The organism is Prosthecobacter sp. GW821-HT29F12 (assembly GCF_058803405.1).
In genome coordinates this window covers 3,158,644-3,213,928 of the sequence record NZ_CM179517.1, presented here as the reverse complement: position 1 = coordinate 3,213,928, position 55,285 = coordinate 3,158,644, and the positions used below count along the sequence as shown (strand labels likewise).

The following is a 55,285-nucleotide window of genomic DNA, read 5'->3' as shown; positions in this document are numbered from 1 at the left end:
GTCCTCGGGCGATTTCTTCGAGGATCCAAACTTTTTGGCAAGGTAGCTGCAACTGGACAGCCCCAGCAGCAAAAGAAGGCATAGGTGGCGCAGAAACTTCATGCCCTATTGATGCCGCATCGGCGGCTGGCTGTCCAGCGGCTACCCAAACATGCCCCGTTTCGACCTCAGTCGGGAAGTGGAAGCTTCGCATCACCCATGGCAGCGAAGAATGCGAGGATGCCCCAGCAAATTTTCTGCCCTGGAGACAAGCGGGGCTTGTCGTCATCACCAGTCACTTTTTTCGCCTCGCCAATGAGGACGCCGTGCTCCCAATGGCGCACAGGTTGTTTGGGAACAAAGAGGCGTTTGCCATCTCGTTTGTCCGTAAACCAGGTTCCATCACGGTCGGTTCGCGGTTGTGTGGCGCCATAGCCAGCCGGGACATAGGTCGGCGGATTGCTGGCGACTTGGTGCCATATCTTGAGGCTGTTCCAAGCAGCATCCGGCTTTGAGCGGGAGGCGCACGAAGTGACAAGCACCGAGCACATCAGCAAACACAGCCCCCGCGCAAAGAATGGCGGAGGGCAGGCTGCGTTCATGGCGATGGTTTTTAGATGATGCCCAGCTTCTTCAGCGTGGCGCTCAGCTCCGCGACCTTCTCGGGCTCCATGCCGGTCATCGGCAGGCGCAGCTCATCGGTGCAGTGACCGGCCAGCGCCATCGCCGTCTTGATCGGGATGGGGTTGGTGGACAGCTTCAGGAAGGCGGCGAAGAGAGGGTAGTACTTGGTGTGGATCTTCAGCGCGGAGACGTAGTCGCCCTTCAGGGCCAGTTGCACCATCTCGCTGATCTGCTTTGGAATGATGTTCCCCGCCACGCTGACAATGCCGACGCCGCCCACGGACATGAAGGGCAGAGTGAGGCCGTCGTCGCCGGACATGATCTCGAAGTCCGCCGGAAGGATCTGCTTCATCTGGCTGACGCGCTCAGGATTGCCGCCGGCTTCCTTGATGGAGCGGATGTTCGGGCAGTTTTCCGCGAGGCGGACGAGGACATCCAGGCCGATCTCGATGCCGCAGCGTCCCGGAATGCTGTAAAGCATGAGCGGGAGCTTGGTGTTGTCGGCGATGGCTTTGAAATGCTGGTACAGGCCTTCCGGGGTCGGCTTGTTATAATACGGCGCGACCTGCAGGGATGCGGTGGCACCTGCTGCTTCGGCTTCCTGCGTGAGCTCGATGGCCTCACGGGTGGAGTTCGATCCCGTGCCTGCCATCACCACGCCACGGCCTTTGGAAAACTCGACGGTCAGCTTCACCACGCGGCTGTGCTCTTCGTGATCCAGCGTGGGGGACTCCCCGGTGGTGCCGCAAGGCACAACGCCTGTCACACCATTGTCGAACTGGAAGTCGATGATCGATTTGAGGGCGGCTTCATCGACTTGGCCGTTGCGAAAGGGGGTGACGATAGCGGTGTGGGTTCCTGCGAACATGGGGCGGTGGGGAAAGGGGCGGGATTTGTCGGACTGAAAGCTGGGAAATGAAAACTGAAATTTGGAAATTTAGGGGCGGCGGCCTGAGCGAAGGCACTTTCAGCTCTCAATCCCTGAGTCTCCCGGGCGTTTGTCTGGTCAGATGGTGACGCTTCCCGTAAACACAAAGTCAGCCGGGCCAAACAGGGTCACATTGGTGTACTCGCTCTTGTCCGGCTCTTCGAAGCCGACTTTGAGGGTGTCGCCGCCTTTGACGAGGACGCTGATGGGGCTGGGTTCTCCAGTGAGTTCGTGGTAAATCAGGGCGCAGGCGACCATGCCGGTGCCGCAGGCGAGGGTTTCGTCCTCCACGCCGCGCTCATAGGTGCGGATGGCGATGCTGCCGGGGGCGATGACCTTGGCGAAGTTCGCATTGGTGCCCTTGGGCTTGAAGGCTTCGTGGTAGCGCAGGGATGCACCCCACTCGCGCACAGGCACGACTTCCAGATCGTCCACCATCACCACGGCGTGCGGCACGCCGGTGTTCACGCTGTGCACGGTCAGTCCGGCCCCGGACACTTCGAGGTGCTGGGAGAGCTTGAGGTTGTGCGGGGCGCTCATGTTGATGCGCACATGGCCGCCTTCGAACTCGGCGGAGATGATGCCCGCGAGGGTCTCAAAACGGATCTTGGTGAGCGTATCGCCGTGAAGATGATTCACAAAGCGGCCAAAGCAGCGCGCACCATTGCCACACATCTCGGCCTCGCCGCCGTCGGCGTTGTAGTAGCGCATCTTGAAGTCGCCGTCCGCCGTGGCGGGCTCCACACAGAGGAGGCCATCAGCCCCGATGCCGCGATGGCGGTCGCAGAGCTTTTCGATCTGCTCTTTGGTCAGCGCGATGGAAAGGTCGCGATTGTCCAGCATGACGAAGTCATTGCCGGCGCCGTTCATTTTGGTGAAGGAGAGAGTCATAAGGAGGAAAATTAGAGGGCTTTGACGGCGTCCACGAGGGGCTTCACAAAGGCTTCCACCTTCGCGGCGCAATCGGGGCTGGCACCGTTTTGTTCAATCAACTTTACGATGGCGCTGCCGACCACGACGCCATCGGCTTTGCTGGCGATCTCGGCGGCCTGAGCTGGATTGGACACGCCGAAGCCCACGCAGACCGGCACGTCCGTGGCCGCCTGGATGATGGCCACCTGCTCGGCGATGCCCGAGGCGATCTCCACCTGTGCGCCCGTGACGCCGAGGCGGCTCACATAATAGACAAAGCCTTCTGCGCTTTTGGCGATGCTGGTGATGCGTTCGGTCGAGGAGGTCGGGGCGATGAGTTGGATGTGGCGCAGTTCCGGCGTCGGCTTGAGTTCCACATTTTGCGCAACTTCATCCGGCGGCAGGTCCAGCACCAACACGCCATCGGCCCCGGCCGCTGCCGCGTCGATGTGGAAGCGCTCATAGCCGTAGGTATAGACGGGATTGAGGTAGGTGAAGAGAACCAGCGGCACCTGGGACTGCGTGCGCAGCTTCTTGATCATCTCCAGCACCTTCGGCGTGGAGGCTCCGGCCTTCAGAGCGCGGTCCGCCGCCATCTGATTCACCACGCCATCCGCCAGCGGGTCGGAGAAGGGGACTCCAAGTTCAACGACATCTGCGCCCGCACGTTCCAGGGCCAGTACGATGTCGATGGTGGCGTCCAGTGTGGGGTCCCCGGCGCAGACATAGGCTACGAATGCCTTCTTCTTCTGAGTGCGAAGCTGGGCAAAACGGGCGTCGAGACGGTTGGTGGGGGCTGACATGGGGCGTGGTGTTTAGCATGCAATTCCGCCTTTGTCGAATGTCGGAATGGAAGTCAGTCCGAGCCGGACAGTTGGAATGAGGCGGCGTCGAGAGTTGGAAAGATTGACATGCAAAAAATGTGCTGCTACTTAAATGGCAGCTAGGAATTATCAGTATCTCTTATGCGGGACAGATGTACGTCGGGCGAAATTCGGGTGTTGAAATTTCCGAGCTAAAAACAACATGATTTCAGCAGCCATGCGTTTGATTTTGATCATACTTTTTTTCACTGTTGCCGTTCATGGCCTGCATGCACGCGAGTGGAAAAGTGCCGATGGCACCAAGACTTTCAGAGGACAGATCATTTCATACGTGCCTCCGAAAGTGACGGTGATTTTGGAAGATAAAACTCGCATGACTTTCAATGAAAATTTGCTCAGCGAAGCAGATAAAAGATACTGTTATCTGGCCAATCGTGTTTTGAGCAAATCGTATCCGAGCGTCCCGTACAAGGTGGTTCAGGTCTTGGATGAGGGCCTGCTTGCCAACGAACTGCCAACAGACAACCCCTACTACTCAAACGAATTCATGATGATATGGGGTAAATTTAAAAACACCGTTGCTGACAACGAAGCGTACAGAAGAGATCTTTACTGGGCTGGTTCATATACCTTCACAACTGTAGAAGGTTATGATCGAACAATACGCAGCTTTGCTACTTCCTTGGACAAGGCGGTTGCCATCTGGGAATATCGGTTGTCTCCGTCTGAAAATGGACGCTCGTCAAAGCTCACCAAAGAGAGTCTCACCTCGAGCGGCACGGGTTTTGCAGTGACGAGCATCGGGCATGTGGTTACCAATGCACATGTGGTTGACGGAGCTCAAAAAATCTCCGTGCGTGTGGGTGAAAAGCTTGTGGATGCGAAGCTGGTTGCCATCGATCATCAAAACGACCTGGCTGTTCTCAAACTGGATGCCGCAACGCGGCCTCTTAAAATTGGTGCAGATGACTTTGTGAATCTTGGGGATGAGATTTCTGTTGGAGGCTTCCCGAATCCCGACATTCAAGGGACAAGCCTCAAGCTGACACGAGGGGTGATCAGCGGGATGAAAGGCATCCAAGATGACATACGGCATTACCAAATTGATGCAGCCATTCAGCCGGGCAATTCGGGTGGTCCGTTGTTAAGCGCAAGTCGATCCGTCGTAGGTGTTGTCAATGCTCGCCTCAATGACTCTGTTGTGGCGCTTGCTACAGGAGCGCTGCCACAGAATGTGAATTATGCCATTAAGATTGACTACCTTATCCCTCTGCTTCGAAGCGTCGAAGGATTTGCCGAACAGGTGGCTAAAGAAACCTATCCTTCCGAGGTATCTCTCGGGCAATGCCTTGAATCATCGACATACTTGATTTTGTGTCAGGTGGACGCGAAATGAAGAGGCGTGGCATGGCGAGGCGTTAATTTGCTTTATGCCCGGGCTCATGGCTTGGAACGTGGGCGGTCTTGGCCGCAATACTTGGGAGGTGATCGCGGGTTTGTGGCTGGTGGCGCTCTTTTTGGGAGCGTTGGTATGGCTCGCTTGCATCATCTTTGGAAAGGTTCTGCCCATGCGATCGATGTACTGAATTCGACACTGTCCGGAGTGCGCCACCGACTTCGAGCATTCAGTGCTTGCCATCAACTTCGGAGACGAGCGGTATGAGCGCTGTCCGCATTGCCGCAAATGGCTCCGGACCAAGCCCAGCACCGCCAAACAAATCGCGCCACCCAACCCTCCGGGCTGATGTGACGCGTTAGCTTTCGAGCACTCCAAGCGCTCAAAGGAACCTAGTTCTTGAAATGGTGGGTCACGAACTCCACCAGTTTCTCATCACTCATCGGATTGGAGGTGCTTTGGGAGACGACGGTCTTTTTGAACTGGGGTGTTTCGGCAAGGTGATGAACGAATTGTTCCTGGATCGTGCCGCTGCCGGTGATGTGGATCTCATCCGCGTTCACCAGGTGGTGGTCGATCTCTTTGAAGAACTTGTGGACCAGGGTGATTTCGAGATGGTTCGCGGCATTCTCGTTCGAGTTGGAGCCCGGGCCTGGATTCTTGGCGTGACCAAGGACGGTGAACACAGCGGCGGCGGGATCATAGCCGATGATGGTAGCGTGGTGAGTGTCCATCCAGATTCCGAAACGCTTTTTGATTTTGTCTGACATAGGGGTTCACTGAAGGGTGAATGGCCCGAATAGCAAGGCGGCCCCTCTGGGTAGTACACCCCAGGTAGATGTCACATGGATGCCAGCCCATGCAGGGCCGAATAAAAGGGATGCAGGCATTGGTGAGTGTGGCATTTTTGGGGTATCGACGCGTCCTGTTTGGTGTCGGCTGATCCGAGGCTTTGGCCACCATGAGCACTATTTTTCTTCTCCAGCACGTTCACGAATTCGACGACGGTCACGAAGATGTGAAGCTGATCGGAGTCTTTTCAACCGAGGCATTGGCACGTGCCGCGCAGCAGAGGGTGGCTGATCAGCCAGGATTTCGAGACTTGCCGGAGGGCTTCGACATCAGCGAGTGCGGCATCGATGGTAACATCGGCTGGTCAGAGGGCTATGTGTCCGTTCAGCCAGGTGAGGAGTGATTTGGTATGACAGTAATGCCGCGCAACAAGCCAACGGAGCCGAACTTGGGCTCATTCTCCCCAGAAAGACCGCCCTGATTATTCCATGACAGAAGCCCCGTCAGTAACTCCCCGTGTGGTCGATGCGAGATGGTTGCAGCCCGCTCGACTTATCAAGGCAACCGTCATTCTCAGTGTGGTAATTCTCGCTGTCCTGCTCGCTGCCTTATTGCATCCCGACCCTGAGCCTCATAATCAAGAGGCATTCGGAGCCATTGCCACCCAACTTGGAATCCCACTCTGGGCTTTTGTTACTGTCATTGTTGGTTTGGCTTGGGCACCTCTCCCATTCGCATTCTGGCATTTGAATCGGATTTTACTTCGTGGTCTATCTGAGGGGGAAACCATCAGCAAGTTTGGCATAGTGCGGGCTGTTTTTACAGTGCCAAGCCGCCACCCTGATCTCCGAGTGTCAAGATTGATCGTGCTCTTCATCCTCGGTGGATACATCGCGGCACTGTTTACCTATGCCTACATTGCTGATGAACGTGAACTGCAGCGGAAGCGCAGCGAATTACAGGGCGAGCAAAACGTTGGCACCAATCACCCGAGCTCAGAGCCGTAGATGCGTTTTTTCGATTCCGCCCGTGCCCGCCGATTCGACATTCTCACTAAGTTATGACCCAGCTTAGTCGCTAACCACTTCACCCACCCACCACCTCATCCCCCAGCCTCTTATCAGGCACGAGGTAGCCCTGCACATAATCCCGCACGGCTTCGGCCAGCGGGGTGATCTCGGTCTTGAACCCTGAGCCACGCAGTTTGGTGATGTCCGCGCAGGTGTAGTACTGGTACTTGGACTGCAGGTGCTCGGGCATGTCGATGAACTCGATGTTCGGCTCTTTGCCCAGAGCGGTGAAGATGGCGGTGGCGAGTTCGACCCAGGTGTGGGCTTTGCCGGAGCCGAGATTGAAGAGGCCGCCGGCGCTTGGGGTTTCGGCGAGGTGGAGGGTCATGCGGATGGCGTCCTTCACGTAGAGGAAGTCGCGCATCTGCTCGCCGTCCTTGTAGTCGGGGCGGTGGGATTTGAAGAGCTGAACTTTGCCGGTGGCGAGGATCTGGCCGCAGGCTTTGTGCACGAGGCTGCGCATGTCGGCCTTGTGGTCTTCGTTGGGGCCGTAGACGTTGAAATACTTGAGGCCGACGATGTTCGGCAGCCAGCCTTCGCGCCGGGCGTGGAGGTCGAAGAGGTGCTTGGAGTAGCCGTACATGTTCAGCGGGCGCAGGGCATGGATGTCGGGCATCTGGTCGTCCATGCCGTGGGCGCCGTCCCCGTAGGTGGCGGCGGAGGAGGCATAGACAAAGCGGGTCTGATTGGCGAGCGACCATTGGCAGAGCTGCTTGGTGAACTCGTAGTTGTTCCGCATCAGGTAGTCCGCGTCGCGTTCGGTGGTGGCAGAGCAGGCACCGAGGTGGAGGACGTGGTCAAAATGCCCCAGCTTGCCGGGGCTGTGCAGCACGGCCTGCAGGAGGTCGTTGCCGTCGATGTAGTCGGCAAATTTGAGGGGGACGAGGTTTTTCCACTTCTCGTCGGTGCTCAGGCGGTCGCAGACGACGATGTTTTCGCAGCCCCGGCGGTTGAGCTCCCAGACGAGGGCGCTGCCGATGAATCCGGCTCCGCCGGTGATGAGGATGCGACTTTCCGTGTTTTTCATGAGCCCGTCTGGTAACGGGAAAAACGCCGGGATTCAAGCCGGAGCTTGAGTTTGCCTGGTTCTCCGAAAGTTCCCTTTGAAAATGAACGGCCTAAGCCGCCATGGCCTCGGGCTGCTGAGCGGAGTGCATGGGGAGCTGCTCACGCCAGAGGGCCGGATGCAGGAAGGTGGCCCGCGGGTCACGCTCCCATTCGCCTTCCCAGCCGATCACCGTTTCCATGACCATGGGATGCGGGCATTGGATGGCAGGGTACAGCCACTGCTGATCCGCAACTACAAGCTTGGGGATCAAGGCATTGCCATGATATTCGATTTCCCATCCTAGAAGCAGGGGTTCTTCGTCCGTGAAACCGGCGAGTCCCTTGGGGTGCTCCACCCAGCCGACGAGCCCGCTGCTGTTCAGGGCATCCCAAACTTCACGCATTTCCAGATCCACACGAACGGCAAAACCTGTGGTCTTGGCGGCATGGCCACCATTGACGGGATCCCGGCTGACGAGACCGAACAGAATGCTCGTGGGGCAGTTGTCAGGGACGATATCCACCTGAAATCCAAAGCGGATGGGATGATCCGGCAGCACCAAGCTTCCATAGCTTTGAAGCTGGAAGCCTGAGAATGCGGGATCAGCAGCAGCAGTGGCGATGAGTGATTCCATGGAATTCTAAAAAATTAGGATTAGTTTATTAAAATTGCACTCAGTTATTGAAATTTCAAAGTATTTTATTCAAATGCCTTACTTTTGTCACTCAAAATCTTAAAAACTAACAGCCACAGAGGAGAGCTGAACCGATGCCACATGCGTTAAAATTTCTGTCAAAGTAGCGGATTCCTTGCCGCGACGCTATTGACGAAACTGTTGCGCTTGATACCAAATATACCTCGTGGCACTAGCTTCACCGATTAACTGCGTCGAAACCGACCTGACAGCCGATTTTCGCGATCAATTTCTCCTCACCTACCAGCACATGTTGCTGTCCCGGGTGCTGGAAGAAAAGCTTGGTTCGCTCTATCGGGCGGGCGGTCGTATCGTCGGCGGGGTCTACTTGGGCAAAGGCCAGGAGGCTTTCAGTGCCGCACTGGGCGTCCAACTTCGGAAGGGCCAGGACATTTACGGCCCCCTGATCCGTGACCAAGCAGGCCGCGTTGCCTTTGGAGAGCCGATCATCGACTGCGTCCGCACCTATCTGGGGGCGGTCACCGGCCCCATGCGCGGCCGGGATGGCAACATTCACCGTGGCCGTCCGAAAGAGGGGCATCTGGCCATGATCAGCCACCTTGGCAGCCTGCTTTCAGTCGTGGCTGGCGGGCTCTTCGCCCGGCGTATGGCCGGAACTTTGGCCGACAGCATCGGGGCCACCAGCATTGGCGATGGCGGCACCTCCACCGGGGCCTTCCATGAAGGTCTAAACATGGCGGCGGTGGAAAAGCTGCCCATCATCGTCAGCATCGCGAACAATCAGTACGCCTACTCCACGCCAAACACCCGCCAGTATGCCTGTGAAAATCTGGTGGATCGTGCGGCGGGATACGGCATCGAAGGCGTGACGGTGGACGCCACGGATCTCGCCTCCTGTTTGAAAGCCTTCCGGGCTGCGGTTGACAGAGCACGCGCAGGTGGCGGACCGCAGATGATCGTGGGCACGCTGCTACGCCTGGCCGGGCATGGCGAGCACGATGACGCCTCCTATATTCCTGATACCAAGCGGCAGGGGCCCTCCGCACGAGACTGCCTGCAGGTGGCCGAAGATTTCGCCCGTGATCGCGGCTGGATGTCCTCCGCCGATCTGCGCGAGCTCAATGAAGAGGTGCGCCGCAACGTCGACCAAACCGTTTCCAAAGTGTCCAAAGAACCAGCTCCTGATCCCTTCAAAGAAAACTGGCAGGCCCTGTCCTGCGCTGAGCTTGTGGAGGGACAGCACGAAGCATGAGCATCACTTACCTCGAAGCCATTCGAGAGGCCCAGTATGAGGCCCTGCGCGACGACCCATCGGTGTTTCTCTATGGGCAGGACATCGCCACCTTCGGCGGCGCATTCAAAGCCACGAAGAACCTCAGCAAGGAATTTCCGAACCGCGTTTTCGATGCCCCCATCAGCGAAGACGCGATGGTCGGCATGGCCATAGGCGCGGCGGTGGAGGGTGCGCGGCCCATCATTGAGATGCAGTTCGCCGATTTCTCTTCCATCGGCTTCAATCAGATCGTCAATCAGGCGGCCACACTCTACTGGCGGACGAACGTGCCGTGCCCCATCACCATCCGCCTGCCCTCTGGCGGCACGGCTGGCAGCGGCCCGTTTCACAGTCAGTCCATGGAGGCCATCTACGCGCACTATCCCGGCCTGGTGATCGTTACGCCTGCCACTGTGGAAGATGCCTACTGGATGCTGCTGGACAGCGTGAAGCTGAACGACCCCGTCATCTTCTGCGAACACAAGTTCCTCTACTACCATCTCAAGGCCGACCAGATCGGCGACCGCGAGCTGCCTATCGGCAAAGCGCGCATCGCACGCCCGGGCCGCCACGCCACCATTGTGACGTACAGCGCCATGGTGCATGAAGCCCTGCGCGCCGCAGAGGAGCTCCAGCTTGATGGTTATCAGATCGAAGTCGTCGATCTCCGCTCCGTGAAGCCCATGGATACGGATACGATCCTGGCCTCCGTCGCCCGCACCGGGCGTCTGCTGGCCCTTGGCGAGGCATTCCCCTGGGGCGGCGTCACGGCGGAAATCATCGCGCGCGTCACCACGGATGGCTTCCATCTGCTGGACGCGCCACCGATGCGGCTGAACTCCAAGGACACGCCGATCCCGTATCATCCGAATCTCTGGAAGTCGCATCGTCCCACCACCTCCACCATCGCGGCCGCTCTTCGGCGTTTGCTGCGTAATTAAATCTGCCTCCCCGTTTTTCAGCATTCCGTCATGCGCACCATTCCCATCTTGATGCCTCAGCTTGGCGAGTCCATCGCCGAAGCCACCATCATTCGTATTTTGGTCGAGCCCGGTCGTGTGGTTGAGGCAGGCTGTGATCTCTTTGAAGTCGAGACAAACAAGGCCACCATGGCCGTCACCGCCCCCTGCGCCGGCACCATTGGCCAGATCGTGGCCACCACGCAGACCAGCTACGCCGTCGGCTCCACGCTGGCCGCTTTTGAGATCACGCAGGAAGATGCATTGTCGCTGGGTTTGACGGATGAGCCCAAGCCTGCAGCCTCAACTCAGAGCTCCTCCCGCACGGGTTCAGAAGAAGTCGAAAACCTGCACTTCAAGATCAGCGACAACGACGTCATCTCCACACGCCAGCCCACTGTCGAGCCCGTCGTCGGCGGCCTGCCGGTGCCCGCTGGCGCCACGGGTGCGAGCTACATTTCCCCACGCATGCGTGCCCGCATGCTGGAACTGGGCCTGAACGCCTCCGACCTCGCGGGTGTTCCCGGCACCGGTGCAGGTGGCCGTGTGACCGTCGAAGATTTCGAAGCCTTCCTGCGCGCGCTGGAGCAGCACCGCATGACGCCCGCTTCACCCATGCGCATCGCCGTGGCGGATTCCATGCGCCGCAGCTGGACGCGGCCGCTCGCCACCGTGGGCAGTCCCATCATGCTGGATGCCATGCTCGCGCATCGCAAAAAGACCGATCCCAAGCCCGGCCCCGCGCTCTACGTCATTCGCGCCCTCGCTTTGGCGCTGGCTGAAAACACCGCTTTCGCAGGACGCTTGGTGGGCAATCGCATCGTGCATCCGCTGGCCATCGATATCGGCTTCGCCGTGGAAGTCGATGACGGCGTCATGGTGCCCACCCTGCGTGAAGTGGAAAAGACTCCGCTCGTCAAACTGGTGCCTACATACAACAAGCTCGTCGAGCAGGCCCGTGCGCGCCGCCTTCCAAATGATGTGAAGCGTCCCGGCATCGCCACCGTGACCAATTTCGGCACCTTCGGCATTGTGTGGGCCACTCCCATCCCGCTGCCCGAGCAGAATCTCGTCCTTGGCCTTGGGGCCGGCAGCAAAGTCCCGCACTGGAGTGAGGAAGTGAACATGTTCATTCCCGTCACCGAAGCCGAACTGACGCTGAGCTTTGACCATCGCGTGCTCGATGGTGGCGGCGCCGGTCGCCTGCTCAAGCGCGTGGCTGAACTGTTGCAGAAACCCGAACTGCTCTGAAGTACGACAGGCACTCCTGCCTGCCGGCCAGTGCCCCGCAAGCTCCCAAGCGTTCCATTCTTCCAAATCGCGAACGCCATGCACGACAAACCCACGCTGCGCCAGGTCATGCGGGAACGACTGCGTGCCATGGATGAGGCCACGCGCAGTGAGGCGAGTGTGCACATCGCTGCCCACCTCAAGCACCTCGCCGCCACCTGGCCTGCCGGTGTCACCGTGGCGCTCTTTGGAGGTCTCAAGAACGAACCTGATCTCGTGACGCATCTGCTGCCTGCCTTGCACGCACAAGGAGTCCGCACCTGCTTCTTCCAAATCGAACATCAGGCGCTTCAGCCGCGGCAGGTGCGCTCCGTGGAGGATCTGCATCGCGGCCAGATGAACGTCTGGGAGCCGAATCCGCAATGCCCACACATCGACATCGCTGAGCTCGACGTCATCCTCGTTCCCGGTCTCGCCTTCACCCATGGTGGGAAGCGACTTGGGCGTGGGGGCGGCTACTACGACCGCCTGCTGGCTCATCCCCAATGCCGTGCCGAGCGCATCGCTGTCGCCTTTGATGTCCAGATCGTGGATCACATCACTGTCGAGTTTCACGATCAGCACATCCATCAAATCATCACGGAATCCGGCTTGATCCAGTCGTCCGCATCTTGAATGAGTGATGATCAGTTGAGTGACTCTGGTCTCAGCCATTCGTCATTTTACATTCGGCATTCGTCATTTCTCCTCACATGAAGCTCATTCTCGAAATCGTCAGCTCCGGCACCGCCTACTTGGAGAAACGCAAGATCGACGAAGCCCGGCTGAACATGGAGCATCTGCTGGCCCACGTCCTGGGTTGTCGTCGGCTGGATCTCTACCTGCGCTTCAGCGAGCCCGTGGCGGAGGAGGATCTCGTGACGCTGCGCGAGCTGCTGCGCCGCCGTGGGGAAGGGGAGCCGCTGCAGCATCTGCTTGGTACCGTCGAATTCTGCGGCCACGAATTTGTGAGCGATCACCGCGCCCTGATCCCTCGTCCGGAAACGGAAACGCTTGTCGAACTCGTGCTCAAAAAATGCGCCACCGCACCTGCTCGCGTGCTCGACATGGCCACCGGTTCCGGCTGCATCGGCCTCAGCTTGTCCAAAGCCTGGCCTCTCAGCGAGGTCACCCTGGCTGACATCAGCGAAGACGCCCTCGATCTCGCCCGACTCAATGCCTCGCGCCTCAGCGCCAACGTCAAACTTCTGCGCAGCGATCTCTTCGAAAAGATCACCGGCAGCTTCGACGTCATCGTCGCCAATCTTCCCTACATCCCCAGCGCCGAGATCCCCACTCTCAGCATCGAGGTGAAGCGTGATCCCGTCCTTGCTCTTGATGGCGGACCTGACGGCCTGCGAATCGTGGAGCGTTTTCTGAATGATGCACTGCCGCATCTCAACTCAGGGGCGCTCATCGCACTGGAAGTGGGTCATGATCAGGGTGCGCCGGTGGCGACACGCTGCACGGAGCTCGGCTATTTAAATGCAAGCACAGCGGCAGATCTGGCGGGGATTCACCGGTTTGTGTTTGCGGTGGCTCCTCCAAGTCATCTTGCAGAAGCTGTGCCTTGATGGGTGGTGGCGTAACTGAGGCGCCTTTGAATTTGGCTAGGCCCAAATGAAGCAAGATTCATCATGCATGAAATGACATAAAGTTATCGTACGGGGCATGCTGAAAATTCAAAGGCCTGACCCAGAACTGCTTCAATATCCGAAATACCCCAGGAGGGGATGGATCGGAGTGGATCTCGATGGCACCTTGGCCATGGCTGCCCCCTGCGCTGCGCCGCATTGCATTGGCAACCCCGTACCGCAGATGCTTAAGCGGGTGCAGCATTGGATCCAAACGGGCCGCACCGTCAAAATCTTCACCGCTCGTGCCGGTAACGTTCAGGATGAGGAAAGAATTCATCAATGGTGCACTCGTCACGGACTCCCGAAACTGGAAATTACCAATCGCAAAGATCACAAGATGATCGCCTTGTGGGATGACCGCGCAGTAGGCGTCGTCAGGAATACGGGCCTCCCCATTCTGCCGGGGTCAATGTCCTTGTGGCGGTCCGTGCGTCTGCGCCTGGTACAGATGATAGGCGGCAGTGCTTTTATGGAGGCAGACCGCCGCCAGTTGAAGGATCATTTTCCTGCGGCGAGTGAAGCCGGACGGGAATTGTGCGAATTTGGAGGTTAGGTTTCCACGCTGCCGTGACCGTGGAGCTGCTTCATGGAAATTTACCGAGGCGCTTATTTGGGAGTCACGGCAAAGCCCGGATGTCGTTTGGTGATGCCTTTGTCAAAAGTTGCTACGGTTTTACACCCCATCTCGCGACAACGATCAACGATGAGCTCGTCTGACAAATCCGCGCCCTGGCGAATTGCACGCAAGGCACCACGAATTCTGCTTTCATCCTCAAAGATCAAATTGTGAACGGTTAGCAACCGGCCAAATGCCTCGGCGATCTCTTGCGCGCTCCACTGGTAGATTGTGCTGAGCACCCAGTCGGTCTCAATAAGCACCAGATCTGGAACGAAGAAGGTCGCACCCTTTTTCAGCAGCAGGGTCAGCACAGCCCGCAATTGTGCTTCGTCATCTTGTGCGAGATAGCGCACCAGCACGTTGGTGTCTAACCCTGTCATTTTGACGACTTCTTGAAGCTTTTGGCCGCACCTTGGAGCACCGCATTTTTCATGTCCGCTATGCTGACAGGATTGGTCGGTTTTTTCTTCGGAAAAGTATCGGCGATATCTTTGAAGGTTGCCGACTTTGCCGTGAGGAGAACCTTGCCGTCCTCCAGGACTTCATAAGCTAGAATCGACGAGGGCTTGGCTCCCAGCAGAGTGGCGATAGCCTTGGGCAGCGTCGTCTGATTTTTGGAAGTCAGAGTGGAAGAATAAGTCATGTAAGGAACCTCGCTGATTTCCGTGATTTCGTCAATTTGCATTCCCTCACAGCTCCCCCATCCCACCGCGCTTGATCCACGCGTTCAGCGGCTCGAACTGTGTTACATTGATCGTGATGCCGCAACCGAAGGGGGCGGCGTTCACGCTCTGCAGATCCAGCATGCCGTTCTGGATGTTCAAACTCGCAAAGCCTTGGGCGTGGCGTTGGTACAATCCGGCGTGGGTGGTGAGTACGGCATCCTGGGTGGCGGGGGAGTGCATGCTGAGGCCGCGGAAGTAGTGGTGGCCGTTGCGCTCCACGTGGGTGACACCGAGCAGGGCCATGACGCTGAGGTCCTGCAGCAGAGCCACGGGGCCGACGTTGGCGAGGTCTTCGCCGCTGAGGATGGGGCCGCCGAGAATGTGCGGGGTGCGCTTCTTGAGCAGCGCGGCGTTGGCGAGGCCTTTGACGATGCCTTTGCAGTTCTTGTGACTGGTGCCGCGATAGCCGAGATCGAGGGCGCGGGGAAGATCGGCGAGGGAGCCGTCGCTTTCATCAATGATCATGCCGGGGCCTTCGGTCCATGATTGCAGGGTCGCGGCCACATCATCGTTCAGGGCTTGTGAACGATGCAGCGGCTGCTCGATGAGGAGCAGGTTTTGGAAGAGCGGCGCAAGTGCAGCATCGGCGCTGAGCGTCGCGTAGAATTCGCGGAAAGAAGCGAGGTCGTAGAACTGCTCGTTGCCATCGAGCGTGGCGTGAAAGCCGGCGGTGCAGTTCGCAGTGATGATGCGGGTGATCTCGCGCAGGCGTGGCAGGTCGGTTTCGGGCTTGCCGCAGACTTTGATTTTGAAATAGCGCAGGCCGTAGGCGCGGATGTTTTCCTCCAGCGTGTAGGGCAGTCCGTCATCCAGGGTGCCATCGGCGGCGCTGAGCGGATCGCCGAGGCCGACGGTGTGGCGTGCATTCACATGCGTCAGAGGAGCAGGTGCGATGACATCCGCCACGCGCATGCCGCGCAGTTCTTCACGCACGGCTCCGAGATCAATGCCGAGAACATCCGAGCGCAGCACGGCGTGCAGGGGCTGACCGAGGGCTTTGCACAGGCCGTCGAGCACGGAGCGCTCGATCAAACTCACGCCCAAGTTGGCGAGCAGGGAAGGGACTTCTTTGACCTTCGCCCAGTTGCTTTGTTCCGCGTACAAGTTCTGCCACCAAGTGAAGAAGCCCGTGGGTTTCTCAGCGGCGAGCCGGGCGATGCGCGAGGCATTTTGAATGACGGCGATCATCTCCGCGAGATCGAGCTCGAAGGGCGTGTCCGGATTCTTCGTGAACCACTTCGGCGGCAGGCCCTCGCTCGCGAGTCCGCTCACCGCCTTGCCATCCACGACCAAGTTCGCCGTCACGAAGAGGTGAGGCAGCGCGTTCATGCTGGCGATGCCGTACTTGAACGGGAACCGCGTGTGCATGGGCAGCACGTGGAACTGAAAGGACTCGAGGGTGAAGGTCATGGAGAGGAAAAGACCTTTCAATGCTCATGCGGTCAAGGATTCAAGAGGTGGCGAAATCGATCTCGTTTTCCTGTTCATCCTCGATCATGCCGCTCCGCCACCATCGACTGACGCCGTCGCGCTATGAATCCGGCGCTGAGGGGCAGCGTCGGCGAGGTTGAAAAGCCTGATCATTCCAGCCTACTCCACCAGATACAAAATACGTCCGCAGGCTTCACACTGCGTGAGCTTCTCCGACTGCTTCAGGGACTGGATGACCCCGACGACCACCTTCATATGGCAGCCGCCGCACATAGCGTTTTCCATCGGCACGATGGCGGCATCGCCTTTTTTGGTGAAGATGCGGGTGTAAAGATCAAGGGCGTCAGGATCGATCGGCTCGGCCAGTTTGGCGCGTTCGGCATTGAGATCGTCGAGGCGCTTCTTCACGCCCACACCCCGTTCTTCCAGATTTTTCAGTTCCTCGTTCACCCGGACTTGGGTGGCAGCCAGCTTGGCCTGAGCTTCCTTCAGCTTCTCCTTGGCGGCTTCGAGGGCTTCCATCTGCTCCAGTTCGCCGTCTTCCAGCTTGGTCACATCGGCCTCGTAGCGTTTGATTTCATGGCCGAGGGCGGCGAATTCGTCGTTCTTGCGCGTCTCGAACTGCTGGTCCTGCAGACGCTTGATGGAGGTCTGGCGCGTCTGGACATCGAGCTGAATGTTTTTGATCTTCACCTCGACTTCCTTCATGGCCAGATTCGCGGCATCCACGGCGGCCTGATCTCCCGCGAGCTGCATTTTGGCCCGGGTTTGCATCGTGGGGATGTCCTTGAGGTCTTTCTGCAGGGCACGAATGCGCTGGTCACGTTCCTGAAGCTGAATGAGTTTCGTGATGTCTTGAAGCATGTGCATGGATGTAAGCCGAAACGGCGAAGGAGCACAAGCTCTCTATTGTCGGGTTCGGTGCGGGTTTTGGCCACTTGCCCCGCGAAGAGGGCCGCCTCGAACTTCGAACTGCTTGACCAGACCCTTACCCGGCGAAAAGGTACACCCCTTCCATTTCCTTCACTCCCTCAATCCATTCCCTCGTGAAACCCACTCTTCTCATCCTCGCTGCCGGCATGGGCAGCCGTTACGGCGGCCTCAAACAACTCGATGCGATGGGACCTGCGGGCGAGGTGGTGCTGGATTACTCCGTCTTTGATGCGATCCGCGCCGGCTTCGGAAAGGTGGTCTTCGTCATCCGCCGTGACTTTGAGGAGCTCTTCCGCACCCAGATCGGCTCCAAGTATGCAGGCCGCATCGCCGTGGATTACGCGTTTCAGGATCTGCACGATCTTCCTGCCGGGTTCACCGTGCCGGAAGGCCGCACCAAGCCCTGGGGCACCGCGCACGCGCTGCTCGCTGCCGAGAAGGTGGTGAACGAGCCCTTCCTCATGATCAATGCCGACGACTTCTACGGCCAGGACGCCTTTAAAAAGATCGCCGCAGATCTCGTCCAGCCTCGTCCGCAGGACGGCAAAAGCCACTGGTCCATGGTGGGCTTCTACCTGAAAAACACCCTCTCAGATCACGGCAGCGTCTCCCGTGGCGTCTGCACCTGCGACGCCAATGGAATGCTGAGCACCGTCTTGGAAATGACCAAGATTTTCAAATGCGACACCGGTGCGGAAAACCGCGAGGTGGAGGGCGCTTACGTGCCGCTCACCGGCAATGAAGTCGTGTCCATGAACTTCTTCGGATTCACGCCCGACATCTTCGCGCACCTGCGCGCCGCCTTCGCCGCCTTCCTTGCCGAGCGCGGCACCGAGCTCAAATCCGAGTGTTACGTGCCCGCCCAAGTCGATGCCCTCATCGCCGCTGGTAAGGCCGATGTGCGCGTGCTGGAAACCACCGGCAAGTGGTTCGGCGTCACCTATCCAGAAGACAAGGCGGAGGTGGTGGCCAGCATTCGCGCGCTGATTGATGCGGGAGAGTACCCGCAGTCGCTGTGGGGCTAATCGGCAAAAGAGACGCAGAATCAATTCGTGGGTTTGACATTGCGTTGAATGCCGCGTGGGGGGCTTTGGCCGACAGGCAAAAGCTTCCCTGCATCGCTCATTTGAATCATCAAGACTGCCAGAGAGGTTAAATTTTCTTCGGCGGTCGATTTTCGCTGAAATGCCGGAACTGGCTTCTCTGAAGCGGCAAACGGATCTGGATTCGAAGAAGCCGCGGCGGGAAGCTTGTAGGATTGAAACAGTTCCCATCTGGAGAAGGCGCGGTGGATACCGGAAAAATGCACTTCCATATAAACACTGTCGCCATCCAGTCCGTCATCGTAGGGATCTTCGGTGGGCACGTTCTCAAGGTCGATGTGGCCGGTGAAAAATTTCAAAACGGCTGCATCAGAGTCAGAGATCATCCTTTTGTGCTTTGTGGTCCCGGATTTGGAAACGACAATCGTTTCCAACGATCTTTTCAAAAAGTCACAGTCTAGGATGACAGTCTCTTTTTCACCCCGAAGCCAAACCATGCGGCAGATGCCATCACTTTTATCTTTGGTGAGTTCGGCGAAAGGCTTCAATCCTTGGGATCTCAGCAGAGCATGCCCCCTTTCTTCGTCCGTGGCCCTCGATTCAATGCCACCTATCAGTGCAAAGAGAATCCCCAAGATCAATTTCAGGTTATTCATGGTGCTTTTGCTGCGAGATTTTGTCGCTGTGACTATACAACATGCCACGTTGGGAAGACCAGCGGCCATTTGTATTTGTGCCCTGGAATCAAGGACTTTCAGGACCCAAAGTCACTCAAGCTTTTCCAGCAACCGCTCCACGCTCCGCACCGTCGCGCCTTCGTGAATCGTCAGCGCATCATGGCCTGCCTGCGCCATGCGCGCTGCTTTGGATTGATCCTGCAGCAGTGTGCGGCAGGCGGATTCCAGCTCTGCAAAATCAGCGACCTGCTGCGCGCCTTGGTGCTTCAGCAGCAGATCCACCAGCGGCGTGAAGTTTTCCATGTGCGGACCAAAGAGCACCGGCTTTTGAGCCAGCGCGGCCTCGGCGGGGTTTTGGCCGCCTTCAGCGAGGAAGCTCTTCCCGACCACCACCAGCGTGGCGAGATGCTGCCACGCGGCGAGCTCGCCCGTGGTGTCGATCAGCAAGACGGGCGCACTGGCACTCACGCGTGAGTTGGGCACGCTGCGCAGGGCAGGGGAGATGCCGATGCTTTGCAACTCAGCGCTGATTTCCGCACGGCGCTCCACATGGCGCGGCACGATGAGCAGCGCGAGATTGCGCACCTGTTCGCGCAGACGCAGGAAGACGCGCGCGAGTTCGATCTCCTCTCCCGCATGCGTGCTGGCGGCGAGCAGCGTGGGCTGCGTCTCGGCAATGCCCGCCAGCGCGCGCACTGCATGCAGTTCCTCGATTTTGATGGCAGGCACGATCGCACCTTCGGGATCGTATTTGATGCTGCCGGTGAGATGGATGCGCTCCGCATCGACTCCAAAGCCCTGCCAGCGTGCGACGTCGTCGGCCTCCTGTACCAGGACCTGCTTCAGCATGCGAAAGATCGGCCCGATGAACCAGCTGAACTTGCGGTAGCGGCGCTCGCTGCGCGGAGAAAGCCGCGCATTGACCAGTGAAATGGGAATGCCGAGGCGTGAGGCGCAGGCCGTGAGGTTGGGCCACACTTCCGCTTCGACGAGCACCAACTGCGTGGGCTGAATGCGCTCCAGCATGAGACGGCCCACACCCGGCAGATCAATAGGACTGTAGATGGCCACCACGCGGCCTGCATGCTGCGCCGCCAGCTCTTCAGCGAGCGCATATCCCGTGGGCGTCGTCGTGCTGAGCACGATGCCGAGGTTGGCGTGAGTTTTCAGCAATCGGGTGATGAGCTTCCTCGCCACCCCCACTTCACCCACGCTCACGGCATGCACCCAGAAGCGTTCGCGCTGGGGCAGGGCATTGATGGCGGCCTGGGTCTCACGGGGAAAGAAGCCGAAGCGCTGGGCGAGATCCTGCCAGCGGCCATTGCGGCGGCGCATCTTGCGGATGGCTCCCGGCAGCATCAGCACGAGCCCCAGAGGCAGCGCCAGATTGTAGAGAGTGAGGCTAAGCGCTTTCGATGCCATGCGGAAGTTTGCGCAGCCAGACGATGCGGGTGGAGCCGTAATTGCGATCCGTCAGCACCTCCCAGCCGGGCCAGCTTTTCGTTTCGCGGTTGAAGTGGTGACTTTCCAGAATGAGGTGGCTCTCCGCGTGCAGCAGCGCAGGCAGAGATTCTTCGGCCAGAAGTTTGGCCACGAAGTCGGTGTCCTCATCGCAGTGCGTGTAGGGCGGATCGGCGAAGATGAGATCGAACTGCTTGCCGTCTTTTTCCAGCAGCGGCAGCATGCGGAAGACATCGCTGTGGCGCACCGTGGCCCCTGTGAGCTTCGTCTTGGCAATGTTCCGGCGGATGACGTCGCAGGCGCCTTTGTTTTCATCCACAAACACCGCCGACGCCGCGCCCCGGCTCAGGCATTCCAGGCCGATGGCCCCTGTGCCGGCAAACAAATCGAGCACATGCGCGCCCGGAACGAGTTCGCCCAGCATCGAGAACACAGCCTGCCTCACCCGATCCTGCGTGGGACGAGTGACGGTTTTGGGGACTTCGAGAGCGAGCCCTCCTGCACTGCCAGAAATGATACGCACCCCGTTCCTTTAGCGGTGGGCTGGAGGGATGCAAGAAGGGGCTGCGGCGGGAAGAATGGACCATGGAAAAACACCCGAGGGCATGGGCCGTCGAATCGTCGTGTGCTCCGGCTGCTTGCAGGCTCGCCTTTAACCTAAGTAAAGAATCAGGCCAGCAAGCAAATCAGGCTTCCGCCACACGGGTTTTCTCGACAATAGGTGATTTGGCTATTATCATTAAAGATGGAAAATATGGAAAAAGCTCTTCATTCACCATTTGGGTTCAACGACAGCGTCCCAGCTCACCCCGCGAACCAAAAGGCCAGCACCTTCCCCCTGATTCAGACGGGTTCCATCCATCAGCAAGATCTCCAGCCCTCCCCCATCAATCCCGACTGGATCCTCGAAGGCAACCCGATTGCCCGGGCCACCACCCTGGCGATTGCTCCGGACAGAACGCTTTCCTGCGCTGTCTGGGAGTGCCATGCGGGCAGCTTTAAATGGGTGTTTGGACTGGATGAGATCATCCAGATCCTGGAAGGCGAAGTGGTGATCGAAGAACAGAATGAGGGCCGAAAGGTCCACACCCTGCGCGCCGGAGACACCGCCTTTTTTCCGGATGGCCTGACCACGAAATGGACCGTGTCCAAATACGTGAAGAAGTTCGCCATTCACCGCACCATCCCCCGTTCCTTCTTCTGGCGCCTCAAGCGCAAAATGCGTCACCTGTTAGGCCTCGTGACGAAGGCTGGCATGGGCTGCTACGGTGCCATGATCCACTTTGAGAGTGCCGTGGAGACGCTGAGCATGGCGTGATGCGCCAAAAAGAGTAGAGAATGCACTCTCTTTATTAGTTATGGCGAATTTCTGGCAGGGAACAATTCGGTGGCTTTGCCTGAGAAGGGCAGGTGTTGTCTGAAACTTTCCTCATGGAGGAAAGGGTGCTTCATCCCTTTCCAAATCGAAGGTTCTCACGGAGAGTTTGGCTTTGTATAGCTTAACGCCAGGTGTCATCCTCACAAATGATTGAGCCCGCTGAGCCGTCTCCTTGTCGGCTCGAACTCCGACAATTACCTCAGCAATGGCGCGTTGAGGGATTGCACACAAGTTGATAGGAAATTCTGGCGGTAATCTCTCAATTTTTTTGAGTCCTGAGAACTCCTCGAACGTAACAATGAGGCGTAGCTCACGTTCATGTTTCCAATCGGAAGCTTTTCGAAGCATGATCGATTTGTCTGCTCCTTTGCCTGTCGAGAAATCGACTTTTATCTTATCAGAGCGGTATTCAACCCAATCTAGTCTCTGCAGTCCTTTTCTGGAACCAGAAAAAAACTCATGATCAGATCTGAAACCAACACAATAGCCATGATGCTCGCTCGCATAATGCGCCCACATTGAGCTGTATTTCCAGTCGGAAGTAAAACTAATCATTCCGAATTTCTGACTTGTGGAATGAAGTAATTGTTCAGCCATTGCACGCTCGGTCGCCTCAATGTTTTCCTTGTTGTACGGTTCGCAGCGCAGAGTTTGCCGAACAAGCTGGCGGTCAATCAAATTTTGAATTTTAGCCGGATTCAAAATGGATTCAAAATGGATTCATTCTTAATGCGGCGAATCTCTTCTTGGATTGGCAAAGAAGCCTTCAAAGTTAGATTTTCTCTATTAACAAAACCCAGGCATTCAAAAGGATCATTTAATTCACTTGGCGGCGTGGCTCTTAGGCAGCGGTTATCAAGGAAGTCTTCCTTTTGGGAAGATGGTTTTGAAGGGATGAATTTATAGATGATACTTGGCGCTGGTGTCTGCATTGAGAATGTAGGGGGAACTCCACTCTCAATGTCAAACGCTAAGATTAGGAACTATATAGTTGGTGCGAACCCTATTTGCGCCGCGGCTCACTTCCCATTCTTAAACACATACAGCACGCCATCATCCGCACCGAAAAGCACGTAGTTCCCGGCGACAGCCGCTGACGTCTTCACCGGGGCACCGATTTCGTTGTGCCACACCTCTTTCCCTGTCTTGAGGTCGAGGGCGTAGATGTAGCCGTCGTCGCAGCCGAAGAGGGCCACTTTCCCTGCGCAAATCACGGCGCTGCTGTCGATGCGATCACGGGCACGGAATTCCCAGAGTTGTGCGCCGGTGACGCGGTCGATGGCGTGGAAGCGTTTGTCGCGGCCGCCGACATAGACGCCCTTTTCCCAGATGGCGGGTGCGGCGTAGTACTCGAAGTCGCGCTCGCCGTATTCCCAGACCTTCGTGCCATCGGCGATGCGGTAGGCGCCCACGCGGTTGCCGTAATGGCTGACGTAGATGACGCCGTCGGCGATGGCGACGTTGTTGCCGATGTAGGCCCCCACTTCGATCTGCCGCTCTTCCTTGCCGGTCTTCACATCATGCACGTGCAGCACGCTGTCGCAGCCGCCGAAGACGACCTTGCCGTCGCCCACGGCGGAGCCGCCATTGATGTAGTAGCCGGTTTCAGCGGCCCACTCCTTCACGCCCGTTTTGGCATCGAGGCAATAGATGGAGTAGTCGTAGCTGCCGATGATGATTTTCTGCGCCTTGGTTTCGGGATTCGTCCAGACATTGGCGGCGGCGTGGATTTCGGCCTGCGTTTCAAACTTCCAGACTTCCTTGCCGGTGTCGGCGTTCCTGGCATAGACAAAGCCATCCTGGCAGCCCACGACGACGAGTTCGCCCGCAAAGGCGGCAGCACCGTCAAAGGCGCCCTTGGCCTCGGCCTTCCATATTTCTTTGCCGGTGGCGAGGTCGAGGCAGAAGAATTTACCGTCCTTGCTGCCCAGGTAGACCTTGCCGCTGCGCACGACGGCGCTGGAGACGAGCATCTCGGGCTGCCCCTTCGGCTTGTCCATGAGCTTGAACTGCCAGGCGAGCTCCAGCGGGAACTTCAGCTCGACGGGGGAGGTGCCTGTCATGGCCGCGTTGCCACGGGAGTCCGGCCAGTCCGCCGTTTGGGCATGCAGAAGGGCGGGGAGGAGGAGGCAGAGGAAAAGCGAGGAACGCATGAGTTTGGACTGTGAAACTGCCATGGTGTGCGCTTTGTTGCAAACAAGCCGATGTCTGAACACGATCTCCAACAGCCGCCGCCCATTCCGCCTGACCTGCGGTGTGAGTATGAGGAGCGTCCGTTTCAGAACTGCACGCGCTGCGGCGAGTCCCTGCCGGACTTCCCCGGGGGCTTTCAAATCTCCAAGGCCTACAAGCGCGGTGAATGCGTGATGGAGTATGCGCTGTGCGATCACTGCCGCTCGCAGATGATGGAGGAGTTCTCCCAGGAGTCCAAGAAGCGGCTGGCGCAGTTTCAGGACGAACAGGTGACGCTGGAACGCGGCCTGGAAGCGTGCGCGGTGTGCAATGCGCGGCGCGATGCCCCGGGCATGGAGGATTTTGTGATCACCGGCGTGTGCGAGGGGCTCTCCCTGCTGCACAGCGTGATGATCTGCGGCAAGTGCGGCGACACCGTGCAGGGCTTCATCTCCGTGAAAACGCGCGACACCTGGCGGCGCTTTGTGGATGACAACTTCCCCGGGCCGCCGCCCATGGATTCGCTGCCGGAACCGGTGGCGGTTTATCGCCCTCCGGTGTCGGTGATCTCCAAAGCGTGATCGGAACGGAACTGGAGTTCATCCAGTCCGCGCTCAATGCCCGCAGCTCTCTCCTTCAGGATTGGTGTCTTCCACCTTGGTGGTGGCTTTGAGCTCCTCGAGCAGGGCGTTGAATTTTTTGTCGCGGTATTCTTCGAGGAAGCGGTTTCTCACGTCAGCCTTCACTTCGTCAAACGGACGTGCCACGGATGGGCGGCGGCCGGTGACGGTGCAGACATGGAAGCCAAGCTGGGTGTTGAAGACGGGGCTGATCTCTCCCTCGCCCATGGAGAAGGCGATGGTTTCAAACTCTTCCATGAACTCGCCGCGCTTGAACCAGCCGAGGTCAATCTGCTGCTGGTCGCCGGAGCGGTGCTCTTCCGCGAGCTTGGCGAAGTCTGCCCCGGCAAGAAGCTGGGAGCGGACATCGCGCATGGCTTGATAGATCTCCTGACGGCTGGTCGCGCCTGAGAGGCCTTTGGTGATGTGGGAGGCCTGGATCTCCTCGTCGGTCATGTAGTGCTTGAGATTGGCCTCATAGCAGGCCCTCAGCTCGGCCTCGGTCGGCTCCGGCTCAGGGGCGTAGATTTCCTGCAGCGTTTTGTCCAGCCGGACACCGCCTGCCACGTTCTCGCGGACGAGCGCTTCGTCTTTGACCTGCATGCCGATGTTCATGTAGAACTGCATTTCACCACCGGCCTCGTCGATGAGCTTGGTCAGGCGTGCCGTGACATCCTCTTCGGAGACCTCGGGGTGGCGGCGGCGGCTCTCCTGACCCAAAAGGGCGCGGGAGATGAGGTTGTCCTTGGCGATGCCGCGGAATTCAGGGTCACGCTCACAGCAGGCCACCTGGAGGGTGCGCTCGTAGTGACTTTTGATGTGGCGGAATTCCGCTTCAATGATTTCGTCGTCGATGTGTTCGCCGTTGATGATTAGTGCCATATGGGCCGAACATGGAGCGCGGCGCGGAGGGCGCAAGGTTTGACAACAAACCCGGGGTGGCCTAGATGCAGTCCGCCATGGTTGCTTGGTCCGGCATGAAAACTGCGGGCCGGAATGGCGTTCCTTCACGATGATGAGATTGATCCACTTTTTGATGACAGGGGCGGCCGCAGGGCTGCTGGCAAGCTGTGCAGCGCAGGGAGTGGTGCGTGCCATCCCGGTTGCACCCAATTCCCAGCACATGTACGCCGAGGGTGACAGTGCGCAGGTCATGCCCGTGATGCTGCCAGAGCGGCCCATGCTCGTGGCCACCTCCGGCCCCGCGATCCGTGCCGCCTCCTACCTGCTGCTGGATGCACGCACCGGGCAGCACCTGGCGGGGCGCAGTTTTGAAACCGCACGTGGGGTGGCCAGCACGCAAAAGCTGGTGACCGCCCTGGTGGTGCTGGATGCGGGAAACCTGGACAAGATGGTGCGCGTGCAGGCCTCCGACGTGGCCGTGGAGCCGACGCGGCTCGGCATCCGACCGGGTGAGGTCTACTCGCGCCGTGAACTGCTCTATGCCTTTCTGGTGAAGAGCGCGAACGATGTGGCCAATGCCCTGGCGCGTGACAACGCGGGCAGCATCAGCGCCTTCACGGCCAAGATGAATGCCAAGGCGCGCGCGCTGGGCTGCGCGAACTCCAATTTCAAAAACCCCCACGGCCTCACCGTGGGCGGGCAGTACTCCACCGCACGCGACATGGCCCGGGTGGCGATGGCGGCGTATCGCAATGCGGTGATCCGTGATGTGGTGCGGCGGAAGCACTTTAGCTTCCGGCGTGCGGACGGGCGTGTGTTCACCCTCACGAATACCAATGAACTGCTGGGCGCCATGCCTGAGTGCAACGGCATGAAAACCGGCTATACCGTGGCCAGCGGGCGTTGTTTGATCTCCAGTGCCGCCAGCGGCGGGCGGGAGGTGATCCTGGTGCAGCTCGGCACCAAGACGAAGTACATCTGGGAGGACGCCCGCATCATGATGAGCTGGGGATTGCAGCGGCTGCGCTCCAGTGGCGCCTTCTCAGCGGATGCGTGGACGGGAAATTGACCAACCACAAGTTGCGGCGGTTCCTCCCAGCCGCCAGAGTGTCCACCCTTCATCAACGTCCAGCCAAGAATGCCGGCCACCACCCTCGTTTGTCCTCACTGCGAAAAAACTGTCGAAATCCAGGTTTCATCAGTGACGCGCTCGCGCCCCTGTCCTGAGTGCGGGCAGATGGTGATGCTGCAGATGGCTGAGAAGACCACCAAGACGAAGCGCCGTGCGCTGCTGATGACGCAGAATGAGCCGACCAGCACCCCTGCTCCGAGTCCAGGTCCGGCTGCTTTTCAAGAACCTCAGCCGCTGCCCGGGGATGCCTTTGATCGCATGCGCATGGATCCTGAGATCCGGCAGTTTCGGCGTAAGTTGATGATCGGCGCGGGCGTGGTGGGCCTCATCGTGATTCTGCTCGTGGTCTGGAGCTTGATGCCTTCACCGGCCAAGAAAACTGAATCGCTTGCATCCAAACTGGCCAAAGCGGGGGATGCGAGAGCGCAGAATGAAAACGGTGGAAAGATGGTGCTGCCGCCTGATGTGGCGCTGATGCAGCCTGAAGAGCCAATGCCCCAGGTGAATTCTGGCAATCTGGTGTTTCGCCCACCAGGCAGTGAGAGCCTCAAAACCGCCAGCGCCCTGCCCAAAGTCACAGGCGGAGACCTGGCGAAGCTGGCTGCTGCGGAGGAAGTGATCGGCAAGTTTCTGGAAACTCCCACTTGGAAAGAGCGTGTCATGCTGGTGCGTGACCGCCTGCGCGTGGCGCCGCTGATGAGCTTCTACTATTCGAAGAATGCGGACGGCCCGCAGGCGTTTGATTCCATCGTTGAAGCGAAGGAACTCTCCCCCAAGTTCAGCCAGCATGTGGTGGTTTTCGAAGGTGGTGGCCGGCGCGTTGCCACGGTGGAGCACTCTGCGGCGGGGCCGCGTGTGGACTGGGAGTCCTTCGTGGGTGCAGGTGAGATGGGCTGGTCGGATTTCCTTGAATTGAAGCAGGCCGCCCCCACGCTCTTTCGGGTGTTCGTTTCTCCGGCGGGGCACTTTGAAAATCAATTTGGCAGTCCCGCCAAGCTCCAGTGCTACAGCCTGCGCAACATTTCCGAACCCGGGGCCAAGGTGGTCTATGGCTATGCTGAGAAGGGCGGCCCGATCGCCAAGGCGCTGGACTACCAGCTGCAACTGAGTGAGGACGCCACCGTGCCGATGATTCTGCGGCTCAAATTTCCCCCGGATTCCCCGGTGGATTTTCAGGTCTGGATCAGTGAGCTGGTGCAGGCTGGCTGGGTGACCCCCTGAGAGCTGACAACCAAGATCGGCATCATTTTTCGCAAGATATGCAAGAACCTCAGGGGGGACCCGTATTTCCTCTCGAATCCAGCAACAACACCTCTCCCTCACTTTATGAAAATGCACTCACTCTGCCAAGGCAATCACCTTGATTTGCGCTCCGGTGCCAGCCGTCGTGACTTCCTCTACGTCGGCATGCTCGGCGGCCTCGGCCTGACATTGCCTGAGATGCTGCGCCTGCAGGCCGCGCAGGTCATGCCTGAAGTGGAAACCTTCAAGCCCGTCGCTGATTCGATCATTCACATCTATCTTCCAGGAGGCATGGCACAGCATGAGTCCTGGGATCCGAAGCCCTTTGCCTCGCCTGACTATCGCGGCCCCTTCACCCCGATCAAGACTTCCATCCCCGGCGAATACGTCGGTGAGAAGTTCGCGAACATCGCCAAGATCATGAACAAGCTCACCGTCATCCGTTCGATGACGCACGGTGAAGCCGCTCATGAGCGTGGCACGCACAACATGTTCACCGGTTACCGTCCAAGCCCGGCGATCAAGTTCCCAAGCTTTGGCTCCGTCATTTCCCACGAGCAGGGCAGCCGCAACAATCTGCCTCCTTATGTGGTGGTGCCAAACATGGTCGCTCCTGATCAAGGCACCGGCTACATGAGCAGCGCCTTCGGTCCCTTCGCCCTCGGCAGCGATCCTGCTGACAAAGGCTTCACCGTACGCGATCTCCTCACCCCGAAAGACGTGGATGAGAAGCGCTTTGACCGCCGCCGCAACCTTCTGGGCACCGTGGACGAGCACTTCAAAGCCGTGGAAAAAGCCGACTCCATCAGCGCCATGGACAGCTTCTATCAGGCCGCCTATGGCCTGATCAGCAGCAAGCAGGCCCGTGAAGCCTTCGACCTCACCAAGGAATCCGACAAGCTGCGTGACGAATACGGCCGCAACACCGCCGGTCAGCGCTTCCTGCTGGCCCGCCGTCTTGTCGAAGCCGGTGTCCGTATGGTGTCCGTCAACTACGGTGGCTGGGATCACCACTCCAATATCAAGGACGCCTTCACCGGTCAGGCTCCGAACTTCGATCAGGCCTTCGCCCGCCTCATCACCGACCTTTCCGATCGCGGCATGCTCAAACGCACGCTCGTCATGGTCAGTTCCGAATTCGGCCGCACGCCGAAGATCAACGGCACCAACGGCCGTGACCACTGGCCACGCGTGTTCTCCGTCGCCATGGCTGGTGGCGGCATGAAGGAAGGCTACATCCACGGTGCGTCTGACGCCCTCGGTGGTGAGCCCGACCGCGATGCTGTGGGCCCTGAAGATCTTGCCAAGACCATGTATCGCCTCCTCGGCATCAACAGCGAGAAGCGCATCATGGCCGACGGCGGTCGCCCGATCGACATCGTCAACGGTGGTCGCATCCTCACGGAAGCCCTCGCTTAATTCGAGGTCGCCAACTGATTCAGAGAACCCGGACAGCGATGTCCGGGTTTTTTGTGTCCGCATGGCTAGGACGAATAGATCATGGAGCATCATCCTGTGACCAATACATCCAGGGCGGCCACATCTGATCTCCCTCTCCCCGCCCCTGACACACGACGACGAAAATTATCTCTCTTCGGGGAGAGGGCTGGGGTGAGGGGGGGGGGCTTTCACATGGGATCCCCCTCACCCTTACCTTTGACTTCGTCTATCTCCGCTTCGCTACGGTTCCCCAAAGCATGTCACTGACATTGCGATATCATCGGTGGGGAGAGGGGGTCAGCTTTATGCCTGCCCAGAAACTCTCGGCTCCTTTACACTTCCATCACGCCAGATGCCCCAGCGCCAGCATGCCGTAGTAGGTGTACTCGCAGTCCAGCATGTCATCCGTCCAGTTGCCGTGGAAGCCGCCGGTGGCATCCCAGAGGGAATCGACAAAGTCGAGGCAGGGCTCCTTGAGCCGGGAGTAATCCGCCTGCACGGCATCCAGCGCATGCAGGGCCACGGCGGTGGAGAGCAGGTCGGGCAGGGGAGCAGCGGGCAGGGCCAGGAAGCCGCCTGCGGGCAGGCACTGGCGCATCAGCCAGTCCACGGCCGCAGCGGGCGGGGGCATGTCCATGTGGCGGTGCAGGGCCACCATGGCTGCCGTGGCCGTCGTGGAACCCACGGGGATGCCGGGTTCGTTGGACCATGCGCCATCGGGTGTGCGCAGGCCGCCCATGCATTCCACCAGCCGCCAAGGCTCAGGCGGAATGCCGCCGAGGTCCTGATAGGCACCCCAGGCCAGCAGGCAGCCGTAGGCGCTGCCCTTGGCTCGCTTGGGTGCCTGATGGTAGCCGCCGTCCGGACTGCGAAAGGCCTCGATGCGTGCTGCCAGCGCTTCACGCGAGGCCATGGGAAAATCCTGCATGCCGGCATTCGCCCAGCAGCGCGCGAGGCAGCACAGGTGTACGAAATCCTGCCGCTCCCCATCTCCAAATGGAGCCAGCCAAGGGCGCACATCGGGAATCGTGGCGGCATCCACGGACAGCGCCTGCAGGCCTTCCAGGCCAAACACAGTGTAATAGAGATCCGGCTTGTCGTTGCGATCCAGGAATCCGCCCTCAGGGGACAGGCGCGAACGCAGGAAAGACTCCACCAGTTCCGCCGACTCACCGAGGAGTTTGGGGGCCAGGCGTGCGACTTGCAGCATCTCAAGACGAAAGGACATGCCAAGCGACTTACCCGAAGCCCGCCATGTCGCCAGAAGAAAGTCATTTTCTCGCTTGAGTATTCTGCGGCTTGGTCAAAACTCTCGACCCGGTTGACCCGACTCCTTTGCTCACGTGGCGGAATTGGTAGACGCGCTAGATTCAGGTTCTAGTAAGTAACATTGTGCTGGTTCGAGTCCAGTCGTGAGCACCATCCAGCGGCAACAGTGCCGCCTCGGGTAACCGGTTAAACAGAAAGTCACATGCAAGACGCAGGATTCGTGAGGCAGGCATTTGCGGGAATCGCATCGCGTTATGTGCTGGCGAATCACGTCCTCAGTCTCGGCATCGACTGTCTCTGGCGTCGCACCACGGCCAAACGCATCGCGGAACTGAAACCGCAGCGCGTCCTCGATCTGGCCACCGGCAGTGGAGATCTCGCCCAGGCCATCCAGGCCGCCTGTCCGCAGGCGAAAGTGCTGGGAGCGGATTTCTCGGTTCCCATGATGCGTGAGGCGCAGAAGCGCCACTTCAGCAGCCTCGTCGCCGCAGATGGACTTGCCCTGCCTTTTCAGGATGGCGTCTTTGATGTGCTCACTGTGGCCTTTGGTCTGCGCAACATGGCCTCCTGGCCTGCCGCCCTGAAGGAGATGAACCGCGTGCTGCGGCCCGGCGGCCGCTTGTTCGTGCTCGATTTTTCCATTCCTCGCATTCCTGGCATCCGCCAGTTGTACCTGTTTTATCTCAAGCAGATCATGACCCGCGTCGCCGGGTGGATCACCGGCAAACGCGAAGCCTACGTGTATCTCTGCGGTTCCATCGAACGCTTTCCCTCCGGCCGTGAGATGGAGACTTTGATCTGCGAGAATGGTTTCGCCACTGCGAGTTCACGCCAGCTCACGCTTGGCATCGCTTCGCTGTACGAAGCGGTGAAGTAGAGTTGGCCGCGCAAAGATAGAATAGCGCTGGGCGTTGTGGCGCACTTTCAGGCCGGAGGGCGGAGAAGAACGCGGAGCGTCTTGGAGTGCTCCAGTCCTCTGGAGCTTTTCGTAGGCCACGAGACACTCAAAAGCGCCGGAGGACCGGCGCAGTCCAAAACGCATAGCGCAGGCGGTGACACGTTTTCAAACACCGCCTGGGTTGTTCGTGCGTGCGGCACGCGAAGGCGCTTGCCTCGCAGTTGCAGAGCTTGTGATTGGAGTTATCCCTTCGCATGAACTGGCAGAAAGCTCGGTGGATCCTGGCTGGCCTCGCACTTGTAGCGAGTGTGTGGATGATGTCTGCAGCGCTGAAGATGGACTGGCTTTCTGCGGCCTTGCTGGTGATCGGGAGCATGCTGCTGCTCGTGACGACGGTGCTGCTGCTGGCTCCGGACTCTGCTTTAAAGCTGGCGGAGTGGATAGCGAAGCCGTTCGCGGAGCTGTTCTTTCCCTCCGATGAATTTGAGAAGCCGCCGCTATCCTACAAGCTGGCGCGTCGCTACAGCCAGGAGCGCAAGGTGGACGCTGCGGTGCAGGAGTATGAGAAGATCCTGTTTTACTATCCGGAGGAACGGGACGCGTATCTGGAGGTGATCGAACTGGCGCAGCGCGTGAAGGATGAGGAACTGCGCGAGAGGTTTGAGGAGATGATGAGGCGAGCACTCGCGCCAAGCCTTGGAAGCTCCAAGCCACCCACCACCGTATTGTAGTACCGGCTTTAGCCGGAATCTGGAGCTTGGAATCCAGCGTGTGGAGTACAGAATCCGGAGCCGCCTTAAGGCGGAACTACAATACATGCGCTGCGGACCAAGGAGGTGGCACGCGCTTTCGGGAGCGCAGCGAATCAACCAGGACCTTGCTTTGGTCTTTGTGGCTTGATTGCTTGATCACGCTTTGTCGTGTTTACACCAACGCAGCCGGCGTCTGTTCCTCCAGCTCCTCGATGGCGGTCAGGCGGGCCTGCTCTTCATCGAGGTCTTCGTTGACGGGGATGGTCTCGGCCTGCTCATCGGCAGAGGCTTCGGCATCGCCATCAGCGGCTTTCTTTCGGCGGCCGGGCTGGTTCGGTGCTTCGAGGGCGAGTTCCTGGACGGTTTTGTCCATGGTGCGGGTTTCTTCCGTGGTCATGCGGACGCCCACGGGCTTGCTGACGCCGAACTCCTGCATGGTCACACCGTAGATCACATCGGCGCGGCTCATGGTGCGCTTGTTGTGCGTGACGATGATGAACTGGGAGTTGTCGATGAAGGCGTCCAGCATCTTGAGGAAGCGGCCGATGTTGGTTTCATCGAGAGGTGCATCAAGCTCGTCCAGCACGCAGAAGGGGCTGGGCTTCACCTGGTAGATGGAGAAGAGCAGGGCCACGGCGGTCATGCTGCGCTCGCCACCGGAAAGGAGGCTGATGGTCTGCAGCTTTTTGCCCGGGGGCTTGGCGATGATTTCGATGCCGGACTCCAGCGGATCGTTTTCATCCACCAGCATGAGGTCGGCCTTGGCGGCAGGGCCGAAGAGTTCGCGGAAGTTGTTGTTAAAGAAGCCGCGCACCTGGGTAAACGTCTCCACAAACATGGTCTTCGTGGTCTCGTTGATCTTGGCGATGACCTGCAGCAGCTCGTCCTTGGATTTGACGAGATCGTTGTGCTGGGTGTCGAGGAAGTTGTGGCGCTCTTCGAGTTCTTCGAACTCCTGGATGGCATCAAGATTGACGGGGCCGATGCCTTCGAGCTTCTGGCGCAATTCGTAAACGACTTCCATGACGAAGGCCCAGTCGGGCTGTGCTTCTTCGCCGGGAATGACGACTTCGTCGATGTCCACGGCATCGTCATCACGATTGGAGACGGCGCGGATGACGGGAGCTTCGGCTTCCTCGGCGGCGGGCTCGGCGTCTTCAGCATCTTCGTTGCTGGGTTCGGCGCCATCGGTGGATGCACTGGAGCCTGCGGCATTGGCCGCGCCTTTCTTGCCACGGTTGCGGTTCTTCTTCTGCTCTTCGATGGTGACCATCAGCACGTGGTAGTCAGGCTCAAAGGCTTCGATGTGGAAGCTGTAACGCTCCTGCACCTGATTGATCAGGTTTTCGAGACGCAGATCCACGCGGGTGAGGGCGACTTCGGCGCGGTTGCGGGATTCGTTGAGGCCGTTGAAGCTCTGACGCAGCTGCGTGAGCTGCGCTTCGAGCTGGCTGACCTGCTCAAACAATCCGGCGCGTTCTTCGGTCTTGGACTGCAGGTGTTCTTCGATGGCGGCGATGGTGTCGCGCTGGGATTCGATCTGCTCCTGGAAGCGGGCGTTTTCAGCCTCGCTCTGCTGGATGCGCATGCGCCAGGTGTTGATCTCTTCGGAGAAGCGATTGATGCCGGCCTGCAGCTCCTGCAAGCGCACGCCGAGGGGAGCCTTCTGGCGCTCGATGGAATGCAGCGCGCTCTGCTCAAGGGCGAGTGCGGTGCGCAGCTCGTTGAGGCGTTCGCTGGATTCGAGCTCACGACGGAGGAAGGCCTCCATTTCGAGCTCGAGTTCGTTTTCGAGGGCGCGTGAGGTGGCCAGCTGTTCCTGGGCGATGGCCACGGCTTCTTGGAGCTGCTGGATCTGGCTTTCGGAGCCGCTGATGCGATCCTGAATCTGGTTCTGGTCCCACTCCACGCTTTCGAGCTTGGTGGTGGCCTGCTGCAGCGCACGCTGCACGACGCTGATCTTGCCCTGGAACTGGGAGAAGCCTTCGCGGGCGCGCTGAGACTGCTCACGCAGGGACACTTCCTCGCGCTGCATTTCTTCAAGCTGCGCGGTGATGTTGTTCACGGCGTCTTCCTTCTCCATGTACTGGAATTCGAGCGCTTCCACTTCCGTGCGCAGCTGGCGCACTTCGGCCTCACGGCGCAGCGTGGAGGAACCTTCCTCCTTCGTGGCACCACCGGTGATGATGCCGTCATGCGTGATGAGTTCACCGCGCATCGTGGCGATGGCGAGGTGCGGCATCTCGCGCTTCATGCGCAGGGCGGTGTGCAGATCGTCCACGATGACGACGTTGTGCAGGAGGTGGTCGATGAGGCTCTGCACGCCGGTCTTCACGCGCACCTTGTCCGTGGCCCAGGCGATGGCACCGGCTGGAAGGAGCTCGCGATCTGAAGCGCGGCGCAGGTTGCAGAAATCATGCGGCACCAGTGCGGCGCGGCCCATCTTGTGATCCGTGAGGCGGTCGATGATCTGCGCGGCGAGTTCGCTCTCGGTGAGAAGCACGGCCTGCAGGTGGTCTTTGAGCGCGGCTTCGATGGCGGTGATGTATTCGGGCTCCACTTCGATGCTGGAGGCCAGCAGGCCGCGCACGCCGACGGAGTAGACTTCCGGATTGTCCAGGCCGCTGATGACCTTCTGCGTGCCGGCGGAGAGGCCTTCGCCTTTCTGCAGAAGCTGCTCGATGATTTCGAGGCGTGACTTCCGCTGCGTCAGATTGCGCTGGAGGTCGTTGAGCTCGTTGTTCATCGCATCGCGCTGGCGGCGGCGTTCGATCATCTCACGGGCGCAGTCCTTGGCCTTTTCGTCGAGCTGGTTGCGGGTCTCTTCGAGTTCCTGGATGTTGCGCTGCAGTTCGTCGAATTCGATCTGGCTGGTCTCACGCGCCTGCTGCGCTGTGTGACGGTCATGCGCGAGGGATTCATGGCGCTGGCGGTCGCCGGAGATCTGATTCGTCAGAGACTGGGCACGCGCTTCGCTGGAGGCGATCTGGCCTTCAAACTGGCGGATGGATTCGCGGATGGCGCGGCGGTCGGCTTCCAGGCGGTTGCGCTCCGGGATGATGTTCTGGTGCTGTCCGGCGTGCTCGTTCACGGCGAGCTGGCGCGTCTGGATGTTGTCCGTGATGGCAAGCAACTGCTCATCGGCATTGGCGAGATCACGACGTGCCTGATCGAGCAGGTCTTCGTTCGCGGCGATCTGCTCTTCGTTCTGGCGGATGCGGCCTTCGAGTTCCTCGCTGCGCTCGCGGTTGAAGCCCAGGCGGCCTTCGGCGCTCTGCATCTGCGAGCGGAGTTCCTGCGCCTGCTGGCGTGCCTGGCTGATCTGGGACTCCAGCGCGTGGTAGGCCTCACGGGTCTGCGCGGCTTCCGCCTCGGCGATTTGCAGCTTGGACTGAAGCTGCTCGATCTGCTGTGCCATCATGCGCACCTGGTTTTCGGACTCGGATTTTTCACCGGCAAATTCGGTGTACTGCTTGTGCGCGAGGTGGGTGTCCAGCAGCCGGGTATCTTCGAGCAGCGTCTGGTAGCGGCGTGCCTTCGCGGCCTGACGCTGCAGCGTGCCCATCTGGCGTTTCACTTCCGCCACGATGTCGGCGACGCGCAGCAGATTGGCCTCGGTGTACTCGAGCTTGCGCAGCGCTTCACGCTTCTGCGATTTGAACTTGGTGATGCCGGCGGCTTCTTCGAAAACGGTACGACGGTCTTCCGGCTTGGAGCTCAGAAGCATGTCGATCTGGCCCTGCGCCATGATGGAGTAAGCCGCACGTCCGATGCCGGTGCCGGCGATGAGGTCGTGGATGTCCTTGAGACGGCAGACGGTGTTGTTGAGGCGGTATTCGCTGCGGCCGTCACGGAACACGCGGCGTGTCAGTGCGACTTCATTGAAATCCACTTTGAGCGACTCCTCGCAGTCCGCCATCGTCAGCGTGACTTCGGCCAGGCCCACGGGCTTGCGCTTGTCGGTGCCGTTGAAAATGACGTCCGCCATTTCATCGCCGCGCAGAGCTTTCGCGGAGGTTTCACCCAGCACCCAGCGGATGGCATCGACCACGTTCGACTTGCCGCAACCGTTCGGACCCACGATGCCGGTGACACCTTTGTGGAACTCGAAATGGGTCTTGTCCGCAAAGGACTTGAAGCCGTGAAGGGTGAGGCTTTTGAGATACATGACGGTGGAGAGGCGGAGATGAAAAGGCGGGTGAAGAAATCCGAAGGACGAATGACTTCGCGGTGAGTACTGAGAAGGACTGAACCATTCCGCGCCGGATGCCCGCAAGAGCGAACGCAAAAATCCACGCTATCTTGGGGATCATTAAGACATCTTAAACAAGATGTGGGATTTTTCAGGACGTTTTTCCTGTGAATAATCGTAGCGGCTGTGAACAAGTTTTCAAGGGCGGGGTTTGGGAGCATTCGATGTCACTGACTAGCTATCACGAGAAGGGCTCCCAGAGGGAGCATGGAGATTAGCCGGTGGTGAAGGGAGCGTAGCGACCGAGAACCACCGGATCTGCGCATCATCCATCGTGTGTCTTGGCCGCGCCCTGAAAGGGCGCGAGAAGCGTGCAAACCACGCTGCATTCCCGCTCACCACAAATACCGTTCGTCGTATTCCACCATCCCGCGCTGCAGCATCGCCTTGTATTCCTCCTGAAAGGTCTTCACTCGATGATGCTCCTCCTGGTTCAGCACATAAGCGCGCACTGATTCCAAATCAGGTGCGGCAAACGTGAAGGCACCGTAGCCTTCCTGCCATGTGAATCCGGCCTGACGCAATTCTTCGTGAATCCAGCGTGATGACTCGCTCTTGATCTCGCGCATCACATCGGCCAGGCAGTGAGTGGCCCGCAAACCCGCAGCGATGTGGATATGGTCGCCGGTGCCGCCCACCGCATGCGCGATTCCATTCATGCTGCGGATGATGCCGCCGATGTATTCGTGAACGCGTTTGCGCGCAGTCGGGGCCAGCCAGGGCTCACGGTTCTTCGTGCTGAACACGAAATGATAGTGCAACGAGAGATGCGTCGAAGGCATGTGAAACGTTTTCCGCCATATGCGCTGGAGCGCAATCATCGATTTATGGCGTGCCGGAGGCACGAGAGATATTAGCCGGTGGTGAAGCGAAACCGCGAAGCGGTGCAGCGAGAACCACCGGAATCGCGCCATCCACCGCACCCGAATCACGGTAGCGCCCTTGAAGGGCGCGAGAAGCGATCGTGGGGTCATGCACCCACATTTGCCGGGGGGCATTCGAACCCTTCTCGCGCCCTTTCAGGGCGCATCGCTTAAAGATGCGATAGGGTGGTTCGTATCCGGTGGTTCTCGGTCGCTTCGCTCCCTTCACCACCGGCTAATTTCCGTGCTCCCTCAGGCTCTGTTGGTTTGTTGTCATGTCTTCAGAAGGAGCTGTGGATGAGAATGTTATCTCGATTTCAGGGCGGTCTTTTTTGATCTCGATTCGTTCGACGATGCCTTCGATGATACGGCGTTTGTTCTCGTCCGGGAGCTGGGGCCAGTTGTTGTAAAGGGTGTCAGCTTCGACTTGCACGGCATCTGCGCTGACGCTGCGGACTTTGAAGTAATCAAGTTCGGCTTCAAGTTTGGGAAGTTCGGTCTGGAGTTGTGTGAGGCGGTCGGCCAAAGGTTTGTGATAGCCGCCAAAATCGGCAAGGACGATGTGGCCGTCGAGGTAGAGGCGATGCGTTTTCGCCATTTCCTCGCGCACTTGTTCGATCTCCTGGCGATGCGTGGTGAGCATCTTCTCTTTGTCAGCAAGGTTGCGCTCGGTGGCTGAAATTTGCTCGGCGAGCTTGGCCTTGTTGGAAAACACATCGTGGATTTCACCGACGAACACCTCTTCAAGATCGACCATCGGAATCTTGTTCCGGCAGCCGGTGCAGACATATTTTGGGGTGTTCGGGCCGACATACATCTTCTTGCCACACTCGCAGAACACGAGGCCGGCAAAGAGATGCACGGGCTTGGGGCCGGGGCGCTTCTTGGGAGTCGAACGCCGCTCCTCCAAAAGCTGGTTGGCTTCGTTCCACATCGTCTCGCTGACGAGCGGCTCGCAGGGCACCATACCCCATTCGCTTTCATCTTTGATCTCCCATTTCCACGGGCCGGTGTTGCGTCGCACATTGATCCGGTAGGTTCCCTTGGCTGCCCAGTCTGCAATGCATCTGCCAATGGAAGTGTCGGTCCACTTGGAGTTGGTGCGGGTGCGGTGGCCCATTTCATTCAAGAGCCGGGCGACGGCTCCGAGCCGCTTTTCCTTGAGAAACAGCTCATAGATCAGCTTTCGGATGGCGGCCTCTGCGGGCACCTGCTGTAGCTTTTGGTCCTTCCAAATATAACCATAGGGAGTCTTGCCGCTCAGCGGCTTGCCGAGCTTGGCGCGAATGGCTATGGAAGCCTTAACCCGGTCACCAATTTCGGCCCGCTCCCATTCCGCCATGGCGCTGATGATGGTGAAGAACAGCATTCCTGAGGGCGTGCTGGTGTCGAGTGTTTCCTGGAGCGAGACGAGATTGACCCCCTTGGCGCGAAACCTTTCGGCGAGTTCCAAAAGCTCGCGCGTATTGCGTGCAAGGCGCGCGAGCTTGGAGAAGATCAGCGACTTGATGTGTCCGCGCTCGATGTCCCGCAGCATGCGCTTCGCCTCAGGGTGATCGAGGACGGACTTCCCGGACACGCCCGCCAGATCATAGACCTCGCGCACCTCCCATCCCTTGGACGCGGCATAGTGCCGCGCACGCGCGAGGTGATGTTCCGGGCTTTCGCCCTGCGCTTGCTGGTCAGTCGAGACTCGAATCCAGATGCCGACGGGGATGCTTTGGTCGCTGGGAGAGAGAGGAGGGCTGGCCGCTTTCATGGTGTTCATTAGCACACATGAAAGCAAAATCAAACTGGTTATTCAATCGAAACTCTTGTGTTGGCTTATTTCAACTGGGTGGTGGAAGTCTCATCTCCTCGGAAAGCAGCTTGAACGCGGCATTTTCTTTCGTCGTCCGTTCATCTGGAGTGAGGGCGGTAAAGACTCTTTTGACTCGATAGCCTTTGCGCTGAGTTTCAGTTGGCGTGGGTGCCGTGGGGATGGAAGGTGATTCAACCGGTTGAGGCAGGGCATTGACGAACGCCAGGAACTCCTCCGGCTGAAAATACTTCACACATGCGGCGTCAGCAGCGTCAAGGTACCCGGCAACGGCAGCTTCGATCTGCCTGAGTCGGCGTTCATTCGCGGTGATGACCGCGATCAAATCGAATCCTGCGCGAAGGCATTTCCGCACGTTGCCGACCTCGTGATCGACTGTGGTGGTCACGGAGATCTCGCAGGCGATACGCATGTCGCTGCGAACCAAACCCACATCAATGGTTTCGCGTCCGGCTCCGACTGGCATTTCGAGCATTGCCCGGAATCCTCGCTGTTCGCCCACCGCACGAATTCGATCCTGCAAAATGCGATGCTGATAACCACCCTTGCCAGCCTCTGAAGGTAGGGGAGCAGGCGTGGTTGTTGCTTCGCTTGCGACCGGTGCGGCTTCCGGTGTTGGGATGGGAGGCTCAATCTCAGCCATTGGCGGTTCTGCCATGACCGGTTTGGGCTCCGGCGATGCTTGCTGGCGAATGGCCGCCGGTTCCGATTGCCTGACGCGCTTCTCCTTGGGATGGTTGGCAGCAGCTTCCTCGGCCTCGAATCGTTTCAACAATTCGGCTTCAACCTCTTTGCGTGGAACGGTATAAACTGAGCGAGAAATGTTGATCGCCTCGGTACGACGTTCCGCTGTGGAATCCTCATCAATCTCCTCAGGCAAGGTCACCGAGAGATTGAAATCATGATCGGCTGTTTCAATGCGGCAGATGGCTTGACCGATGGCAAGGGTTTGCAGGTCGCGCGCCTCGAAGTGGGCAAATCCTTCCGCCAGCGTTCGCGCATCGCTGTCACCGACCCGGAACACCACACGCGTGAAGGCGTTCGACAGCACCGAGTTGGCGACATCCTTGTCACGCTCCAGTTGCTTGAGGTCTTGATGGGCGAGCACCAGCCCCAGGCCATACTTGCGCGCGCCAGACAGAATCTCTGTCAGCGATGGCGTGATGAAATGCTGGAACTCGTCGATGTAGCAATAGAACGGACGGCGCTGCGCGGCACTCATCCGGGCGCGGCTCATGGCCATCTGCTGCAACTTGGTCATGACGAGACTGCCGAGCAGGTAGGCATTTTCGCGTCCGATCTGTCCTTGCGGCAGCTTCGCGAGAAAGATTTTTCCGTCGTCCATCATTGCACGAAAGTCGATGCGGTTTTCGCGCTGCGACACCATGTAGCGAATCGGCTTTGGCGAGAGGAAGGTTTCCAGCCGTGTGATGATCGGGCCAATGCTGCGGCTGCTGCCGAGCTGGGGGAAAGCGCGCTTCCAATAGTAGCGAACATCTGGGTCGCTGACGGTTTGCAAAAATTGGTCGCGCCAGGCCTGGTCGATCAGGAAGCGCCGCAAGTCGGCGAGCGTACCGCCTTCGGTGCTTTCGAGGAATGCGAGCACGGCGTTCTGAAACACGGAGTTCATCTGATCACCCCAGCTCGTGCTGAGGCGTTGGAACACGGAGACCAGATCGCTGGCGAGCAGCTGCTTCTCGAAGTCGGAATGCGCCGAGAGGATGTTGAACGGGACAATGAATGACTCGTCCGACGGATCGAACAGCACCACATCGCCAAGACGCTCCGGCGGGATGATGCCAAGCACCCGGTCGATGAGATCACCATGGGGGTCGAGCACGGCGATGCCTGCGCCATTCTCGATGTCCTGCTGGATCATCGAAAACATGAGCGTGCTCTTTCCTGTGCCGGTGCCGCCCAGAATGTGGCAGTGGCGCACCCGCTGCTCGCGGGTCAGCCAGACCTCGGTCTCATCGCCTTCATGGCGATTCATGCCGATGCACACCCGCTCACGATCAGGCCTGGCAACAGGAGCACCTCGCGTGTTGGCGGCGCTGCGAACGAAATGTTTCGACTGCACCGCAGCCGATGGCAGGTGAACCAAGCCGGTCAGTTCGTCCAGATTTAACAACATGCCACAACGACGCGACTGACGAAGCAGCACATCTGCCGCATGCTCAGATGCATCGCAGTCGTCATTGCGCAACGGAACGAATTCATTGGCACCTGGGCGTGTAAAATTTCGCAAGGCTGGTGCCATGCTTCGTACGATCTGCCATGACCGGTCATAGGAGGATGCGACTGCAGCAAGTCTGACCACCGCACCAAACAGCGGCCCTTCGGTCTTTTGCTGGGCTCCTTTCACCAGTGCCGCTCCGTCATCAAAGAACGGCTTGCCATCCGCCTTCGTCACCGCCGCAATCGCGGCATCTGACCACGGTTCAGACAGCGGCGTGAAAATGACCTGATACACCCCGGCCTCTTCTTCTGCCAATGCAGTCAACGCCCCGATCAAGGCCACGAAGGGATCATTTTTCACTGTAGCCAGCGGCAGCATGAACGGTTCACCAAGACCAAACTCAACAGCAACGATTTCAGCAGCCTCGTTGTCCGGCCAAACTTGCGCCAGTGCATCCGTCAAAACCGAAAGCTTCACCTGCGGAAAGTGCGCCTGCATCTGCCGCTGCAAATCCGCCGCGTCCGTGGCATCGACAACCCACTGCACCCATGTCCCGGCTGAGGTGCCAATGATCTCGAAGACCACCGGATGCTCTGACAAGGAAATGCTGGTGAGCAACGGCACCATCGCTTCGCGTGTCATCTGCAAGCCTTCCGGCAGAAGCATCTTCAACTCCACCCAAGCTGATTCATCCCCGCACCAGTTTGGCTCAATCGTGTCGTTGCCAGAGTCCACATCGTCGGCCCGCAACGCGAGCTGTTGATCAGGCTCGCCACGCACCAACGAGCCCAATCGCGCGAGGAAACCACTCACCTTGGTATGGCGCACACTGTCAACACCTGTGCTGAAGCCCTGCAGCCGATGGCCGGGAAACGGCGCGAACGGCGGGCGTGGCGACACCGGCTCTGGAAATGTCAGCACACCACGGCCACGGATTTCCCAGCGCTCGAAGTTCTCGCACAGAAGTTCGTGGACGGACTTCATCGCAGCAGATTTTTAATGCCTTCTTGTCCCGCCTTCGCGAGATGTTCCACCGCCTGTCCTGCTTTTTCCGCCGCCTTCTCCGCCACCATGTCGGCAAAACTTGTCATGCGGTCGGTGAAGGTGGTGATCTGCTGGATGTCGGAGACCTGATGGAACTGCACATCGTTGAACCCTGCTGCAGCAGCAAACTCGCGCACCTTCTCGCGTACGAGGAAATCCACCACCGAGACATACATCCGCCGCGTGTCGTCACGGTAGTAGCTCTCGGCTCGAAACACGGCCTCGTACAACGCGCCGATCACCGGCAGACGCAGCAGCAGATCGTCGAGGCCGTTCCATGAGCGCGCGGCGACCATCACTGTCAGCAGCATGAGCAGGGTGCTGGCAAGTGCGACGCCGCCGATCACCGGGCCGAAGGTGTAAATGTAGCTGGCGGCAAAGGCACCCACCGCCGCCAGAAACACGATGATCTCCCAGCCACGCAGGGAACGCTGGAGCACCGAGCTGCGGCAGGAAAACCACCACCAGCTTGCGCCAAACTTAGCTGAAACGATGTCGAACACCAGCGACTCGCGCCGCACGCGCAGATACTCCCGTCCTGGCGAAAGAAAGCTGCCGTCCTTGTAAATGATCCGCTCCGTGACCAGTTCCGGCAACTGCCATGCCTTGAACCCCTCCTCGATGGCCTCATAAAACTTTGCCGTGTCGCTGGAGAATTCCAGCAGCGGCGTGATCCACTGCGAATACACGTGCGGACGTTTGCGTTTGAAGAAGCCGAACATGATCAGGGTTTCTTTTCCGAGTGATGGAGGATGATGCGCATGCCCTCCGAGGTATGGGTGATCACCAACCTCACCGAGAAAACGCCGTTGACGGGTTTGCGCGTTCCAAGGTTCTGGGCCTGGACGCGTAAATCATAGGAGACCGCGTAGCCATCGCCCTGCGTCGCGTGCTTCACTGTCACATCACCCATGACCCGCTCTTCGACCATGAGGTGCGAATTGTGGTAGGTCGCCTCGTCCTGCAAAATCCAGGCACGGTCCACCACGCCGTTGGTGAAATAGTCCACCTTGTCGGCGTAGTCAGCCACCATCCCCTGCACATCGCCATCGAGGGATTTTTTGTGGTGTGCCGCAACAAAGCGGACAACCATGTCCTTGAGTTTGGGCGCGACCTCGTCGGTGAGCGCGGCTTTTTCTGCCGCCGCCTTGCGCTCTGCCTCCATGGCCGCTGTCTTTTCCGCAGCCATGCGAGCAGACGCGGCCTCTTCCTCTTCGCGCTTGCGGCGTTCGGCCGCCTCGCGTGCCACCTGCACGGCGTTCGCCTCGCGTTCCCGCTTTTGAACAGCCGACGTTTGGTCGTGGCGCAAGCCCGCCTTCGGAGGGGTGAGGGTGCCGCCGTTCGTCGCAGGCAGACGAGCCCACCAGCGGTGGGGCGTGTTGAGTGTCAGCAGTTCACCTTCCGGCTCATCCGTCAACGAACAGACATCGGCGATGATGTCGCCCTCCTGGATGGGGGAGCGGCGCTGCCACAGATACACCGTCGCTTCCTTGCCCTTCCATTCCAGGAAACGCATGACGCCAAGCGCCTCCTCGCGAAGCGGGCCAACAACCTGCTGGTTCAACGGATTGATCATTGGGCGATATACCAGTGCTGCAAGCTGACCGGACTCAAGCGCGCGAGTCACCTCCTTCGCATGTTCGCCGTCCTCCGGCGAATGGGGCATGACGATTTTCCATACCAGATCAGGAAGCGGCTCCACGTCAAAATAGTAGAGGTGCAAGACACCACCAAGTGGGCGCAGCACCACCGATCCATCACGGGTGGAGCAAAGCCGCTCTCCCTCCTTCACGTCCAACGACGGGAAAACGGTCATGCAATCCAGCAGCGGGTGACTGATGGCGAGGCAGCGTTCCAACGTGAGAGGCCACTTTGACTGACTGGCGATTTCCGGCAGCTCGCTACGGCGGATGAACCGGCGCACCTCCCATTGCCACTGTGCCTTGTCCATCAGGGCAGGAACAACCTCGCGTGTGAGCTTCTGCTGGATCAGCGGATCGAGTGACTTCCATTCCTCGTCCTGAGCCGCGTCATCAATCTCCAGGTTGTCGAGATTCAGCATGAGGCGGTCCTGGTTTTGCAGGACAAGCACCTTGGTGTCCTTCCACCAAAAAGGAGTGCCGGATGGCACAATGCCTTTGCGCGGCTTGGGCAGCGTCGTCACACGTCCACCCCGGATGTCGGCCACCCCGTAAAACCTCTCGCCATCCAGGAGCCAGACCGCCAGAAGGCGTTCTCCCGAGGGATTGAAGGAGAAGTGCTCGACCTTGCCCGGCAGGTTCACGTGCCAGAAGGCCTCAGTGCGCAAATCGATCACCTGGACGGCTTGTTGCTCGCGGGCGAGACAGGCGACATAGCGGTCATCAGGCGATAGTGCGAGCGTGGATGCATCCACTCCAGACACCTCACGTTGCTTGAGGAACCGCCACTGCATCGCGCTCGCATGCTCGATGTCCGGCGAAGGCGTGAATGCAAACGCTGGCCGGGGTGCTGCTGTTTGCACTGGTCGCTGTGGCTGAGGCGTGAGTAACGGAGCCACAAATCGCAGTGGCGAGGCCGGGGGCAGCACGATGGCCAGCACCACCAGCAGGGCGATGAGAATCCGAAGACTCCAGACCACCGACGTGGACGGCGGCGAGGCGGGAGTGGCAGGATTCGTCAGTGGGTCCTGGCGCGCGAGGGTGAGGGAGGCGACTCCTGAGCACACCATGCCGTAAAATGTGACCGGCAGCAGTGAAAGGAGGCCAGCGGTGCCCGCCTTGAAAATGAACAACCAGTTCTCCATCAACCTGGATGACAGGGCAAAGATGGAGGCCGCCACCAGAGCTGCCAGAAAAGCTGTCCATGCTCCAAAGCGAAGCGCTGAAGAAGGATCGTTGCCATTCTGAACGGAAACTCCGCCGCCAGCAAACCCGGCCATGCAGGCAATCACCAGCAAAACGAGCAGCAACCATCCTGGTTCAAACACCATCAGTACTCTCCAAGGCAGTGCCAGCAGCATCAGAAGTCCAGCCCCCAGTCCGAGGGCTTCACGACAGCACAGCAATGGTGGAAGCGGTTTCATGACCCTTTGGGATTTTTCTTGGCCTTCGAAAGAATCCGATCTCGTTTCTCCCGCAGCCCCAGACGCTTCTCGGCTCGATCCCACGCCTCAGACGGCAGCAATCCCAAGGCGAATGAAAGTTTTGCGAGAGTCTCAGTGGTAGGATTGCGATCACCTCGTTCGATGAAAGTAATGGCTTGCCGATTGAGCCCGGAAATCTCGGCGACTGCTCCCAATGAAAGGCCGGCGGCGAGACGCGCCTCACGCAGCACATCACTGAGTGCCGCGCACAACGAACTGCAAATCTTGGAGCCATCGAACACGCTACGATTGTAGAAATCACAGTTGACTTTACCACGCTACAATTGTAGCGTGTGTCGAGATTGATCTAACCCTCTCACTATCATGACCTTCCTTCGTAGAATCGGCCCTGATCCACACGCTAACGGACAAAGCTCTGCTGCCGCTGACAACTGCCCAGACATCTGGGAACTTGCGGATGGCGATTTTGCCATCATCGGCATCGACATCACCGATGATGCTAAATCTCTACTACCGGCGACTGCGGGGTGCGGCTGGGACGAACGCATTATTCGCATGCCACGCCGCATCCTTGTGGATGCGAGGAATGACATTCCTGCCAAGTCCTGAGACCCCTGGTTTTCATCGATGCTCCCATGTTATAATGGGAGCATCATGAACGGCCTTTTATCATGGATAGGATCGCATGTCTTCGACCTGATCTCAGCTGTCGGCATCATCTCCAGCCTTGCTTACACGGCTGTGAGCTTCCGTGAATCAACCCGTTCACGCCGCATCGACAACCTTTTAAAGCTCACTCAGCAACATCGGGACATCTGGGGAAAGAGCCAGGGCAATCCGGCTTTGGGTCGTGTTCGCGATCCCAAGGCTGACTTGGCCGAGAAGCCAGTGACCGCCGAGGAGGCGCAATTCGTGACCTTTCTCATCCTGCACATCTACTGCTGGTATCGGGCCATGCTCGACAGGGAGGTGATTAGCCAGGAAGGCATGCAACGCGACGTCAAAGGCCTTCTCAGCCGTCCGATTCCCAGGCATGTATGGGAAGAGCGTAAATCCTTCCTCGATCACGATTTCCAGCGGTTTGTCGATGATCTCCTCAACGAATAAATAGGGGCATCCACAAAAAAGCCCACCTGGACGAAAGTCCAAGGTGGGTGTTTTTTAGTACTCGCTGGGCAGGAGCACCGTGGTGGCAGAGCGGTCCCATTCAGTGATGATCCAGAACTTCACGCGTGTGGAGGAACGATAGGAGGAGAAGAGCCTGGTGCCTTCTTTGAGAGCGAGGTTGTTCGCGTCGATGTCCTCCTGGCCAAGTTCGCCCCAGTCGCCCATCGCATGACGGGCGAGCGCTGATGAAATGTCCTCGGTGGAAACCTCCGTGAGCACTCCTGGTGTGGCGAGGAGCTGGCCAAATGCAAAGCGGGCCGTCTGTGGATAGAGAATGAACATGGTGATGGTCGTCAGTCATGTGTTTTCAATCCAGCAGAGCATGCAGCTCGCCTTCAGTCAGATGATCGGGTTGAGCGCCTTCCTGGGGAAGTGGCACCACCCGGACGAACAGTTTGCTTGCGAGTCTAAGCAGAGCCTTGTCGCGGCCCATGCGTCCCGCCTCGTCCTCGTCGAGCATCAGGATGATGCCGGAGCGTCCTTCGGATGCCGCTACAAGGACTGCTTCCTGTCGTGCCGAAAGGGAGCTGCCCATGATGGACACGACGCGATGAAAACCCAGTTGCCAGAGCTTCATCACATCAAAGAACCCTTCGACCACGATCAATGGCAGCCCTTTCTCCTCCTGCGAAGCGCGGTCGAGGTTGAACACCTCGGCGCTCTTCTTGAAGCCGTTGGGCAGTTTATACTTCGGACGATCTTCCGGCGGTTTACCCGGCCAACGTCCGCAATATCCGACGAGTTCGCCATTCTGGTTGTGAATGGGAATGACGATGCGACCCGACATGGTGCCTTTGGCGCAGAAGCCGAGTCCGAACAGTTCGACCGTCGCCTGCGTGAGTCCACGCTCGGCGAAGTAGGCATGATCCGTCTTGAGGTTCTCCAGCTTGAAGGACAGCGGCACATTGTCGCTCGCGTCCTCGGGTGGTTCCTCCGCCACTATTGCTTCGGTAGCCGATGAAGGCATGCTCTGGGTTTGCGGCGGTGGTTGCTTACGGCGTTGCAGCGGTTGCTCGTGTGCGGACGGAGCCGAACGAGCAGGCGCGCTATCATGACGCTGCGGAGCGGACTCCGCTTTGCCAGCAAGACCAAGGTTGAACCACTGGTCGAGCTTGAGCGCTGCCTCGTGAGCATTGCAGTTCTCCATCTTCGCGACGAAGTCGAGGTGATTGCCGCCGCACTTGCATTGGCTGTTGTGACAGAACCAGCAGTTCTTCGAAAGGGTCACTTTGAAGATGTCCTGACTGGTGCCTTCATGAATCGGGCAAGGGCCTTCGAGGCCGTCGCCATTGCGAACGCTGCGCATGCTGGTCGTCAGACCGTAATGCTCCAGCACTTGTTGAAACGACACGGCGGCTTTGACTGCCGTGAAGTCGATGAATGCTTTTGCCATGGGATGATAATGAGCTGTCTTGGTGTTTGCGGGATGTCTGCGTCATGCAAACACCTCCACGGCTCATGGTATCAGGCGGCTTGAATTGACGGCACTTGACGAGACACCGGTTCCTGTGTTCCAACCGCCTGCGGGTGGATGAATCACCATGTCATTGTAATGAGCCATCTTGAACAGACGCTTCGGCAAACCTGCGTCAGCAATGGCTTGGACAATGTTGTTGAGCCTTTGCTCGGAGATCGAAAGAATCACCACCAAAGTGTTTGGCGGCAGCGAACCCGGCTTCTGGCTGAGCAAGTGATAGGTGCGCAGCTTTTGCATCACGGAACTCTGTCGTTTGTTGCTTCGCGTGATCGGCATCGTGCCACGGTCTGCTTCGACAAGGTAGTGCGTCCGCACGACACGACCATCAGGCTGCTGTGTCTCAAAGGCAAACACCTTGTCCGGCACTACGGTTGCATTGCGTCCGTTGCATTGTTTGACCGACCAACGAAATGGCTGGCGACTTTCCTCACGGCCTTTCGGCTTATCAATGTCATCCGCTGAAATGAAGCTCGCCCCTTGCGAGCCAAGGCAGAGCTGAGTGGCGATGAAGTCACTGACCAGAACGGTGTGCTCAAGGAACAACCGCCCGATGCTGCGGTTCCGAGTCGTCCAGTCCATCCGGTCAAAAGGCATGTTCAAGTCGCGTCGAAGACGACCCGCTCCGCGAGAGGCAAGGCCATAAATAATGCTGTGCGAACCGCCACGGTGATGATAGTCGAGCTGAGCGCGCGGTCGATCCAGGTAGCTGTGATGATAGAGCAGACTGAGCCTGCGAAGCACCTGCTGTTCGCTGCCTCCAGCCAGACGAACAATCCATTCGGATCGAATGAAGCGATGCTCGGCGACAATGCTGAGAATGGTCAGATCGCGCCGGGTGAATTGAAATGATCCAGCGGCATCAGGATCACGCGTGAAGCGCGGGAGCCGCTGCTGTTTGCTCTGCATGCCTTCATTGTAACACGAACGAAGCCTCTCCGGGTATTGGAGAGGCTTCTTGATTCAGGCCGTCACACTCGATGTGATCAAGCTTCCATCGCGGGTCGCCCGGTTCAGTATGAAGTCCGCAGCCTTGCCAGCGTGAGAGGCAGCGTTGATGATCCAACGCTTGTGTACCTTCACACGCAGGACATCGAGCCAGCTTTGGAGGTAGGCAGCGGATTGCTCATGTGCATCGTGAACAAGGTGCGTCTCCATCCCAAGGAAAGCAGCGCCCATCTCGGCAACGAGTTCTTCCTGGGAATACACTTTCCCTCCGAACCCGTCATGCTTGATGAGGCTCTCGCGATTCAACCGGTCTGGATGACCAGTCGAATGACACATTTCATGATAGAGCGTGAGGTAAAATGCCTCGGCGCTATCGAAGCTCGCGAAAGCCGGCATGTGGATCGTGTCCGCTGCCAGCCGATAGCAAGCCACGGTGGTCGATCCTTCCTCAATGACGGGCGGAAGCTGCATCTCGGCAACGACTTGTTCGGCGGCTTGGATGCGTTCATGCGGGCTGAGCTGGGGAATGTTCAGCGCCGCAGGGAACGCGATGCCATCGATCTGCGTCGCGTTGAAGACGGTGTATTCCCGAAGGAATGAACGCTTGCGCTGCGGCTCGTCGGATTCTTTGGCATGTTCACGCTCATTTTGTGAAGGTGAAGATTCGCCCACCTTGATCACATGAGAGCCTCGCTCGCCTTTGCGAACATTGCCGCCCAACTCCTGGGCTTGACGGAAGGTCAGCCAGTATGGCGATGGCAGGTGACGCATTCCCAGCAAGAGCACGTTGATGCCCTTGTAGGTCTTGCCCGAGTGGAAGTTGCGTGGGATGCCAACTTCACGTTGCCACGGACAATGCCAGGGAACGACGCCACGTTCCAAGTGGTCGATGATGATGTCAGTGACGGTCTGATAAGGATCTTTGATCTTTGCAGAGGTGCTCATGGGGCGGTGTTGCTGATGGTCAGATGAAGCCCACCTCGTTGTGAGGCAGGATTCAGACTGACCACCGCGCCTCCTCGGCCCCCGGACTGCTCCTCTATGAGCATATCAAACTCATGCACAGTCTGACAAGGTAGCTGACTCAGAACGACTCCTTGAGCCACCGCTCAAGCTTCTCCTCCACCACGACACGCTTCGTTGCGAACCGCTCCCGACTCCTTTTGATCAGTTTCTCACGCCGACCTTGATTTGTTTCGATGGGAGCCATCAATCGAGCGCGTTGGAAATGCATGGAACCGTCGTATGACTGGCTGCGGATCAGGGTTTCGTAGCGTGGGAGATCGACGAATTGTCGCTCGTGGAATTCCTCGCCGAATTCGCCGTGCAGGTGCTCGGCATCTGTGAAGCCGACTCGGAAGGCGATGAGCGTGCCGACATTGCCGAAGACGGCATCGCGCACCGTGGGCGAGAGCTGAGTGATGTATTGATGACTCAGTGTGAGATTGAGCCGATATTTTCGGGCTTCAGCGAGGATGCTGGTAAAGGACTCAGTGGCAAAGTTTTGGAACTCATCGACAAACAGGTAGAAGTCACGGCGCTCGGACTCGGGTTGCCGGCTGCGGGCCATGGCGGCAAGCTGGAACTGCGTGACGAGCAGCGAGCCGAGCAGGTTCGCTTTGTCGTGACCAATCTGGCCTTTGGCGAGGTTGGCAATGAAGATGCGGCCTTCATCCATCACGAAGGGGATGCTCACCTTGCTGCGCACCTGACCCACGATGTTGCGGATGATGGGGGAGAGCAGCAGCTGACCCACCTTGTTCTGAATCGGAGCGACGGCCTCGCGTTTGAATCGTTCATCATAGCTCTCGAACTCGTTCACCCAGTAGTCCTTCAGAAACGGGTCGCGCACCTGACGCACGACCCACTGCCGGTAGGCGTCGTCGGTGAGCATGCGATTCACGCCAAGCAGGGAAGTGTTCGGGCAATGCGCAAGCGCGGCCACGGCGTTATGCAGGATGTACTCCAGTCGCGGCCCCCATGAGTCGTGCCAGAGGTTCTTGAGCGCACCCACGATGCCGGACGCGATGAGATGCCGGTCGTCGTCGTGCGTCTGCGCAAACAAGTTCAGCCCGATGGGGAAGTCCGCATCACCGGGATTGAAATACACGGTCTGCTCGGCGCGCGACGGCGGGATGTGATCGAGCAATTCCTCCGCGAGATCGCCATGCGGATCGATCAAGCCGACGCCATGCCCTTGCAGAATGAGTTGGAGGATGAGGTTGCGTAGCAGCGTGGTCTTACCCGAGCCAGTTTTGCCGATGATGTAGGTGTGGAAGCGAGCATCGGCCACATCGAACCCGAACGGCAGCTCGCCGCCCCAGACCTCGCGTTTGCCAATGTGAAGGAAATGATCGTTCATGCTGCTCAAGCCAGCCGCCGCTCCTTGATTGATGAGCCAGACGATGCACCCGTGGTGTGGTTGGTGCGAGTCTGGCAAGACACTGGGCAAACGCCTTTTGGGCGAGCCCTGTGGGTAATCAGCGACTGGCTTCGGCGGCTGAATGACCTTGCTATTGTATCAGACTGTTGCGAAAGTCGCTCGCCCGGAAGGCTGGCGACTAAATAATATCCTTGCGAAGCCTACACGCTGATCCACGGTGGTGCATCAGTAGCTCTACGAATCCAATGTCCTCAAACACAGCTCTATCACCTGTTGAGGCGCGCGATTTGAACGACCCTGGCGATGTTGTTTTGAGCAAGTTTAGCTATCAGTTTGGTTATGGCGTGATTCTGCTTTCCGGGATGCTGACAAAGAGATTGTCTTATCGTGCGCTTTGGTGCGAGCAACACGAGGACTTTCTCGCCGAGCGCGATGACGGCCTCTTCGACGCCTTGCAAGTGAAGACGCGAACCTCAGACTCCAAGGCCGGAAAATGGGAGACGAATGACGAAGCATTCATCAAGAGTGTCGCACGTTTTGGCGATTTGGATCTCCGGTTTCCAGATCAAGTCGCAACGTTCAAATTTGTATCAAATACCGGTTACTCCGACTCATCTTCGAAAGACCGAGAAATGTATAGTCCTGTGAAATTGCTTGGTTCAATTGATGGCGTTCTAAACTGGCAATCTCTGCCTGCCACAGCAAGGAAGGGCTTCGAAGCTCTCGTAAGATCGGCTAACCAGCTCCCTGAACTGGTATTCGCAGTGTTAAAACGGATGGAACTTGTCCGTGGGCCGAGTGAGGACGGACTCGATGACGAATTGTGCCAAACGCATATTTCGGCAATCGAAGATTGCGAGGCGATGCCTGCTTCAAGACTAGCCTGTGTGCGGGAATCTTTACGCGCCCTTGTTTTCCGAGCCTCATCGCTGGCCAGTCGAGACCCCAGTAAGAGTTGGGTCGGTTTAATTCGTGACAAGGGTATTGATCCATTCCTACTTGCTAAGCGCTTGGACGTTGCTTCAGCACGTTTGGCAATTCAGGATGCTCAAGGGCCTTCTTTCCGGTATCTGCCTGAACTAGCGTCGCTCGAGTTGGGAAACACAAAGGATAAGCTCACGATACTCGAGAAGAAGCTCGTGCGTGGCGGCTTGGCTGCTCAATTCGAGACAATGCGCAGACGCTCTCTAAGTGCAGAACAGATTCTTCTTGATTTGGTGACTCGGCCTCAAGACGGCCAAAAGGTCTTGGCACAAATTGAAAGTGTGGTTTTAGCGGAGTGCGACGATGCAAAATTGCGGGCAAGTCAGGACCCTGAGCCATATGGAGCCGCAATGCTCATTGACGTTCAGGATCGTCTCAAACGAATTGCTGAGAAAGAACCAACGCATGTGTATCGTCAACCTTCCGACATGCTGATCGGGGTGTCTGGGCTCTTGACATCAAATTGTAAAGTTTGGTGGAGTAACAAGTTTAACATTGAGGGTGAGCTATGAGCCTGACGATTGTGAGAGCAGCTCAGCAGATCGAACATTGCGACGACTTCCATCTGGCCCGGATACTTCTTTTATTGCAAGCCTTGTCGGGTCGATCAGGCAAGCCAGTCAAAGGCATTATGAAGCTGGCGAAGCTCGACTTCCTCGTTCGCTATCCGAGTGGGCTCGCGCGAATGCTGGAGAAGTTGAACAAGCAGAAGCAAGCAGACGAGATCCGAGCACAGGAGGGAGAGACAATAGAGGCCAAGATGATTCGCTTCCGATTCGGACCATGGGATGAAAGGTATCGACGTTGGATCGGCATAATGGCTGCAAAAGGTCTGGCTCATACGTTCGTCGAAGGAAGGACAATCAATGTGAAGCTGACGGCACTCGGAGCCTCGACTGCTGTCGAACTGTTGAAAGCGCCAGAGTTCGAAGCCATTGCCAAGCGTGCGAAACTCGTGGCGTCGAGCGTGGGAGACATGCCTGCGACTCGGTTGAAGGATTTCATCTACGATGTCTTCCCGGAACTCATCTCCATGCGATGGGGGTCAAATATTAATGCTTTATGAATGTGCGCCTTATCGAATTGAACCTTGCCTTTAAAAAGGAGCGCGAGCGGATCGAATTTGCCGATTTCACGTCCTTCCATGGGCAAATGGGTGCAGGCAAATCAACGATTGCAAGGCTGATAGACTATTGTTTTGGAGCAAAGCTCGGCGAGGGAGAGATGACTCCGGCGATGCAATTGGAATTTGTCTCAGCGAGCCTCCAATTGACAGTTGAGAACGTTTCGGTCGTTTTGGAACGTCAATCCCACTCAGATCAAATTCGTGCTCATTGGCAGAAGGATGGTGAACACTTTGAAGTCGTCATTCCGGCTAGAAAAGCAGATGGCGAAATTCTCCCGGGCACTGGTGTGGAAGTGTTGTCTGATCTGATTTTCTATATTGCAGGTCGTCCAGCTCCAAAAGTCCGGCGCAGCAAACTAAACGAGGACTCGGACTTGGAGCGTTTGAGTATACGTGACCTTCTGTGGTACTGCTATCTGGATCAGGACTCCATGGATAGCAGCTTCTTCAACTTGGAGACAGATGGAAACGTTTTCAAACGCCTAAAGAGTAAGGATGTCCTACGTTTTATTGTGGGATTTCATCAGGAGGTGGTGTCCGAACTTGAAGTCCGTCTTGAGCGAATAAGAGCTGACCGATTAAAGGCTGAGGCGGGTGCTACGGCGATTCGAGACGCCTTGACCGCATCTGAGATTGGTTCCGACCAGGAGATTCAGATAGTGCGCTCCCATCTCGAAGCAAAGCTACAGTCGCTGGACGAAGAAATTCGAACAGCAAGGTCGCAGACTGGTCTCACTCGCACCCATGCGATGGACACACTTCGAAATGCTGGTCGAGAACTCTACGCAAGATCTGAGATGCTGGCACAGGCCGCCGAAGATCTGAAGACGTTGATCGCGAAGGACAAAGCACACAAGAACGAGCTTCTCGCGCTATCAACGCGGTTTCGGAGATCGCAATCGGCTAGGGCGGTATTAACTGGCGTTGATTTTCTGGAGTGTCCAAGTTGCAGTGTCACTCTTCCGGCGCGTGATCCGGGCGTATGTAGCGTATGTGGACAGTCGCACATCGCAGAACCGCCCCCCTCGGTGGACGAGGAAGTGCTGGAACGTGATCTGGATTCGCGCGTTGCCGAGTTGAATGAAATTATAGGGAAACATGAGGGTGAGCTTCGAAAGGTAGAGCGGCTTGCAAGAGAAACGGAAAACCAAAAAGCTGTTGGCAATGCCGAACTTGATCGGGTGTCCAGGCTTTACGATTCCGCCTACCTATCTGCCAACCTTGAAATTGAGAAGCGGAGGGCCGCGATTCAACAGGAGCTTGTTGACCTGAAAAAGATTGAGTTCCTCTCTCGTCGCATATTAGAATTAGAAAATGAGGTCGGGGAACTCTTAGCTTCTGAGCAGGCCACTCGCAAAAAATTGAAAGAGGCCAGACAGAAGGCAGAGAGCGATACAAAAAACCTCTCTCGTCTTAGAGTGCTATTCCTCGATTGTTTGGTTCGTGCGAAGATCCCGGGCTTTGTTCCTACTGATGTGGTTGAGATGAAGGCACCACATTTTCTTCCCGAGGTATCATCGGCAGGGAGCGGCGACTTGGCAGTTACTTCATTTGCGAATCTTGGCAGCGGCGGCAAGAAGACTCTGTTCAAATGTTGTTTTGCGATTGCCGTTCATCGGCTGGCATCTGAGATTGGTGCGCTCTTGCCAACTCTCCTGATCATCGACTCCCCAATGAAAAACATCAGTGAGCGAGAGAACAGAGAGCAATTCGAAGGCTTTTTTGAGCTGCTCTACCAGTTATCCAGCGACGAGTTGCGAAACACACAGTTCATTCTGATCGACAAGGAACTCTGCCCTCCTCCAAGCGACTTTGAACCAAAGTTCTTGGAGAAGCACATGCGCCCAAACGCCGTTGGCATTGACCCAAGTCAAAACCCGTTTCCGCCGCTCATTCGATA

The 55,285-nt window shown here is 58.2% G+C and carries 54 protein-coding genes and 1 tRNA gene (2 of these 55 running past the window's edge); 23 read left to right on the top strand and 32 right to left on the bottom strand.

Annotated features, from left to right (window positions below; translation table 11 throughout):
- The 5 genes from AC3RLQ_RS13370 to trpA all read right to left on the bottom strand — a co-directional run.
- Positions 1-102, bottom strand: the 5' end (the start) of a protein-coding gene (locus tag AC3RLQ_RS13370) for a hypothetical protein (RefSeq protein WP_493037833.1). The gene continues 504 nt to the left of window position 1, outside the view; 102 of the gene's 606 nt are visible here — the first part of the coding sequence; the start codon lies at positions 100-102; its stop codon lies beyond the left edge, outside the window.
- 65 nt (positions 103-167) lie between these two features.
- Positions 168-581 carry a hypothetical protein gene (locus tag AC3RLQ_RS13365; RefSeq protein WP_493037831.1) on the bottom strand — a complete coding sequence of 138 codons (414 nt, stop codon included), beginning with the start codon at positions 579-581 and terminating at the stop codon, positions 168-170.
- An 11-nt stretch (positions 582-592) separates the two neighbouring features.
- Positions 593-1,471, bottom strand: a complete 879-nt coding sequence (gene dapA, locus AC3RLQ_RS13360) for a 4-hydroxy-tetrahydrodipicolinate synthase (protein ID WP_493037829.1) — start codon at positions 1,469-1,471, stop codon at positions 593-595.
- Between the two features lie 138 nt (positions 1,472-1,609).
- A complete protein-coding gene (gene dapF / locus AC3RLQ_RS13355; protein WP_493037827.1) occupies positions 1,610-2,422 on the bottom strand; it encodes a diaminopimelate epimerase in 813 nt (270 codons plus the stop codon).
- An 11-nt stretch (positions 2,423-2,433) separates the two neighbouring features.
- Complete coding sequence (gene trpA / locus AC3RLQ_RS13350) at positions 2,434-3,246, bottom strand: tryptophan synthase subunit alpha (RefSeq protein WP_493037825.1); 813 nt, start codon at positions 3,244-3,246, stop codon at positions 2,434-2,436.
- A gap of 223 nt (positions 3,247-3,469) precedes the next feature.
- Between trpA and AC3RLQ_RS13345 the strand changes: the two genes are divergently transcribed.
- Positions 3,470-4,663: a S1C family serine protease gene (locus AC3RLQ_RS13345; protein ID WP_493037823.1), complete on the top strand. Its 1,194-nt coding sequence runs from the start codon at positions 3,470-3,472 to the stop codon at positions 4,661-4,663.
- A 392-nt stretch (positions 4,664-5,055) separates the two neighbouring features.
- Here AC3RLQ_RS13345 and AC3RLQ_RS13340 read toward each other — a convergent pair whose 3' ends face one another.
- A complete protein-coding gene (locus AC3RLQ_RS13340; protein WP_493037821.1) occupies positions 5,056-5,433 on the bottom strand; it encodes a hypothetical protein in 378 nt (125 codons plus the stop codon).
- A gap of 191 nt (positions 5,434-5,624) precedes the next feature.
- Between AC3RLQ_RS13340 and AC3RLQ_RS13335 the strand changes: the two genes are divergently transcribed.
- Together AC3RLQ_RS13335 and AC3RLQ_RS13330 are read left to right on the top strand one after the other, a co-directional pair.
- Complete coding sequence (locus AC3RLQ_RS13335; protein WP_493037819.1) at positions 5,625-5,858, top strand: DUF7336 domain-containing protein; 234 nt, start codon at positions 5,625-5,627, stop codon at positions 5,856-5,858.
- Positions 5,859-5,943: 85 nt separating this feature from the next.
- Positions 5,944-6,462 carry a hypothetical protein gene (locus AC3RLQ_RS13330; protein ID WP_493037817.1) on the top strand — a complete coding sequence of 173 codons (519 nt, stop codon included), beginning with the start codon at positions 5,944-5,946 and terminating at the stop codon, positions 6,460-6,462.
- A 79-nt stretch (positions 6,463-6,541) separates the two neighbouring features.
- On the opposite strand, the gene rfaD is transcribed toward AC3RLQ_RS13330, so the two are convergent.
- Together rfaD and AC3RLQ_RS13320 are read right to left on the bottom strand one after the other, a co-directional pair.
- Positions 6,542-7,552 (bottom strand): ADP-glyceromanno-heptose 6-epimerase, encoded by a 1,011-nt coding sequence (rfaD, locus tag AC3RLQ_RS13325; RefSeq protein WP_493037815.1) that lies wholly within the window; start codon positions 7,550-7,552, stop codon positions 6,542-6,544.
- 91 nt (positions 7,553-7,643) lie between these two features.
- Positions 7,644-8,207 (bottom strand): hypothetical protein, encoded by a 564-nt coding sequence (locus AC3RLQ_RS13320; protein WP_493037813.1) that lies wholly within the window; start codon positions 8,205-8,207, stop codon positions 7,644-7,646.
- 226 nt (positions 8,208-8,433) lie between these two features.
- Between AC3RLQ_RS13320 and AC3RLQ_RS13315 the strand changes: the two genes are divergently transcribed.
- The 6 genes from AC3RLQ_RS13315 to AC3RLQ_RS13290 all read left to right on the top strand — a co-directional run bounded on the left by AC3RLQ_RS13315 (position 8,434) and on the right by AC3RLQ_RS13290 (position 13,919).
- Positions 8,434-9,480, top strand: a complete 1,047-nt coding sequence (locus AC3RLQ_RS13315) for a thiamine pyrophosphate-dependent dehydrogenase E1 component subunit alpha (RefSeq protein WP_493037811.1) — start codon at positions 8,434-8,436, stop codon at positions 9,478-9,480.
- Positions 9,477-10,442, top strand: a complete 966-nt coding sequence (locus tag AC3RLQ_RS13310) for an alpha-ketoacid dehydrogenase subunit beta (protein WP_397383299.1) — start codon at positions 9,477-9,479, stop codon at positions 10,440-10,442. The genes AC3RLQ_RS13315 and AC3RLQ_RS13310 overlap by 4 nt, the downstream gene beginning before the upstream one ends.
- Positions 10,443-10,472: 30 nt before the next feature.
- Positions 10,473-11,711, top strand: coding sequence for a dihydrolipoamide acetyltransferase family protein (locus AC3RLQ_RS13305; RefSeq protein ID WP_493037809.1), 1,239 nt, complete (start codon positions 10,473-10,475; stop codon positions 11,709-11,711).
- A 78-nt stretch (positions 11,712-11,789) separates the two neighbouring features.
- Positions 11,790-12,365, top strand: coding sequence for a 5-formyltetrahydrofolate cyclo-ligase (locus AC3RLQ_RS13300; protein WP_493037807.1), 576 nt, complete (start codon positions 11,790-11,792; stop codon positions 12,363-12,365).
- 77 nt (positions 12,366-12,442) lie between these two features.
- On the top strand, positions 12,443-13,303 hold the full coding sequence (prmC, locus tag AC3RLQ_RS13295) for a peptide chain release factor N(5)-glutamine methyltransferase (protein ID WP_493037805.1): 861 nt from the start codon (positions 12,443-12,445) through the stop codon (positions 13,301-13,303).
- A gap of 97 nt (positions 13,304-13,400) precedes the next feature.
- Positions 13,401-13,919, top strand: a complete 519-nt coding sequence (locus tag AC3RLQ_RS13290) for a hypothetical protein (RefSeq protein ID WP_493037803.1) — start codon at positions 13,401-13,403, stop codon at positions 13,917-13,919.
- A gap of 53 nt (positions 13,920-13,972) precedes the next feature.
- Here the strand turns inward: AC3RLQ_RS13290 and AC3RLQ_RS13285 are convergent, their stop codons facing one another.
- The 4 genes from AC3RLQ_RS13285 to AC3RLQ_RS13270 form a co-directional block, all read right to left on the bottom strand.
- Complete coding sequence (locus AC3RLQ_RS13285) at positions 13,973-14,365, bottom strand: type II toxin-antitoxin system VapC family toxin (protein ID WP_422319815.1); 393 nt, start codon at positions 14,363-14,365, stop codon at positions 13,973-13,975.
- Positions 14,362-14,670 carry an AbrB/MazE/SpoVT family DNA-binding domain-containing protein gene (locus AC3RLQ_RS13280; protein ID WP_493037800.1) on the bottom strand — a complete coding sequence of 103 codons (309 nt, stop codon included), beginning with the start codon at positions 14,668-14,670 and terminating at the stop codon, positions 14,362-14,364. Before AC3RLQ_RS13280 ends, AC3RLQ_RS13285 begins: the two co-directional genes overlap by 4 nt.
- A 4-nt stretch (positions 14,671-14,674) precedes the next feature.
- Complete coding sequence (locus AC3RLQ_RS13275) at positions 14,675-16,120, bottom strand: hypothetical protein (RefSeq protein ID WP_493037798.1); 1,446 nt, start codon at positions 16,118-16,120, stop codon at positions 14,675-14,677.
- Between the two features lie 180 nt (positions 16,121-16,300).
- Positions 16,301-17,005: a zinc ribbon domain-containing protein gene (locus tag AC3RLQ_RS13270; protein ID WP_422319812.1), complete on the bottom strand. Its 705-nt coding sequence runs from the start codon at positions 17,003-17,005 to the stop codon at positions 16,301-16,303.
- A gap of 182 nt (positions 17,006-17,187) precedes the next feature.
- Here AC3RLQ_RS13270 and AC3RLQ_RS13265 point away from each other — a divergent pair, with 182 nt between their 5' ends.
- Positions 17,188-18,099 (top strand): nucleotidyltransferase family protein, encoded by a 912-nt coding sequence (locus AC3RLQ_RS13265; RefSeq protein WP_493037796.1) that lies wholly within the window; start codon positions 17,188-17,190, stop codon positions 18,097-18,099.
- A gap of 20 nt (positions 18,100-18,119) precedes the next feature.
- Here the strand turns inward: AC3RLQ_RS13265 and AC3RLQ_RS13260 are convergent, their stop codons facing one another.
- The 3 genes from AC3RLQ_RS13260 to rsmD form a co-directional block, all read right to left on the bottom strand.
- The gene (locus AC3RLQ_RS13260; RefSeq protein WP_493037794.1) at positions 18,120-18,773 is read right to left on the bottom strand and encodes a hypothetical protein; all 654 of its coding nucleotides are present in this window, start codon (positions 18,771-18,773) and stop codon (positions 18,120-18,122) included.
- Positions 18,774-18,884: 111 nt separating this feature from the next.
- Positions 18,885-20,216, bottom strand: coding sequence for a 3-deoxy-D-manno-octulosonic acid transferase (locus AC3RLQ_RS13255; protein ID WP_493037792.1), 1,332 nt, complete (start codon positions 20,214-20,216; stop codon positions 18,885-18,887).
- Positions 20,197-20,778, bottom strand: coding sequence for a 16S rRNA (guanine(966)-N(2))-methyltransferase RsmD (gene rsmD / locus AC3RLQ_RS13250; protein ID WP_493037790.1), 582 nt, complete (start codon positions 20,776-20,778; stop codon positions 20,197-20,199). Before rsmD ends, AC3RLQ_RS13255 begins: the two co-directional genes overlap by 20 nt.
- A 231-nt stretch (positions 20,779-21,009) precedes the next feature.
- On the opposite strand from rsmD, the gene AC3RLQ_RS13245 reads away from it, so the two are divergent.
- Entirely contained in the window at positions 21,010-21,573 is a 564-nt protein-coding gene (locus tag AC3RLQ_RS13245; RefSeq protein ID WP_493037788.1) for a cupin domain-containing protein, read from the top strand.
- A gap of 111 nt (positions 21,574-21,684) precedes the next feature.
- On the opposite strand, the gene AC3RLQ_RS13240 is transcribed toward AC3RLQ_RS13245, so the two are convergent.
- The 3 genes from AC3RLQ_RS13240 to AC3RLQ_RS13230 all read right to left on the bottom strand — a co-directional run bounded on the left by AC3RLQ_RS13240 (position 21,685) and on the right by AC3RLQ_RS13230 (position 23,786).
- On the bottom strand, positions 21,685-22,335 hold the full coding sequence (locus AC3RLQ_RS13240; protein WP_493037786.1) for a DUF2971 domain-containing protein: 651 nt from the start codon (positions 22,333-22,335) through the stop codon (positions 21,685-21,687).
- Entirely contained in the window at positions 22,332-22,565 is a 234-nt protein-coding gene (locus tag AC3RLQ_RS13235; RefSeq protein ID WP_493037784.1) for a hypothetical protein, read from the bottom strand. Before AC3RLQ_RS13235 ends, AC3RLQ_RS13240 begins: the two co-directional genes overlap by 4 nt.
- Before the next feature lie 87 nt (positions 22,566-22,652).
- Positions 22,653-23,786 (bottom strand): outer membrane protein assembly factor BamB family protein, encoded by a 1,134-nt coding sequence (locus tag AC3RLQ_RS13230; RefSeq protein WP_493037782.1) that lies wholly within the window; start codon positions 23,784-23,786, stop codon positions 22,653-22,655.
- 51 nt (positions 23,787-23,837) lie between these two features.
- Between AC3RLQ_RS13230 and AC3RLQ_RS13225 the strand changes: the two genes are divergently transcribed.
- The gene (locus AC3RLQ_RS13225) at positions 23,838-24,386 is read left to right on the top strand and encodes a hypothetical protein (protein WP_493037780.1); all 549 of its coding nucleotides are present in this window, start codon (positions 23,838-23,840) and stop codon (positions 24,384-24,386) included.
- A 33-nt stretch (positions 24,387-24,419) separates the two neighbouring features.
- Here the strand turns inward: AC3RLQ_RS13225 and AC3RLQ_RS13220 are convergent, their stop codons facing one another.
- The gene (locus AC3RLQ_RS13220) at positions 24,420-25,307 is read right to left on the bottom strand and encodes a peptidylprolyl isomerase (protein ID WP_493037778.1); all 888 of its coding nucleotides are present in this window, start codon (positions 25,305-25,307) and stop codon (positions 24,420-24,422) included.
- A 130-nt stretch (positions 25,308-25,437) separates the two neighbouring features.
- Here AC3RLQ_RS13220 and AC3RLQ_RS13215 point away from each other — a divergent pair, with 130 nt between their 5' ends.
- The 3 genes from AC3RLQ_RS13215 (at position 25,438) to AC3RLQ_RS13205 (ending at position 29,121) form a co-directional block, all read left to right on the top strand.
- Entirely contained in the window at positions 25,438-26,397 is a 960-nt protein-coding gene (locus AC3RLQ_RS13215; RefSeq protein WP_493037776.1) for a D-alanyl-D-alanine carboxypeptidase family protein, read from the top strand.
- Between the two features lie 183 nt (positions 26,398-26,580).
- Positions 26,581-27,681, top strand: coding sequence for a hypothetical protein (locus AC3RLQ_RS13210; protein WP_493037774.1), 1,101 nt, complete (start codon positions 26,581-26,583; stop codon positions 27,679-27,681).
- Between the two features lie 111 nt (positions 27,682-27,792).
- On the top strand, positions 27,793-29,121 hold the full coding sequence (locus tag AC3RLQ_RS13205; RefSeq protein ID WP_493037772.1) for a DUF1501 domain-containing protein: 1,329 nt from the start codon (positions 27,793-27,795) through the stop codon (positions 29,119-29,121).
- 364 nt (positions 29,122-29,485) lie between these two features.
- On the opposite strand, the gene AC3RLQ_RS13200 is transcribed toward AC3RLQ_RS13205, so the two are convergent.
- A complete protein-coding gene (locus tag AC3RLQ_RS13200; RefSeq protein ID WP_493037770.1) occupies positions 29,486-30,370 on the bottom strand; it encodes a prenyltransferase/squalene oxidase repeat-containing protein in 885 nt (294 codons plus the stop codon).
- 109 nt (positions 30,371-30,479) lie between these two features.
- Between AC3RLQ_RS13200 and AC3RLQ_RS13195 the strand changes: the two genes are divergently transcribed.
- The 3 genes from AC3RLQ_RS13195 to AC3RLQ_RS13185 all read left to right on the top strand — a co-directional run bounded on the left by AC3RLQ_RS13195 (position 30,480) and on the right by AC3RLQ_RS13185 (position 32,040).
- Positions 30,480-30,564, top strand: a tRNA-Leu gene (locus AC3RLQ_RS13195).
- Positions 30,565-30,613: 49 nt separating this feature from the next.
- Entirely contained in the window at positions 30,614-31,288 is a 675-nt protein-coding gene (locus AC3RLQ_RS13190; RefSeq protein WP_493037768.1) for a ubiquinone/menaquinone biosynthesis methyltransferase, read from the top strand.
- 275 nt (positions 31,289-31,563) lie between these two features.
- Positions 31,564-32,040, top strand: a complete 477-nt coding sequence (locus AC3RLQ_RS13185; RefSeq protein WP_493037766.1) for a hypothetical protein — start codon at positions 31,564-31,566, stop codon at positions 32,038-32,040.
- A gap of 193 nt (positions 32,041-32,233) precedes the next feature.
- Here the strand turns inward: AC3RLQ_RS13185 and smc are convergent, their stop codons facing one another.
- From smc to AC3RLQ_RS13150, 7 genes are all read right to left on the bottom strand, one after another.
- A complete protein-coding gene (gene smc, locus AC3RLQ_RS13180; protein WP_493037764.1) occupies positions 32,234-36,229 on the bottom strand; it encodes a chromosome segregation protein SMC in 3,996 nt (1,331 codons plus the stop codon).
- Positions 36,230-36,648: 419 nt separating this feature from the next.
- Entirely contained in the window at positions 36,649-37,095 is a 447-nt protein-coding gene (tnpA, locus tag AC3RLQ_RS13175; RefSeq protein ID WP_493037762.1) for an IS200/IS605 family transposase, read from the bottom strand.
- Between the two features lie 316 nt (positions 37,096-37,411).
- On the bottom strand, positions 37,412-38,944 hold the full coding sequence (locus AC3RLQ_RS13170) for a recombinase family protein (protein WP_493037760.1): 1,533 nt from the start codon (positions 38,942-38,944) through the stop codon (positions 37,412-37,414).
- A 61-nt stretch (positions 38,945-39,005) separates the two neighbouring features.
- The gene (locus tag AC3RLQ_RS13165; protein WP_493037758.1) at positions 39,006-41,987 is read right to left on the bottom strand and encodes a type IV secretory system conjugative DNA transfer family protein; all 2,982 of its coding nucleotides are present in this window, start codon (positions 41,985-41,987) and stop codon (positions 39,006-39,008) included.
- Positions 41,988-42,154: 167 nt separating this feature from the next.
- Entirely contained in the window at positions 42,155-42,940 is a 786-nt protein-coding gene (locus AC3RLQ_RS13160; RefSeq protein WP_493037756.1) for a hypothetical protein, read from the bottom strand.
- A gap of 2 nt (positions 42,941-42,942) precedes the next feature.
- Positions 42,943-45,282, bottom strand: coding sequence for a DMT family transporter (locus AC3RLQ_RS13155; protein WP_493037754.1), 2,340 nt, complete (start codon positions 45,280-45,282; stop codon positions 42,943-42,945).
- A complete protein-coding gene (locus tag AC3RLQ_RS13150) occupies positions 45,279-45,584 on the bottom strand; it encodes a helix-turn-helix domain-containing protein (protein ID WP_493037752.1) in 306 nt (101 codons plus the stop codon). Before AC3RLQ_RS13150 ends, AC3RLQ_RS13155 begins: the two co-directional genes overlap by 4 nt.
- A gap of 82 nt (positions 45,585-45,666) precedes the next feature.
- On the opposite strand from AC3RLQ_RS13150, the gene AC3RLQ_RS13145 reads away from it, so the two are divergent.
- Complete coding sequence (locus AC3RLQ_RS13145) at positions 45,667-45,912, top strand: hypothetical protein (RefSeq protein ID WP_493037750.1); 246 nt, start codon at positions 45,667-45,669, stop codon at positions 45,910-45,912.
- A 45-nt stretch (positions 45,913-45,957) separates the two neighbouring features.
- A complete protein-coding gene (locus tag AC3RLQ_RS13140) occupies positions 45,958-46,410 on the top strand; it encodes a hypothetical protein (protein ID WP_493037748.1) in 453 nt (150 codons plus the stop codon).
- 54 nt (positions 46,411-46,464) lie between these two features.
- Here AC3RLQ_RS13140 and AC3RLQ_RS13135 read toward each other — a convergent pair whose 3' ends face one another.
- The 5 genes from AC3RLQ_RS13135 to AC3RLQ_RS13115 all read right to left on the bottom strand — a co-directional run bounded on the left by AC3RLQ_RS13135 (position 46,465) and on the right by AC3RLQ_RS13115 (position 51,254).
- A complete protein-coding gene (locus AC3RLQ_RS13135; protein ID WP_493037746.1) occupies positions 46,465-46,752 on the bottom strand; it encodes a hypothetical protein in 288 nt (95 codons plus the stop codon).
- 25 nt (positions 46,753-46,777) lie between these two features.
- Positions 46,778-47,863, bottom strand: a complete 1,086-nt coding sequence (locus AC3RLQ_RS13130; protein ID WP_493037744.1) for a toprim domain-containing protein — start codon at positions 47,861-47,863, stop codon at positions 46,778-46,780.
- Between the two features lie 63 nt (positions 47,864-47,926).
- Positions 47,927-48,853: a replication-relaxation family protein gene (locus AC3RLQ_RS13125; RefSeq protein WP_493037742.1), complete on the bottom strand. Its 927-nt coding sequence runs from the start codon at positions 48,851-48,853 to the stop codon at positions 47,927-47,929.
- Between the two features lie 54 nt (positions 48,854-48,907).
- Complete coding sequence (locus tag AC3RLQ_RS13120) at positions 48,908-49,837, bottom strand: ArdC family protein (RefSeq protein ID WP_493037740.1); 930 nt, start codon at positions 49,835-49,837, stop codon at positions 48,908-48,910.
- Between the two features lie 139 nt (positions 49,838-49,976).
- Complete coding sequence (locus tag AC3RLQ_RS13115) at positions 49,977-51,254, bottom strand: type IV secretory system conjugative DNA transfer family protein (RefSeq protein WP_493037738.1); 1,278 nt, start codon at positions 51,252-51,254, stop codon at positions 49,977-49,979.
- 266 nt (positions 51,255-51,520) lie between these two features.
- Here AC3RLQ_RS13115 and AC3RLQ_RS13110 point away from each other — a divergent pair, with 266 nt between their 5' ends.
- The 3 genes in view from AC3RLQ_RS13110 to AC3RLQ_RS13100 are tightly spaced (each overlapping or abutting the next) and all read left to right on the top strand, a layout consistent with a single transcriptional unit that may run on beyond the window.
- Positions 51,521-52,771, top strand: coding sequence for a dsDNA nuclease domain-containing protein (locus AC3RLQ_RS13110; protein ID WP_493037736.1), 1,251 nt, complete (start codon positions 51,521-51,523; stop codon positions 52,769-52,771).
- A complete protein-coding gene (locus tag AC3RLQ_RS13105) occupies positions 52,768-53,325 on the top strand; it encodes a hypothetical protein (RefSeq protein WP_493037734.1) in 558 nt (185 codons plus the stop codon). The genes AC3RLQ_RS13110 and AC3RLQ_RS13105 overlap by 4 nt, the downstream gene beginning before the upstream one ends.
- Positions 53,322-55,285: the 5' portion of a hypothetical protein gene (locus AC3RLQ_RS13100; protein WP_493037732.1), read on the top strand. Its footprint extends 16 nt past the window's final position; only the first 1,964 of its 1,980 coding nucleotides appear in the window; its start codon is at positions 53,322-53,324; its stop codon lies off the right edge, out of view. Before AC3RLQ_RS13105 ends, AC3RLQ_RS13100 begins: the two co-directional genes overlap by 4 nt.

What these genes read in the sequence shown, in the direction of transcription:
- AC3RLQ_RS13110 (WP_493037736.1), top strand. Translation starts at nt 51,521, where the DNA reads ATGTCCTCAAACACAGCTCTATCACCTGTTGAGGCGCGCGATTTGAAC.
- AC3RLQ_RS13205 (WP_493037772.1), top strand. Translation starts at nt 27,793, where the DNA reads ATGCACTCACTCTGCCAAGGCAATCACCTTGATTTGCGCTCCGGTGCC.
- AC3RLQ_RS13115 (WP_493037738.1), bottom strand. Translation starts at nt 51,254, where the DNA reads ATGAACGATCATTTCCTTCACATTGGCAAACGCGAGGTCTGGGGCGGC.
- AC3RLQ_RS13330 (WP_493037817.1), top strand. Translation starts at nt 5,944, where the DNA reads ATGACAGAAGCCCCGTCAGTAACTCCCCGTGTGGTCGATGCGAGATGG.
- AC3RLQ_RS13145 (WP_493037750.1), top strand. Translation starts at nt 45,667, where the DNA reads ATGACCTTCCTTCGTAGAATCGGCCCTGATCCACACGCTAACGGACAA.
- smc (WP_493037764.1), bottom strand. Translation starts at nt 36,229, where the DNA reads ATGTATCTCAAAAGCCTCACCCTTCACGGCTTCAAGTCCTTTGCGGAC.
- AC3RLQ_RS13125 (WP_493037742.1), bottom strand. Translation starts at nt 48,853, where the DNA reads ATGCAGAGCAAACAGCAGCGGCTCCCGCGCTTCACGCGTGATCCTGAT.
- dapA (WP_493037829.1), bottom strand. Translation starts at nt 1,471, where the DNA reads ATGTTCGCAGGAACCCACACCGCTATCGTCACCCCCTTTCGCAACGGC.
- AC3RLQ_RS13305 (WP_493037809.1), top strand. Translation starts at nt 10,473, where the DNA reads ATGCGCACCATTCCCATCTTGATGCCTCAGCTTGGCGAGTCCATCGCC.
- AC3RLQ_RS13200 (WP_493037770.1), bottom strand. Translation starts at nt 30,370, where the DNA reads ATGTCCTTTCGTCTTGAGATGCTGCAAGTCGCACGCCTGGCCCCCAAA.
- AC3RLQ_RS13275 (WP_493037798.1), bottom strand. Translation starts at nt 16,120, where the DNA reads ATGACCTTCACCCTCGAGTCCTTTCAGTTCCACGTGCTGCCCATGCAC.
- dapF (WP_493037827.1), bottom strand. Translation starts at nt 2,422, where the DNA reads ATGACTCTCTCCTTCACCAAAATGAACGGCGCCGGCAATGACTTCGTC.
- AC3RLQ_RS13155 (WP_493037754.1), bottom strand. Translation starts at nt 45,282, where the DNA reads ATGAAACCGCTTCCACCATTGCTGTGCTGTCGTGAAGCCCTCGGACTG.
- AC3RLQ_RS13170 (WP_493037760.1), bottom strand. Translation starts at nt 38,944, where the DNA reads ATGAACACCATGAAAGCGGCCAGCCCTCCTCTCTCTCCCAGCGACCAA.
- AC3RLQ_RS13285 (WP_422319815.1), bottom strand. Translation starts at nt 14,365, where the DNA reads ATGACAGGGTTAGACACCAACGTGCTGGTGCGCTATCTCGCACAAGAT.
- AC3RLQ_RS13120 (WP_493037740.1), bottom strand. Translation starts at nt 49,837, where the DNA reads ATGAGCACCTCTGCAAAGATCAAAGATCCTTATCAGACCGTCACTGAC.
- AC3RLQ_RS13215 (WP_493037776.1), top strand. Translation starts at nt 25,438, where the DNA reads ATGATGAGATTGATCCACTTTTTGATGACAGGGGCGGCCGCAGGGCTG.
- prmC (WP_493037805.1), top strand. Translation starts at nt 12,443, where the DNA reads ATGAAGCTCATTCTCGAAATCGTCAGCTCCGGCACCGCCTACTTGGAG.
- AC3RLQ_RS13260 (WP_493037794.1), bottom strand. Translation starts at nt 18,773, where the DNA reads ATGAATAACCTGAAATTGATCTTGGGGATTCTCTTTGCACTGATAGGT.
- rfaD (WP_493037815.1), bottom strand. Translation starts at nt 7,552, where the DNA reads ATGAAAAACACGGAAAGTCGCATCCTCATCACCGGCGGAGCCGGATTC.
- AC3RLQ_RS13235 (WP_493037784.1), bottom strand. Translation starts at nt 22,565, where the DNA reads ATGCAGACACCAGCGCCAAGTATCATCTATAAATTCATCCCTTCAAAA.
- AC3RLQ_RS13280 (WP_493037800.1), bottom strand. Translation starts at nt 14,670, where the DNA reads ATGCAAATTGACGAAATCACGGAAATCAGCGAGGTTCCTTACATGACT.
- AC3RLQ_RS13310 (WP_397383299.1), top strand. Translation starts at nt 9,477, where the DNA reads ATGAGCATCACTTACCTCGAAGCCATTCGAGAGGCCCAGTATGAGGCC.
- AC3RLQ_RS13340 (WP_493037821.1), bottom strand. Translation starts at nt 5,433, where the DNA reads ATGTCAGACAAAATCAAAAAGCGTTTCGGAATCTGGATGGACACTCAC.
- AC3RLQ_RS13345 (WP_493037823.1), top strand. Translation starts at nt 3,470, where the DNA reads ATGATTTCAGCAGCCATGCGTTTGATTTTGATCATACTTTTTTTCACT.
- AC3RLQ_RS13365 (WP_493037831.1), bottom strand. Translation starts at nt 581, where the DNA reads ATGAACGCAGCCTGCCCTCCGCCATTCTTTGCGCGGGGGCTGTGTTTG.
- AC3RLQ_RS13185 (WP_493037766.1), top strand. Translation starts at nt 31,564, where the DNA reads ATGAACTGGCAGAAAGCTCGGTGGATCCTGGCTGGCCTCGCACTTGTA.
- AC3RLQ_RS13105 (WP_493037734.1), top strand. Translation starts at nt 52,768, where the DNA reads ATGAGCCTGACGATTGTGAGAGCAGCTCAGCAGATCGAACATTGCGAC.
- AC3RLQ_RS13270 (WP_422319812.1), bottom strand. Translation starts at nt 17,005, where the DNA reads ATGCTTCAAGACATCACGAAACTCATTCAGCTTCAGGAACGTGACCAG.
- AC3RLQ_RS13255 (WP_493037792.1), bottom strand. Translation starts at nt 20,216, where the DNA reads ATGGCATCGAAAGCGCTTAGCCTCACTCTCTACAATCTGGCGCTGCCT.
- trpA (WP_493037825.1), bottom strand. Translation starts at nt 3,246, where the DNA reads ATGTCAGCCCCCACCAACCGTCTCGACGCCCGTTTTGCCCAGCTTCGC.
- AC3RLQ_RS13220 (WP_493037778.1), bottom strand. Translation starts at nt 25,307, where the DNA reads ATGGCACTAATCATCAACGGCGAACACATCGACGACGAAATCATTGAA.
- AC3RLQ_RS13290 (WP_493037803.1), top strand. Translation starts at nt 13,401, where the DNA reads ATGCTGAAAATTCAAAGGCCTGACCCAGAACTGCTTCAATATCCGAAA.
- AC3RLQ_RS13230 (WP_493037782.1), bottom strand. Translation starts at nt 23,786, where the DNA reads ATGCGTTCCTCGCTTTTCCTCTGCCTCCTCCTCCCCGCCCTTCTGCAT.
- AC3RLQ_RS13130 (WP_493037744.1), bottom strand. Translation starts at nt 47,863, where the DNA reads ATGGCAAAAGCATTCATCGACTTCACGGCAGTCAAAGCCGCCGTGTCG.
- AC3RLQ_RS13245 (WP_493037788.1), top strand. Translation starts at nt 21,010, where the DNA reads ATGGAAAAAGCTCTTCATTCACCATTTGGGTTCAACGACAGCGTCCCA.
- AC3RLQ_RS13140 (WP_493037748.1), top strand. Translation starts at nt 45,958, where the DNA reads ATGAACGGCCTTTTATCATGGATAGGATCGCATGTCTTCGACCTGATC.
- AC3RLQ_RS13190 (WP_493037768.1), top strand. Translation starts at nt 30,614, where the DNA reads ATGCAAGACGCAGGATTCGTGAGGCAGGCATTTGCGGGAATCGCATCG.
- tnpA (WP_493037762.1), bottom strand. Translation starts at nt 37,095, where the DNA reads ATGCCTTCGACGCATCTCTCGTTGCACTATCATTTCGTGTTCAGCACG.
- AC3RLQ_RS13225 (WP_493037780.1), top strand. Translation starts at nt 23,838, where the DNA reads ATGTCTGAACACGATCTCCAACAGCCGCCGCCCATTCCGCCTGACCTG.
- AC3RLQ_RS13320 (WP_493037813.1), bottom strand. Translation starts at nt 8,207, where the DNA reads ATGGAATCACTCATCGCCACTGCTGCTGCTGATCCCGCATTCTCAGGC.
- AC3RLQ_RS13210 (WP_493037774.1), top strand. Translation starts at nt 26,581, where the DNA reads ATGGCTGAGAAGACCACCAAGACGAAGCGCCGTGCGCTGCTGATGACG.
- AC3RLQ_RS13135 (WP_493037746.1), bottom strand. Translation starts at nt 46,752, where the DNA reads ATGTTCATTCTCTATCCACAGACGGCCCGCTTTGCATTTGGCCAGCTC.
- AC3RLQ_RS13335 (WP_493037819.1), top strand. Translation starts at nt 5,625, where the DNA reads ATGAGCACTATTTTTCTTCTCCAGCACGTTCACGAATTCGACGACGGT.
- AC3RLQ_RS13300 (WP_493037807.1), top strand. Translation starts at nt 11,790, where the DNA reads ATGCACGACAAACCCACGCTGCGCCAGGTCATGCGGGAACGACTGCGT.
- AC3RLQ_RS13160 (WP_493037756.1), bottom strand. Translation starts at nt 42,940, where the DNA reads ATGTTCGGCTTCTTCAAACGCAAACGTCCGCACGTGTATTCGCAGTGG.